Source organism: Streptomyces sp. NPDC044106 (genome assembly GCF_056433985.1).
Genome location: NZ_JBWKFZ010000014.1, coordinates 172414 through 229235 on the forward strand (window position 1 = coordinate 172414; position 56822 = coordinate 229235).

51 protein-coding genes, 5 tRNA genes, 1 other RNA gene and 2 pseudogenes (2 of these 59 only partly in view) are annotated in these 56822 nt (G+C 70.7%); 21 read left to right on the plus strand and 38 right to left on the minus strand.

From position 1 onward, the window contains the following. From AC07DI_RS26065 to AC07DI_RS26075, 3 genes are all read left to right on the plus strand, one after another. Nucleotides 1-233: the final stretch of a response regulator transcription factor gene (locus tag AC07DI_RS26065; RefSeq protein ID WP_478906300.1), read on the plus strand. The gene continues 517 nt to the left of window position 1, outside the view; only the last 233 of its 750 coding nucleotides appear in the window; the start codon falls outside the window, past its left edge; the stop codon is at nt 231-233. Nucleotides 234-439: 206 nt separating this feature from the next. Next, on the plus strand, nt 440-1945 hold the full coding sequence (locus AC07DI_RS26070) for an MFS transporter (protein ID WP_478906301.1): 1506 nt from the start codon (nt 440-442) through the stop codon (nt 1943-1945). Nucleotides 1946-2051: 106 nt separating this feature from the next. Beyond that, nucleotides 2052-2849: a TetR/AcrR family transcriptional regulator gene (locus AC07DI_RS26075; protein WP_478906302.1), complete on the plus strand. Its 798-nt coding sequence runs from the start codon at nt 2052-2054 to the stop codon at nt 2847-2849. Nucleotides 2850-2889: 40 nt separating this feature from the next. Here AC07DI_RS26075 and AC07DI_RS26080 read toward each other — a convergent pair whose 3' ends face one another. From AC07DI_RS26080 to AC07DI_RS26090, 3 genes are all read right to left on the minus strand, one after another. Then, nucleotides 2890-3711 carry a YceI family protein gene (locus tag AC07DI_RS26080; protein ID WP_384254674.1) on the minus strand — a complete coding sequence of 274 codons (822 nt, stop codon included), beginning with the start codon at nt 3709-3711 and terminating at the stop codon, nt 2890-2892. A 203-nt stretch (nt 3712-3914) separates the two neighbouring features. After that, nucleotides 3915-6407: an MFS transporter gene (locus AC07DI_RS26085; RefSeq protein ID WP_478906389.1), complete on the minus strand. Its 2493-nt coding sequence runs from the start codon at nt 6405-6407 to the stop codon at nt 3915-3917. Between the two features lie 97 nt (nt 6408-6504). Beyond that, nucleotides 6505-7044 (minus strand): MarR family winged helix-turn-helix transcriptional regulator, encoded by a 540-nt coding sequence (locus tag AC07DI_RS26090; protein ID WP_478906303.1) that lies wholly within the window; start codon nt 7042-7044, stop codon nt 6505-6507. A gap of 173 nt (nt 7045-7217) precedes the next feature. Between AC07DI_RS26090 and AC07DI_RS26095 the strand changes: the two genes are divergently transcribed. Beyond that, nucleotides 7218-7427, plus strand: a complete 210-nt coding sequence (locus tag AC07DI_RS26095) for a hypothetical protein (protein ID WP_384263822.1) — start codon at nt 7218-7220, stop codon at nt 7425-7427. A gap of 472 nt (nt 7428-7899) precedes the next feature. Here AC07DI_RS26095 and AC07DI_RS26100 read toward each other — a convergent pair whose 3' ends face one another. The 9 genes from AC07DI_RS26100 to AC07DI_RS26140 form a co-directional block, all read right to left on the minus strand. Continuing rightward, nucleotides 7900-8199, minus strand: coding sequence for a hypothetical protein (locus AC07DI_RS26100; RefSeq protein ID WP_478906304.1), 300 nt, complete (start codon nt 8197-8199; stop codon nt 7900-7902). A gap of 571 nt (nt 8200-8770) precedes the next feature. Further along, nucleotides 8771-9634, minus strand: coding sequence for an RNA polymerase sigma factor SigF (locus AC07DI_RS26105; protein ID WP_384263827.1), 864 nt, complete (start codon nt 9632-9634; stop codon nt 8771-8773). Between the two features lie 244 nt (nt 9635-9878). Continuing rightward, nucleotides 9879-10775 carry an RNA polymerase sigma factor SigF gene (locus tag AC07DI_RS26110; RefSeq protein WP_478906305.1) on the minus strand — a complete coding sequence of 299 codons (897 nt, stop codon included), beginning with the start codon at nt 10773-10775 and terminating at the stop codon, nt 9879-9881. A 252-nt stretch (nt 10776-11027) separates the two neighbouring features. Continuing rightward, nucleotides 11028-11321, minus strand: coding sequence for a Dabb family protein (locus tag AC07DI_RS26115; protein WP_062780948.1), 294 nt, complete (start codon nt 11319-11321; stop codon nt 11028-11030). A gap of 80 nt (nt 11322-11401) precedes the next feature. Beyond that, complete coding sequence (locus AC07DI_RS26120) at nt 11402-11581, minus strand: hypothetical protein (RefSeq protein WP_384263829.1); 180 nt, start codon at nt 11579-11581, stop codon at nt 11402-11404. 449 nt (nt 11582-12030) lie between these two features. After that, a tRNA-Ser gene (locus AC07DI_RS26125) sits at nt 12031-12118 on the minus strand. 114 nt (nt 12119-12232) lie between these two features. Continuing rightward, the gene (gene tadA, locus AC07DI_RS26130; RefSeq protein WP_478906391.1) at nt 12233-12751 is read right to left on the minus strand and encodes a tRNA adenosine(34) deaminase TadA; all 519 of its coding nucleotides are present in this window, start codon (nt 12749-12751) and stop codon (nt 12233-12235) included. A 42-nt stretch (nt 12752-12793) separates the two neighbouring features. After that, the gene (locus AC07DI_RS26135; RefSeq protein WP_384255933.1) at nt 12794-13348 is read right to left on the minus strand and encodes a tRNA adenosine deaminase-associated protein; all 555 of its coding nucleotides are present in this window, start codon (nt 13346-13348) and stop codon (nt 12794-12796) included. Between the two features lie 247 nt (nt 13349-13595). Beyond that, nucleotides 13596-13766 (minus strand): hypothetical protein, encoded by a 171-nt coding sequence (locus AC07DI_RS26140; RefSeq protein WP_384255936.1) that lies wholly within the window; start codon nt 13764-13766, stop codon nt 13596-13598. A gap of 101 nt (nt 13767-13867) precedes the next feature. Here AC07DI_RS26140 and upp point away from each other — a divergent pair, with 101 nt between their 5' ends. Beyond that, nucleotides 13868-14503, plus strand: a complete 636-nt coding sequence (gene upp / locus AC07DI_RS26145) for a uracil phosphoribosyltransferase (RefSeq protein ID WP_478906306.1) — start codon at nt 13868-13870, stop codon at nt 14501-14503. A 92-nt stretch (nt 14504-14595) separates the two neighbouring features. Here the strand turns inward: upp and AC07DI_RS26150 are convergent, their stop codons facing one another. Together AC07DI_RS26150 and AC07DI_RS26155 are read right to left on the minus strand one after the other, a co-directional pair. Continuing rightward, nucleotides 14596-15270 (minus strand): LytR C-terminal domain-containing protein, encoded by a 675-nt coding sequence (locus tag AC07DI_RS26150; protein ID WP_478906307.1) that lies wholly within the window; start codon nt 15268-15270, stop codon nt 14596-14598. Nucleotides 15271-15405: 135 nt separating this feature from the next. Next, complete coding sequence (locus tag AC07DI_RS26155) at nt 15406-15702, minus strand: type II toxin-antitoxin system VapB family antitoxin (protein ID WP_003955420.1); 297 nt, start codon at nt 15700-15702, stop codon at nt 15406-15408. Nucleotides 15703-16192: 490 nt separating this feature from the next. Here AC07DI_RS26155 and AC07DI_RS26160 point away from each other — a divergent pair, with 490 nt between their 5' ends. Together AC07DI_RS26160 and AC07DI_RS26165 are read left to right on the plus strand one after the other, a co-directional pair. After that, on the plus strand, nt 16193-17794 hold the full coding sequence (locus AC07DI_RS26160) for an ABC-F family ATP-binding cassette domain-containing protein (RefSeq protein WP_478906308.1): 1602 nt from the start codon (nt 16193-16195) through the stop codon (nt 17792-17794). Between the two features lie 123 nt (nt 17795-17917). Continuing rightward, nucleotides 17918-18547: pseudogene (locus tag AC07DI_RS26165) on the plus strand (GNAT family N-acetyltransferase); the annotation flags it as partial. Here the strand turns inward: AC07DI_RS26165 and AC07DI_RS26170 are convergent. Beyond that, on the minus strand, nt 18535-19530 hold the full coding sequence (locus AC07DI_RS26170; RefSeq protein ID WP_478906309.1) for a LysR family transcriptional regulator: 996 nt from the start codon (nt 19528-19530) through the stop codon (nt 18535-18537). The pseudogene AC07DI_RS26165 and the gene AC07DI_RS26170 sit on opposite strands and share 13 nt — an antisense overlap. Nucleotides 19531-19719: 189 nt before the next feature. On the opposite strand from AC07DI_RS26170, the gene AC07DI_RS26175 reads away from it, so the two are divergent. Further along, nucleotides 19720-20742, plus strand: a complete 1023-nt coding sequence (locus AC07DI_RS26175; RefSeq protein ID WP_478906310.1) for a DMT family transporter — start codon at nt 19720-19722, stop codon at nt 20740-20742. On the opposite strand, the gene AC07DI_RS26180 is transcribed toward AC07DI_RS26175, so the two are convergent. The 13 genes from AC07DI_RS26180 to AC07DI_RS26240 all read right to left on the minus strand — a co-directional run bounded on the left by AC07DI_RS26180 (nt 20675) and on the right by AC07DI_RS26240 (nt 35126). Beyond that, on the minus strand, nt 20675-21415 hold the full coding sequence (locus AC07DI_RS26180) for a sensor domain-containing protein (RefSeq protein ID WP_478906311.1): 741 nt from the start codon (nt 21413-21415) through the stop codon (nt 20675-20677). The two genes, AC07DI_RS26175 and AC07DI_RS26180, sit on opposite strands and share 68 nt — an antisense overlap. A gap of 139 nt (nt 21416-21554) precedes the next feature. Beyond that, nucleotides 21555-22304, minus strand: coding sequence for an ankyrin repeat domain-containing protein (locus tag AC07DI_RS26185; protein ID WP_478906312.1), 750 nt, complete (start codon nt 22302-22304; stop codon nt 21555-21557). After that, nucleotides 22240-23049: a hypothetical protein gene (locus AC07DI_RS26190; RefSeq protein ID WP_478906313.1), complete on the minus strand. Its 810-nt coding sequence runs from the start codon at nt 23047-23049 to the stop codon at nt 22240-22242. Before AC07DI_RS26190 ends, AC07DI_RS26185 begins: the two co-directional genes overlap by 65 nt. 315 nt (nt 23050-23364) lie before the next feature. After that, on the minus strand, nt 23365-23691 hold the full coding sequence (locus AC07DI_RS26195) for an SCO5918 family protein (RefSeq protein ID WP_478906314.1): 327 nt from the start codon (nt 23689-23691) through the stop codon (nt 23365-23367). A 191-nt stretch (nt 23692-23882) separates the two neighbouring features. Then, a complete protein-coding gene (locus AC07DI_RS26200) occupies nt 23883-24161 on the minus strand; it encodes a CBS domain-containing protein (RefSeq protein ID WP_384255979.1) in 279 nt (92 codons plus the stop codon). A gap of 45 nt (nt 24162-24206) precedes the next feature. Then, nucleotides 24207-25706 carry a DEAD/DEAH box helicase gene (locus AC07DI_RS26205; RefSeq protein ID WP_384255982.1) on the minus strand — a complete coding sequence of 500 codons (1500 nt, stop codon included), beginning with the start codon at nt 25704-25706 and terminating at the stop codon, nt 24207-24209. 353 nt (nt 25707-26059) lie between these two features. Then, complete coding sequence (locus AC07DI_RS26210; protein WP_384255984.1) at nt 26060-26263, minus strand: cold-shock protein; 204 nt, start codon at nt 26261-26263, stop codon at nt 26060-26062. 613 nt (nt 26264-26876) lie between these two features. Further along, nucleotides 26877-27782: a phosphorothioated DNA-binding restriction endonuclease gene (locus tag AC07DI_RS26215; RefSeq protein ID WP_478906315.1), complete on the minus strand. Its 906-nt coding sequence runs from the start codon at nt 27780-27782 to the stop codon at nt 26877-26879. A gap of 508 nt (nt 27783-28290) precedes the next feature. After that, a complete protein-coding gene (locus AC07DI_RS26220) occupies nt 28291-28638 on the minus strand; it encodes a hypothetical protein (protein ID WP_478906316.1) in 348 nt (115 codons plus the stop codon). Continuing rightward, entirely contained in the window at nt 28604-33073 is a 4470-nt protein-coding gene (locus tag AC07DI_RS26225) for a DUF6531 domain-containing protein (RefSeq protein WP_478906317.1), read from the minus strand. Before AC07DI_RS26225 ends, AC07DI_RS26220 begins: the two co-directional genes overlap by 35 nt. A 7-nt stretch (nt 33074-33080) precedes the next feature. Then, on the minus strand, nt 33081-33392 hold the full coding sequence (locus tag AC07DI_RS26230; protein WP_478906318.1) for a hypothetical protein: 312 nt from the start codon (nt 33390-33392) through the stop codon (nt 33081-33083). A gap of 64 nt (nt 33393-33456) precedes the next feature. Then, nucleotides 33457-34476: a hypothetical protein gene (locus tag AC07DI_RS26235; protein ID WP_478906319.1), complete on the minus strand. Its 1020-nt coding sequence runs from the start codon at nt 34474-34476 to the stop codon at nt 33457-33459. Next, nucleotides 34473-35126: a hypothetical protein gene (locus AC07DI_RS26240; protein ID WP_478906320.1), complete on the minus strand. Its 654-nt coding sequence runs from the start codon at nt 35124-35126 to the stop codon at nt 34473-34475. The genes AC07DI_RS26235 and AC07DI_RS26240 overlap by 4 nt, the downstream gene beginning before the upstream one ends. 459 nt (nt 35127-35585) lie before the next feature. Between AC07DI_RS26240 and AC07DI_RS26245 the strand changes: the two genes are divergently transcribed. Both AC07DI_RS26245 and AC07DI_RS26250 read left to right on the plus strand, forming a co-directional pair. Continuing rightward, on the plus strand, nt 35586-35930 hold the full coding sequence (locus AC07DI_RS26245; RefSeq protein WP_478906321.1) for a hypothetical protein: 345 nt from the start codon (nt 35586-35588) through the stop codon (nt 35928-35930). Beyond that, nucleotides 35927-35971 (plus strand): annotated as a pseudogene (locus AC07DI_RS26250) (hypothetical protein); the annotation flags it as partial. The gene AC07DI_RS26245 and the pseudogene AC07DI_RS26250, both read left to right, overlap by 4 nt. Before the next feature lie 340 nt (nt 35972-36311). Here the strand turns inward: AC07DI_RS26250 and AC07DI_RS26255 are convergent. Then, a tRNA-Ser gene (locus tag AC07DI_RS26255) sits at nt 36312-36396 on the minus strand. A 130-nt stretch (nt 36397-36526) separates the two neighbouring features. On the opposite strand from AC07DI_RS26255, the gene ffs reads away from it, so the two are divergent. From ffs to AC07DI_RS26285, 6 genes are all read left to right on the plus strand, one after another. Then, nucleotides 36527-36625, plus strand: an RNA gene (ffs, locus tag AC07DI_RS26260) — signal recognition particle sRNA small type. A gap of 44 nt (nt 36626-36669) precedes the next feature. Beyond that, nucleotides 36670-39117, plus strand: a complete 2448-nt coding sequence (locus AC07DI_RS26265) for a DNA polymerase III subunit gamma and tau (RefSeq protein WP_478906322.1) — start codon at nt 36670-36672, stop codon at nt 39115-39117. A gap of 284 nt (nt 39118-39401) precedes the next feature. Beyond that, nucleotides 39402-40658 (plus strand): phosphoribosylamine--glycine ligase, encoded by a 1257-nt coding sequence (gene purD, locus AC07DI_RS26270; protein WP_384256013.1) that lies wholly within the window; start codon nt 39402-39404, stop codon nt 40656-40658. A gap of 498 nt (nt 40659-41156) precedes the next feature. Then, nucleotides 41157-43319: a hypothetical protein gene (locus AC07DI_RS26275; protein ID WP_478906323.1), complete on the plus strand. Its 2163-nt coding sequence runs from the start codon at nt 41157-41159 to the stop codon at nt 43317-43319. A gap of 500 nt (nt 43320-43819) precedes the next feature. Further along, entirely contained in the window at nt 43820-45301 is a 1482-nt protein-coding gene (locus AC07DI_RS26280; RefSeq protein ID WP_478906324.1) for a N,N-dimethylformamidase beta subunit family domain-containing protein, read from the plus strand. Between the two features lie 154 nt (nt 45302-45455). Next, nucleotides 45456-46352: a phosphoribosylaminoimidazolesuccinocarboxamide synthase gene (locus AC07DI_RS26285; RefSeq protein WP_478906325.1), complete on the plus strand. Its 897-nt coding sequence runs from the start codon at nt 45456-45458 to the stop codon at nt 46350-46352. A gap of 79 nt (nt 46353-46431) precedes the next feature. On the opposite strand, the gene AC07DI_RS26290 is transcribed toward AC07DI_RS26285, so the two are convergent. From AC07DI_RS26290 to AC07DI_RS26325, 8 genes are all read right to left on the minus strand, one after another. Then, nucleotides 46432-46504, minus strand: a tRNA-Gly gene (locus AC07DI_RS26290). Between the two features lie 23 nt (nt 46505-46527). Next, nucleotides 46528-47136: a response regulator gene (locus AC07DI_RS26295; RefSeq protein ID WP_478906326.1), complete on the minus strand. Its 609-nt coding sequence runs from the start codon at nt 47134-47136 to the stop codon at nt 46528-46530. Continuing rightward, a complete protein-coding gene (locus tag AC07DI_RS26300; RefSeq protein ID WP_478906327.1) occupies nt 47133-48596 on the minus strand; it encodes a histidine kinase in 1464 nt (487 codons plus the stop codon). Before AC07DI_RS26300 ends, AC07DI_RS26295 begins: the two co-directional genes overlap by 4 nt. Nucleotides 48597-48636: 40 nt before the next feature. Next, the gene (locus AC07DI_RS26305) at nt 48637-49434 is read right to left on the minus strand and encodes an ABC transporter permease (RefSeq protein WP_384256027.1); all 798 of its coding nucleotides are present in this window, start codon (nt 49432-49434) and stop codon (nt 48637-48639) included. Continuing rightward, entirely contained in the window at nt 49431-50408 is a 978-nt protein-coding gene (locus AC07DI_RS26310; protein ID WP_478906328.1) for an ATP-binding cassette domain-containing protein, read from the minus strand. Before AC07DI_RS26310 ends, AC07DI_RS26305 begins: the two co-directional genes overlap by 4 nt. A gap of 177 nt (nt 50409-50585) precedes the next feature. Next, nucleotides 50586-50661 (minus strand) — tRNA-Gly (locus AC07DI_RS26315). Nucleotides 50662-50740: 79 nt separating this feature from the next. Further along, nucleotides 50741-50812: transfer RNA gene (locus AC07DI_RS26320), tRNA-Gly, on the minus strand. A 134-nt stretch (nt 50813-50946) separates the two neighbouring features. Continuing rightward, a complete protein-coding gene (locus AC07DI_RS26325) occupies nt 50947-51264 on the minus strand; it encodes a histone-like nucleoid-structuring protein Lsr2 (protein WP_384256033.1) in 318 nt (105 codons plus the stop codon). 352 nt (nt 51265-51616) lie between these two features. On the opposite strand from AC07DI_RS26325, the gene purS reads away from it, so the two are divergent. The 5 genes from purS to AC07DI_RS26350 all read left to right on the plus strand — a co-directional run bounded on the left by purS (nt 51617) and on the right by AC07DI_RS26350 (nt 56369). Next, nucleotides 51617-51898: a phosphoribosylformylglycinamidine synthase subunit PurS gene (gene purS / locus AC07DI_RS26330; RefSeq protein WP_384256035.1), complete on the plus strand. Its 282-nt coding sequence runs from the start codon at nt 51617-51619 to the stop codon at nt 51896-51898. Next, nucleotides 51895-52575, plus strand: coding sequence for a phosphoribosylformylglycinamidine synthase subunit PurQ (purQ, locus tag AC07DI_RS26335; protein WP_478906329.1), 681 nt, complete (start codon nt 51895-51897; stop codon nt 52573-52575). Before purS ends, purQ begins: the two co-directional genes overlap by 4 nt. After that, entirely contained in the window at nt 52572-54821 is a 2250-nt protein-coding gene (gene purL / locus AC07DI_RS26340) for a phosphoribosylformylglycinamidine synthase subunit PurL (protein ID WP_384256040.1), read from the plus strand. Before purQ ends, purL begins: the two co-directional genes overlap by 4 nt. Nucleotides 54822-54943: 122 nt before the next feature. Then, nucleotides 54944-55450: an ArsR/SmtB family transcription factor gene (locus AC07DI_RS26345; protein WP_384256042.1), complete on the plus strand. Its 507-nt coding sequence runs from the start codon at nt 54944-54946 to the stop codon at nt 55448-55450. A gap of 46 nt (nt 55451-55496) precedes the next feature. Beyond that, nucleotides 55497-56369 carry a M23 family metallopeptidase gene (locus AC07DI_RS26350; protein WP_478906330.1) on the plus strand — a complete coding sequence of 291 codons (873 nt, stop codon included), beginning with the start codon at nt 55497-55499 and terminating at the stop codon, nt 56367-56369. Here AC07DI_RS26350 and AC07DI_RS26355 read toward each other — a convergent pair. Then, a protein-coding gene (locus tag AC07DI_RS26355) for an MFS transporter (protein WP_478906331.1) crosses the window boundary here: on the minus strand, nt 56311-56822 show its 3' portion. Its footprint extends 994 nt past the window's final position; the window shows 512 of its 1506 coding nt (coding positions 995-1506); its start codon lies off the right edge, out of view — the gene reads right to left on this strand; the stop codon is at nt 56311-56313. The two genes, AC07DI_RS26350 and AC07DI_RS26355, sit on opposite strands and share 59 nt — an antisense overlap.

Below are 56822 nucleotides of genomic sequence, written 5' to 3' on the forward strand. Positions count from 1 at the left end.
CCGCCACCGAGTTCGAGCTGCTCCGCTACCTCATGCGCAATCCGCGGCGCGTGCTCAGCAAGGCGCAGATACTCGACCGGGTCTGGAACTACGACTTCGGCGGCCAGGCCAACGTCGTCGAGCTCTACATCTCGTACCTGCGCAGGAAGATCGACGCCGGACGCGAGCCGATGATCCACACGCGGCGAGGAGCGGGGTACCTGATCAAGCCCGCCGTTCCCGTCTCCGTGTGAAGCGACTCGAAGCAGCAAGCTCGTAGCGACGCGGCCCTCGACCTCCCCTCTCCGGGAAACGCCGATCTCCCCCTTCGGGAACCACTGATCTCCCCTCTCCGAAAATCCCTGTACGCCGTACAGGGAGTTGTTCTACGGTGTACGACGCACCCGCACCTCGTACACCGTAGAACTGAGATCCCGTAGAACCGGAGAGGGAGGCCCGCATGACGGCGACGACCCCCGAGACCCCGACCGCCGCCGAACAGCGGCACCCGCAGCGCTGGCTGATCCTCGGCGTCATCTGCCTGGCCCAGCTCACCGTGCTGCTCGACAACACCGTCCTCAGCGTCGCGATCCCCTCCCTCACCCGGGAGCTGGACGCGTCGACCTCGGACATCCAGTGGATGATCAACGCGTACTCGCTGGTCCAGTCGGGTCTGCTGCTCACCGCGGGCAGCGCCGCCGACCGCTACGGCCGCAAGAAGATGCTCGCGGCGGGGCTCGCCCTCTTCGGCATCGGCTCGCTCGCGGCGGGACTCGCGCAGAGCTCCGGGCAGCTGATCGCCGCCCGCGCGGGCATGGGCATCGGCGGCGCGCTGCTCATGACCACCACGCTCGCGGTCGTCGTGCAGATCTTCGACGACGCGGAGCGCGTGAAGGCGATCGGTCTCTGGGCCACCATCAACTCCCTCGGGTTCGCGGCGGGCCCGCTGCTCGGTGGCTTCATGCTCGACCACTTCTGGTGGGGTTCGATCTTCCTGATCAACATCCCCGTGGCGCTGATCGGTCTCGCCGCGGTCGTCAAGTTGGTCCCGGAGTCCAGGAATCCCCATGGCGACCGCCCCGACCTGCTCGGCGCGCTGCTCTCGACGATCGGCATGGCCACGGTGGTCTACGCGATCATCTCCGGGCCCGGACACGGCTGGACGTCGGCGCAGGTACTGGTCTCCGCCGCCGTCGGAATCCTCGTGCTCTGCGCGTTCGCGCTCTGGGAGCTGCGCATCCCGTATCCGATGCTGGACATGCACTTCTTCCGGAACCAGCGCTTCGTCGGCGCGGTGGCGGGCGCGATCCTGGTCTCCTTCGGGATGGGCGGCTCGCTCTTCCTCCTCACCCAGCACCTCCAGTTCGTGCTCGGCTACGAGCCGTTGGAGGCGGGGCTGCGCACGGCGCCGCTCGCGGTGACCATCGTGGCCCTGAACCTTGCCGGTGTCGGCGCGAAGCTGCACGCCAGGATGGGCACGCCCGTCACGATCATGTCCGGCATGAGCCTGCTCGCCGCGGGCCTCGCGGCCATAGCGGTGCTCGGCGGCGACAACTACAACGGCCTGCTGTTCGGCCTGATCGTCATGGGCGCGGGCATCGCGCTCGCCATGCCCGCCATGGCCAACGCCATCATGAGCGCCATCCCGCCGGAGAAGGCGGGCGTGGGCGCGGGCGTCAACGGCACGCTCGCGGAGTTCGGCAACGGCCTCGGCGTGGCCGTGCTCGGCGCGGTCCTCAACTCCCGTTTCGCCATGCTGGTCGCGGTCTCCGCCGCGTCGTTCCCGGCGGCCATGGCGGCGGCGAAGTCGGCGGGCGAGCGCGAACGGATCGCCGACGCGTTCTCCTCGGGTCTGGAGACGAGCCAGCTGGTGGGCGCGGCGGCGGTGTTCGCCGGAGGCGTCCTCGCGGCCGTGTTGCTGCGCAGGGCGGAGAGGGCAGGATCCGTGGGTAAGACAGCGGCATAGCATCAGGGGGAGGCCGGACCGCCCGGTTCCGGGCCGTCCGGCCTCCCACGCCGCCCCAGCCGGAGGCGACCGCTCCGGGCTTGAGGACCAACGAGGAAGGTGCGCCATGGCGAAGGCAGCCGGCCGCACGAAGCACACGGCGCGGACGAGCGTCTGGCTGCGGACCAGGGCCCCTCGCGGCGGCGGCCGCAAGGGCGACCAGCCGAGCGGCCTCGACGTGGAGCGCATCACCGCGGCCACGGTCCGGCTCCTGGACGCGGAGGGGCTCGACAAGTTCTCCATGCGCAGGCTCGCCGGGGAGCTGAACGTCACGGCGATGTCCGTCTACTGGTACGTGGACACCAAGGACGACCTGCTCGAACTCGCCCTGGACGCGGTGTGCGGCGAGATGCGGCTGCCCGCCACGGAACCCGCCACGGAACCCGGCACACAGGCGGGGCCGCAGGCCTGGCGCGAGCGGCTCCGCGCGCTGGCGGAGGAGTACCGGGCGGTGCTGATCCGCCATCCGTGGATCTCGCCGCTGGTCGGCAGATACCTCAATCTGGGCCCGAACTGGCTGGCGTTCGCCCTGGCCATCCAGAACGCGGTGCGTGACACCGGGCTTCCGGCGTACATGCAGAACGGCGCGATCTCGGCGGTCTTCCAGTTCGTGTACGGCTTCGGGACGATCGAGGGCCATTTCATCGCGCGGTGCGCGGAGGCGGGGATGTCGCAGGAGGCGTACTACCGCGAGGCGGTCGGGGCCGTGCGCGACGAGCTCGCGGGGCACGAGCTGCTGGAGAGCGCGGACGAGCTGATGGCGGCGCGGGACGGTGACACGGTCGAGGAGATGTGGGAGAGGGACTTCACGATCGCCCTCGATCTGATGATCGCGGGCATCGAGACCCTCCTGTCCCGCTCGTGACCCGACCGTGCCCCGCCGCCCGGTTCAAGGGCGGCCGTGCTCAGCCCGCCTGCGGCAGGCCGTCCCCCTGGACGGCCTGGATGTCCAGCTCGACCTTGAGCGTCGTGCCGATCGCCGAGATGCCCGCCTGGACCACCTGGTTGTAGTTCATGGCGAAGTCCTCGCGGCGCAGCTCGGCCGTGGCGCGGAAGGCGGCGCGCGTGCCGCCCCACGGGTCCGCGCCGGTGCCGAGGTAGCTGAGCTCCAGATCGACCGGGCGGACGACCCCGTGCATCCCCAGCTCACCGTGGACCGTCCACCGGTCGGTGCCGGAGGGCGTCAGGCCGTTCGAGCGGTACGTGATCTCCGGGTACTGCTCGACGTCGAGGAAGTCCGCCGACTTCAGGTGGCCGTCCCGCATCCCGTTGCCCGTGTCGATCGAGGCCGACCGGATGACGGCCTCGACGCGGGACTTCTCGACGTCCTCGGCGATCTCGATCCGTCCGCCGAACTCCGTGAACCGCCCGTGCACACTGGTGATCCCGAGGTGCTGGGCGACCGCGCCCACCGTGGAGTGCGCCGGGTCGACGGTCCACGGCCCCGGCGGCGGCAGCTCCGTGCCGCCCTGCCGGGCGAGGACGACGTTGCCGACCTCGGCACGGCCGCTCGCGGTGACGAGCGCGGTGGAGGCGACGGGCGCGTACCCGACGGCGGTGACGATGACGGTGTAGGGCCCGGCGGCGAGCGCCGTCCCGTCCCGTACGGCGCCTTCGTCGTCCGCCTCGGCCCGCAGTACCTGCGTCCCGGTCATGTCGGTCACCGTGACGACCGCGTGGGGCACGGCCCAGCCGTCACGCGTGCGGATCCGAGCGTTGAGTGCCATCCCGTTTTCTCCTTGCCGGGCTCCCGTTCCGGAAAGCCCCAAAGTCCAAGCTCACGTTCACGCTGTACATACGGAACGGATGACCCCCGGCGGCGGTGACCGGCCGTCCCCTGCCGTGAACGTCACCGCCGGCCCGGGGGCCCTTTCCGCAACCGGCCCGGTGCCGCGCTTCCGCTCGGAGCGCGGCACCGGGCCGGGGCCGGTCACTCGCCCGGGTGGGCGAGCTCGATGTCGTGGCCGTCGATGCCGCTGCCGGCCACCGTCAGGCCCGTGGCCACCGGCGGGTACCCGGTCGCGATGACCGTGTACTCCCCGCTGTCCAGGTCGGTGAAGGCGTACGCGCCGTCCGCACCGGTGGTCGCGGTGGCGACCACGTTGCCCGCGGCGTCCACGAGCGTGACGCGGGCGTCGTTCAGCGCCGCGCCGCCCGCCCGCACGGTGCCGAGCACCCGCGCGCCGGAGTTCAGCTCGACCTCGACCCGGGTGACCCCGGTGCCGCCGACCTCGACGGGCAGGGCCATCGGCCGGTGGCCCGCGGCGTTCACCGCGATGGTGACGGTGCCGGGGACCAGCTCGGCGAAGGTGAACTCGCCCTGCTCGCCGGAGAGCCCGGTGGCCAGGACGTCACCGCGTACGTCGGTCACGATGACCATCGCACCGTTGACGGGCAGCTTGCTGTCGGCGTCGCGGACGAGGCCGCTCAGCCCGCTGGTGCCGCTGAGGAGGATGTCGTACGCCAGCGCGTCCTCGCCCACGACCACGGTCGAGGCCTGCGGCTGGAAACCGTCGGCGGAGGCGATGAGCACGTACGACCCGGCGCCGGGCGCGTCCACGGTGTAGGCACCGTCGCCCTGCGCGACCGCGCGGCCCAGCTGCCGTCCCCCGAGGGAGATCAGCGTGACGGCGGCCTGCGGAACCGGCACGCTCTCGGCGCCGCGGACGTAGCCGTGGACCGGGATGCCGCCCGTGACGGGCGGCAGGCCGCCCGCTCCCGCTCCGGCTTCCGTGGCGGACGCCGCTACGGCGAGGCGCTGCGTGCCCTCGGGACCGGCCTCGGTGTGCGAGGCGACGGAGGCGAGGACGGGCTGCTCGGCGGTGGGCGCGGTCGGCACGGTGGCCGTGGCGGCCGGGATGGCCGTGGCGTCGGCCGGAGCCGCGCCGTCCGTGGTCCCTGCCGCGGCCTGCGCGAGGCCGCCCGACGTACGCAGCGGAACCTCCTTGATGAAGATCGTGATCAGGAAGGCGATCAGCGCCAGCGGCGCGGCGATCAGGAAGACGTCGGCGATGCCGTGCCCGTACGCGCTCTCCATCACCGTGCGGAACGGCTCCGGGATCTTGTCCAGGTCGGGGATGCCGCCGCCACCGGTGCCGCCGTGGCCGAACTGCGCGGCCGCCTTCGGACCGAGGTCGGTGATGCCGTCCTTGACGTAGTCGGTGATGCGCGTGGACATGATCGCGCCGAGCGCCGAGACACCCATCGCACCGCCCAGGGAGCGGAAGAAGGTGACGGTGGAGCTGGCGGAGCCGAGGTCCTCGGGGGCGACCTGGTTCTGCGTGCAGAGGACCAGGTTCTGCATCATCATGCCGATGCCGAGACCCATCAGGGCCATGAAGATCGCGATGTGCCAGTACTCGGTGTCGTACCGGATGGTGCCGAGCAGGCCGAGGCCCGCCGTCACCAGTGCGCCACCGCTGACCAGCCACGCCTTCCACTTGCCGGTCTTGGTGATGACCTGGCCGGAGACGGTCGACGAGACGAAGAGTCCGCCGATCATCGGGATGGTCATGACACCGGACATGGTCGGGGACTCGCCCCGCGCCAGCTGGAAGTACTGGCTGAAGAACACCGTGCCCGCGAACATCGCGACACCCACGAAGAGCGAGGCGAGCGAGGCGAGCGTGATGGTGCGGTTGCGGAAGAGCCGCAGCGGAATGATCGGCTCGGCGGCCTTCGACTCGATGAGCACGAAGAGCAGTCCGAGGACGATCGAGCCGCCGACCATGGCGGCGGTCTGCCAGGACATCCAGTCGTACTTGTCACCGGCGAAGGTGACCCAGACGAGGAGCAGGCAGACGGCGGCGCTGATGAAGAAGGCGCCGGCCCAGTCGACCTTCACGTCGCGCTTGACGACGGGGAGCTTCAGGGTCTTCTGCAGGACGATCAGCGCGATGATCGCGAAGGGCACGCCGACGTAGAAGCACCAGCGCCAGCCGAGCCACGAGGTGTCGGTGATGACACCGCCGAGCAGCGGACCACCGACGGTGGCGACGGCGAAGGTGGCGCCGAGGTAGCCGGAGTACCGGCCACGCTCGCGCGGGGAGATCATCGCGGCCATGACGATCTGGGCGAGGGCGGAGAGACCGCCGACGCCGATGCCCTGCACAACGCGGCAGGCGATCAGCATCCCGGCGCTCTGCGAGAGACCGGCGACGATCGAACCGCCGACGTAGATGATCAGGGCTATCTGGACCAGGGCCTTCTTGCTGAAGAGGTCCGAGAGCTTGCCCCACAGGGGCGTCGTCGCGGTCATGGCGAGCAGCGACGCGGTGACGACCCAGGTGTAGGCGGACTGGCCGCCGCCGAGGTCGCCGATGATTTCGGGCAGGGCGTTGGAGACGATCGTCGACGACAGGATCGCCACGAACATGCCAAGCAGCAGCCCGGACAGCGCTTCCATGATCTGCCGGTGCGTCATCGGAGCGTTCTCACCGGGGTGGGAGTGATGGGCTCCGTGCTTGGCATGGCTGCCCCGCACACCGGCTGGTGTGGTTGTTGCCATGGATTTCCTCTTCTTACGCGGGTGTACGGGTGGTCTCTGACGTGATCTGCACGTCGGGTGTCTGCACGGTGGGCGTCTGCACGTCGTGTGTCTGCACCTCGTGGGGAAGCCGGACCGCAGCCGTGCGGCAGTCCCCGAAGCTGTCGCGCAGGCGCCCGAGCAGCGTGCTGAGCTGGACGACCTCTTCGTCGCTCCAGTCATGCAAGTAATGGGTGAGCGTCCGGATGGAGAGCTCGGAGAGCTCGTCGACCTTGGCCTTGCCGTCGGGCGTGAGCCGCAGGATCCGGGAGCGCTTGTCCGCGGGGTCGGGATCGCGGACGATCCACTCCTTCTCCGCGACATGGGCGACGTGCCGGCTGGTCACCGACATGTCGACGGCGAGCAGCTCCGCCAGCCTGCTCATCCGCATCGCGCCGTGGCGGTCGAGCAGGACGAGTACGGCGGCGGATCCGCCGGGGCAGTCGTGGGGGAGACCCCGGCCGAGACCGCGTTTCACGGCACCGATGGCGCTGAGCTGTCGGGCCAGCTCCTCGTACTGACGTTGCGCGGCCACGGCACCTCCTCTATTTGTTGCTTAGGGCAACGATAGAAGAAGTTGGTTGCCGCAGGCAAACTAAAAGTCGGGCGGCGCGCTAAAGAGTCGGCAAAGGTCTGGAAGCTCGCGCGTAAAGGCGCTGGCCAGTGGGGGTTGGGCGGGGGGTGGTGGATTCGCTAGGGTCCTGCTTCATGGCACACAACCCCCAGGGACCTCAGGGCAACAACCCCGACCCCGCCGGTAGTACGCAGATGTTCCGCGCCTTCGTCGACGAGGCGCCGCAGTCGCAGGGGCGGAGGCAGCAGGCGGCGACTTCTTCCGGCCCACGGGTGGGTCTGATCGTGGGCGTGGTGCTGGCGATCTTGGTCGTGGCGGGTGTGGCTTGGCTGGCGCTTTCTTAGGGCGGGGCGCCTTGAGCGGTTCCGGGGCGCGGTCGTTGGGGGGCGTTCCATTCTTGGCTGCGGCGCCGCGGGGCCCCTTGGGCGGGTGGGTGTTCCGTTTCCGGCTGCTGCGCCGCGGGGCTTGAGCGCGCAGTTCCCCGCGCCCCTGAGGCAGACCCGCCGCCTGGCTACCGGATTGCTCGGCCCCCTTTGGCCCTTCAGGGGCGCGGGGATCTGCGCGAAAGCCACGGTGGGCCCCGCAGGACGTGGGGCGGGCCGAGGGTCCCTCAGGGGCGCGGGGAACGGCGCGAAAGCCACGGTGGGGCCCGCTGGACGTGGGGCGGATCGAAGGGTCCCTCAGGGGCGCGGGGAACCGCGCAAAAAGCCACGGTGGGGGCCACACGACGTGGGGCGGATCGAAGGCTTCCCAGGGGCGCGGGGAACTGCGCAAAAGCCACGGTGGGCCCGCACCGGACGTGAGGCGGATCGAAGGCTACCTCCAGTCGACCGAGACGTCCCGCGTCTCCACCCGCATCCCCAAAGGCACCCGCCACGCGTCAACACACACCGTCCAGCCCCGCTCCCGCTTCCGCCCGGGACCGATCGGCGCCGGCAGCTTCACGGTCGACTCGATCGTGGCCCAGTCCACACCGAGCCCCCCGATGACGTGCGTACCGAAGGTGACAGTCCCCGACCGCACCGGCGAACCCCCGGTGTTCCGGAAGGTGACCGTCACCTCCTCGCACCAGCGCTTGTCCGCAGGACTCCGCTCCGGATCGCCGACCTTCAGCACGGCAGGCCCCCGCGGGGGCGAAGTACCGGTCCCCGGATCCGTGGCCGGAGGCGGGGACTGGGGCGGAGACGGAGGTGCCGGAGACGATGGCGCACCGGCGCCACTCCCCGAACCCGTACCTGCACCCGTACCCGTACGACCGGAATGCGCGCCACCCTCACCGGCCGACGCGCGCGCACCTTCCTGGCCCCTACCCACGGGCCCCGAACCACCGCTACCGGCAGGCGACTTCCCGCCCGAGCCGCCCTCTCCCGAGGCGGACGTGGACGGTGCGCCACCGTCACCCCCACCGTCACGACCACCCTTCGCGCCGCCATCCAGCGGCACCAGCCTCACGTCACCGCTCGGCCCCACGGCCTTCCCCGCCCCCCGCCCCGGGCCCGCCCCGGCCGCCACATAGCCCTCGCCGCTGTCACCGCCGCAGGCGGACAGCAGGCCACCCAGGCAGACGGCGGCGGCACCGACGCCGAGCACGTTCAGAACACCACGTCGACCACGTCGCATTGCGGCAGTGTGGCTGACGGGCCGTCAATTAGGAACCCCGTCAGCACCACGCGCCATCCGGAGCGACTCAGTCCGAGATGAGCCCCTCACGCAACTGCGCCAGCGTCCGCGTGAGCAGGCGGGAGACGTGCATCTGCGAGATGCCGACCTCCTCGCCGATCTGCGACTGCGTCATGTTGGCGAAGAAGCGCAGCATGATGATGCGGCGCTCGCGCGGCGGCAGCTTGGCGAGCAGCGGCTTGAGGGATTCGCGGTACTCCACGCCTTCCAGAGCCGTGTCCTCGTACCCGAGGCGGTCCGCCAGGGAGCCCTCGCCGCCGTCGTCCTCGGGGGCCGGGGAGTCGAGCGAGGATGCGGTGTAGGCGTTGCCCACCGCGAGCCCGTCGACCACGTCCTCCTCGGACACCCCGAGCGCCAGGGCGAGTTCGGGGACGGTCGGTGAGCGGTCGAGCCGCTGGGCCAGCTCGTCGCTGGTCTTGGTCAGCGCGAGCCGCAGCTCCTGGAGGCGGCGCGGCACCCGCACCGACCAACTGGTGTCCCGGAAGAAGCGTTTGATCTCACCCACGACCGTCGGCATCGCGAAGGTCGGGAACTCCACGCCGCGTTCGCAGTCGAAACGGTCGATCGCCTTGATCAGACCGATCGTGCCGACCTGGACGATGTCCTCCATCGGCTCGTTGCGACTGCGGAAGCGGGCCGCCGCGTACCGCACGAGTGGGAGGTTGAGCTCGATGAGCGTGTCGCGTACATAGACGCGCTCCGGGCTGTCCTGGGCGAGCGTGGCGAGCCGCAGGAAGAGGGAGCGGGACAGGGTCCGGGTGTCGATGGCTTCCGGGGCCGATGAGCTGTGAAGCGCGTCGGGCGCGGATTCGCTCGGGCTCTTCGTAAGCGTGAGCGTGAGCACCTTCGAGCTGCCCTGGTCTGCGGACATGCCACCCCCTTGAGGTCGCGGACGGTCGCGGCGGGCGCTCCCGTCGGAGGAACGCAGCCTCCACCTGAATACCGGAGGTGGGGCTACGGCAAACGCGGTTCCAGCAGAATGTCACATGTCGGCAACACGCTGTAGTTACTTGTCGACAAACAAGGGTGACATCCGTGCAGGAAAGAGGGGGTCTGGGGCTTTTCGGCGACGGGTGCCGTCGGGAACGGCTCCGACGGCACTCCACTCGATACGGTTACGCCTCGATCCGATTTGCGGACCGAAGGCGTGCGAAGCTCCGGGCCAGCAACCTCGACACATGCATCTGGGAAACGCCCAGTTCGGCGCTGATCTGTGACTGCGTCAGATTGCTGTAGTAGCGCAGGAGCAGGATCCGCTGCTCGCGCTCGGGCAGTTGGACGAGGAGGTGGCGTACGAGATCGCGGTGCTCGACGCCGTCGAGCGCGGGGTCCTCGTAGCCGAGCCGGTCGAGCAGGCCCGGCAGCCCGTCGCCCTCCTGGGCGGCCTCCAGCGACGTCGCGTGGTACGAGCGTCCTGCCTCGATGCAGGCGAGCACCTCGTCCTCGGTGATGCGCAGCCGCTCGGCGATCTCCGCGGTCGTCGGCGAGCGCCCGTGGGCGGTGGTGAGGTCCTCGGTCGCGCCGGTGACCTGCACCCACAGCTCGTGCAGTCGCCGGGGTACGTGGACGGTGCGGACGTTGTCGCGGAAGTACCGCTTGATCTCGCCGACCACGGTCGGCATCGCGAAGGTCGGGAACTGTACCCCGCGCTCCGGGTCGAACCGGTCGATGGCGTTGATGAGCCCGATGGTGCCGACCTGGACGACGTCCTCCATCGGCTCGTTGCGGCTGCGGAAGCGGGCGGCCGCGTACCGGACGAGGGGGAGGTTGGCCTCGATGAGCGCGCCGCGCACCCGGCCGTGCTCGGGGCTGCCCGGCTCCAACTCCTTGAGCTGGCCGAAGAGCACCTGCGTGAGGGCGCGGGTGTCGGCGCCCCTGGTGCTCCCGGAGCCCGGGCCCGAGCCTGACCCCGAGCCAGAGCCCGAGCCCGAGCCCGGTGAGATCTTGGCGGGCGGAGTCTCCTCGGACGCAGCCTTCGCGGGTGGAGCTTCGGGCGCAGTACTGGCCGGCACGGGCAACGCCACCCCTTCTCAGACAGGCACGGTCAAGCTCGGTCGACCTCGGTCAACTCATCCGTCAAAAGCGGTCATAGCATCACAAGACATGTGCACTGTGTGCAAGCACCCCATAGCTACGTGTTGAGGAGCGGCAAGGGTCGCGGGGTGGCCCCGGCGCACGACACGGAACGGCCCCGCACCGGCGTGGTGCGGGGCCGTTCGGAACCTGGGATCGGAAACCTGGGATGGGAAGCCTGGGAGGGGCGGTCAGAACTCGTAGTCCGCGATGACCCACGTGGCGAACTCGCGCCACAGCGCCACGCCCGCCTGGTGCGCCGGATGCTCGATGTACCGCTTCAGCGCATCGGTGTCCTCGACCGCCGAGTTGATGGCGAAGTCGTACGCGATGGGGCGGTCGGTGATGTTCCAGTCGCACTCCCAGAAAGTGAGCTCCGGGATCTGCTCGCCAAGGGCGCGGAACGCCTCGACGCCCTCGACCACACGCGGCTCGTCGCGCCGCACACCGTCGTTGAGCTTGAAGAGGACCAGATGGCGGATCACGGGCACTCCTTGGAGAGGGCTGGGCTTTGGTGACGCGGCGGCCGGGAGCGCCGGCGGCCGGAAGTCTTGGCGGCGGCCGCTCAGTCCTTGCCGCCGTTGGCGACCCACGTCATGAAGTCACCGATGCTTCGAGCGGCACTCGAAACGCCTTCGAACCCTATCTGGACGTAGTCCGCGGCCTTGGCCGGGTCGGTGATGATCACGTAGAGCACGAAGACGACCACGACGAAGAGGCCGACCTTCTTCCACTGCACTGCCACGTCCCTGGCCTCCCCAATTGCCCGCGCCCCGTGTGACCCCTGTGACGGCGGTGAGTCTAACCCGGACCGGACTCACGGGGCTTTTAGGGACCAACGGCCCGGCAGCAGAGGCCCTTTGCCCGCGCCGACCGGGTGGCACGGGGCGCAGGATTGATGGTGAGCCCGGCGGATCTGGCAGGAATCCACGGGCGAGGGACCGGCCCTACTGCGGGGTCCGCGCCGTCTGCTTCCCCCCCCCGACGGCGGCGCTGACTGAGGAACCGGTCCTCGTCGGGGGGAGCGGCTTGTCCCCCCGATGCCGCTTCCCCCGTCCTTGCGGGAGAGAGCCCCGGCGCCCAGGAGGTGCCGGGGCTCTTCGCGTGCGCACGTGTGCCTGCGCGCGTGCGTCCTCGTATCCCCTGGGTGTACGACGAAGGGCCCGTCCAGCTGGACGGGCCCTTCGTATCGAGCGGTAGCGGTGGGATTTGAACCCACGGAAGGGGGTTACCCTTCACTCGCTTTCGAGGCGAGCTCCTTCGGCCGCTCGGACACGCTACCGAGAGGAACTCTAGCCCAAAGTGGCCCGTGTTCTGAAATCCGTTTGGCCGCCCCCCGGGATCACCGCCGGTATCACGGCTCGTGGCACCGCCCGTACCACCGCCGTATCACCGTTCACCGTTTCCGGAAGAACTCCGTGAGCTGCGTGGCGCACTCGTCCGCGAGGACTCCCTGGATGACCTCGGGGCGGTGGTTGAGCCGTCGGTCGCGTACGACGTCCCAGAGGGAGCCCACCGCTCCGGCCTTCTCGTCGAGAGCCCCGTAGACGACCCGGTCCACGCGGGACTGCACGATCGCGCCGGCGCACATCGTGCAGGGCTCCAGCGTCACGACGAGCGTGCAGCCGGTCAGCCGCCACTCGCCGAGCCCGGCCGCGGCCCGGCGAAGGGCGAGCACCTCCGCGTGGGCGGTCGGGTCGCCGGCCGCCTCGCGTTCGTTGTACCCCGTGGCGAGCACCGTCGTGCCGTCCGGGGACAGCACGACGGCGCCGACGGGAACGTCGCCACCCCCGGCGGCCAGCTCGGCCTCGGCGAGAGCGAGCCGCATGGGCGCCCGCCAGCGGTCGCGTACGGGATCCTGCCCGGTGAAAGGCACCTCGGGATCGGGGTCGGTCGGAGTGATGGAGTCGGTCATGGGGCCGGTCATGGGGTCGGTCGGGTCGTTCACACGGGGAACCTAGCGGACGGTTTCGAGCACCTCCGCCGCCCCGAGGATCTCGGCGATCTCGTTGAGCGCGTCACCGCTCCGCAGACCGAGCAGATCCTTCTCGGGCACCCCGAGGTCGGAGAGGATCCCCGTGTCGCCCACCGGCCCGGCCACGGCCCCCGACGTACCGGGGACCTCCTCCGTCTCCGGTACGGAGTCGGAGGGCGCCTCGGGTTCGCCGTCCTCCGTGCCGTCCAGGTCGAGGGCGTCCAGGTCGGTCGCCCCGTCGTCGTCCGGATCGCGGCCGAGCATCTCGTCGGTGAGCAGGATCTCCCCGTACGAGCTGCGGGCGGCCGCGGCCGCGTCCGACACGTAGATACGAGGGTCCTCCTCACCGTCCACGCGGACGACGCCGAACCACGCGTCCTCCTGTTCGATGAAGACGAGCACTGTGTCGTCGTCGTAGTCGACCGTGGCCTCACGGGCCAGGTCGGCCAGATCCGACAGGGTCTCCACATCGTCGAGCTCCGTGTCGCTCGCTTCCCACCCGTCTTCGGTGCGCGCGAGCAGTGCGGCGAAGTACACCGTGACTCTCCCACTGGTCATAGGCAGTGCCGGTTGGCGGTTTGGGGTCCCCCCGGCGAGGTCGGGGAGCGGGGAATGCTGCTGCCAAGCCCCGCCCATTCGGAATCGTGGCAGAAACGGCGCCGTCAGGAGAGGTCTTCCGCGCGCTGTGTTCCGCGTCGCGTTCTCCGGGAGCCTCCGTCGGGCCGTCACCGGGCCTTCCTTGGACGTGCGGGGCCGGGCGCCCAGGGGGCGGCCGACGAGGCGGCTACCAGCGGAACGTACGCATGCGCATCTGCTGGCGCATGCGCGCCGCCCGGGCGCGGCGCGGCTTCACGCGGTCGCGCAGCTCGATGGCCTCGGTGCGTTCGCGCAGGAACTGGGCGCGGCGCCTGCGGCGCTCGGTGTCGTTCTCGTCGTCCGGTTTGCGCTCCGCCATGGGCCAACACCACCTCAGTCCGTACGTCCCCACCTTCCCCCGTCCGGCTGCGTTGATGCCAGCGAGAGGCGCGGGGGTCCGGCCCGGTTACTGTTGATGGCATGCGGATCCACGTCGTCGACCACCCGCTGGTGGCGCACAAACTCACCACGCTGCGCGACAAGCGCACCGATTCCCCGACCTTCCGGCGCCTCGCCGACGAGCTGGTCACCCTGCTCGCGTACGAGGCCACCCGGGACGTGCGCACCGAGCAGGTCGACATCGACTCCCCGGTCTCCAGGACCACGGGCGTCAAGCTCTCCCACCCGCGGCCCCTGGTCGTGCCGATCCTGCGCGCGGGACTCGGCATGCTCGACGGCATGGTGCGGCTGCTGCCGACCGCCGAGGTGGGCTTCCTCGGCATGGTGCGCAACGAGGAGACGCTGCAGGCCTCCACGTACGCGACGCGCATGCCGGACGACCTCTCCGGGCGTCAGGTGTACGTCCTTGACCCGATGCTCGCCACGGGCGGCACGCTCGTCGCGGCGATCCAGGAGCTCATCAAGCGCGGCGCCGACGACGTGACCGCCGTCGTGCTGCTCGCGGCCCCCGAGGGCGTCGAGATCATGGAGCGTGAGCTGGCCGGGACGCCGGTGACGGTCGTGACGGCCTCGGTCGACGAGCGGCTCAACGAGCAGGGGTACATCGTGCCGGGGCTCGGGGACGCGGGGGACCGGATGTACGGGGCGGCGGAGTAGCGGAGTACTGGAGCGGCGGATTACCGGAGCGGCGGATTACCGGCTCGCTTCAGCAGTCCTCAGTTCTTGGAGCCTCAGCAGCTCCTACTGCCTCAGCAGTTCTTCTTGCCCGACTGTGTGGACGTCGGCTTGGGCTTGGCCAGTGCGGCCAGGGCCTTGTCGGCGTCCTCTTTTTTCGTCAGGTTCTTGAACCGCGCGCCGATGACCAGGTCGACCTCGCCGCCCTTGCGGCCGTCGGACTTGAGCTCGGCGCCCGCGAGCTGTGTGCCGAGCACGGGGAGTGCGGTGTCGGCGGCCGACTTGGCGCCGAGCAGCAGCCCGGAGCCCTTGACCTTCTTGTCGTACTCCTTCGTCGCGTTGCCCACCTTGCCGACCTTGAAGCCGCGCTTCTTGAGTTCGTCCGCGGTGCTCTTGGCGAGGCCGCCGCGGGGCGTGGCGTTGAGGACGTTGACGGTGATCCGGCCCGGCTCGGGCAGCGGTTCCGGCCGGGGGCCGGACTTCGAGACGCGGGTGGAGTCGTGCGCGGAGGACGCGTCGGACTTACGGTCGCAGTCCCCGGTCGTGGCGCCCGCGGCCGAGGCCTTGTGGCCGCCGGTGAAGACGTCGATGAGCTGCAGCGTGCCCCAGCCGATCAGGCCGACGACGGCGGCTGACGCGATGACCGCGAGCACGATCCTGCGACGCCCGTCGGGACGGCGCATCCGTGGATATTTGTCCCCCGTGATGCGGTATTCGCCGCCCATGCCGGGGGGAGTGAGCATGCTCATGGGCGCAGCGTAGTGCGGTGGGGCGGCGATGCCTACTAAATGATCATTACCCGGAGCCCAGTCCAACCCGAAAGGGTCAATGTGGTCCTGAGGGGGGTGCGGGCAGGGGTGTACGGGCCCGGGTGGACCGGTACCTCAGCCCAGTTCGAGTACGCGCGCGTGGAGCACCTGGCGCTGCTGGAGCGCGGCGCGGACCGCGCGGTGCAGCCCGTCTTCCAGGTAGAGGTCGCCCTGCCACTTCACGACGTGCGCGAAGAGGTCGCCGTAGAACGTGGAGTCCTCGGCGAGCAGGGTCTCGAGGTCGAGCTGCCCCTTGGTCGTCACGAGCTGATCGAGGCGGACCGGGCGCGGCGCGACATCCGCCCACTGCCGGGTGCTTTCCCGGCCGTGGTCGGGGTACGGCCGGCCGTTTCCGATGCGCTTGAAGATCACACGGAAAGCCTACCGGTGAAGGCTCTCCGGGCGCAGCCATGGCGACGTAGTGCGAGTCTGGGAAATGCCGCTGCAAAGCGGGACAAACCGGAAAGGTGTCGGCGGGGTGCGGGGCTGGAAGTGGGCGGCAGTCGGCTGGTGTCGTCCATGTCGGGCCGCGCGAATCGCCCGAACGGGTTCGTGTCGGGGGTTGGGTGACGGGGTCGTCGGGGTCGGGTGGCGGTGGATGGGTGACGGGGGTCGGGTGGTGGGGATCGGGTGACGGGTGACGGGTGACGCACCCGCCTCCCCGGCGCCGCCGCACCGCGAATCCCGCCGCACCGCGCAATCCCGCCGCGCGGAGATCGCAATCCCGCCGCGCGGAAATTCGGATGCGGCCCGGCCGGGCGGAACGTAACCTCGGAGCCATGTCTACGCCCCGCATCTCCTAGCCAGGACACACGCCTCCACGTCACCCGTGTGTCCATTCGCTATTGCGGAGCGTTACCTCATGATCACCGTACGAGGTGCCGACGTGCGCGTCGGTGCCCGCCTCCTGCTGTCCGGCGTCTCCTTCCACGTCGCCCCCGGCGACCGCGTAGGCCTGGTCGGGCGCAACGGCGCCGGCAAGACCACCCTCATGAAGATCCTCGCCGGCCGCGCCGCCCCCGCCGACGGCACCGTCACCCGTTCCGGCTCCGTCGGCCACCTCGCCCAGGACCCGGGCGCCGCCGACCCCGCCGTCACCGTCACCGACCGCATCCTGTCCGCCCGCGGCCTGGACGAGGCGGTGGCGGCGCTGCGTACCGCCGAGGAGGCCATGGCGGAGGCCGGGGACCCGGCCGCCCAGGAGCGGGCCATGGCCGCCTACGCCCGCGCCGACGACCGCTTCCAGGCGCGCGGCGGTTACGCCGCCGAGGCCGAGGCCGCCCGTGTCGCCGCCGGACTCGGGCTGCCCGAACGCTCCCTGCACCAGCCCGTCGGCGATCTGTCGGGCGGCCAGCGGCGCCGAGTGGAGCTGGCCAGGATCCTGTTCTCGCAGCACGAAACGCTGCTCCTCGACGAGCCGACCAACCACCTGGACGCCGACTCGGTGGGCTGGCTACGCGGCTATCTGGCCGGGTATCCGGGCGGTCTCGTGCTCATCAGCCACGACACCGGTCTCCTCGCCGACGTCGTCAACCGCGTCTTCCACCTCGATCCGCGCCGTGCGGCCATCGACGTGCACAACACCGGCTGGCACACCTACCTCGCCCAGCGTGCCGCGGACGAGCGCCGGCGTACCCGTGAACGCGCCAACGCCGAGCGGAAGGCCGCCTCGCTGCGGGCCCAGGCCGACAAGATGCGCTCGCACGTCTCCACCGCCACCGCCGCGAAGAACATGGACCGGCGCGCCGAGCGCATGCTCGCGGGCACGGAGCCGGTGCGGCGGGGCGAGAAGGTCGCGCGCATCCGGCTGCCCGAGCCCGCGCCGTGCGGCCGGATGCCGCTCGGCGCGATCAGCCTCACCAAGGCGTACGGGTCCCATCGCGTCCTCACCGGTGTCGACCTGGCCGTCGACCGGGGGAGCCGGCTCGTCGTCCTCGGGCTCAACGGCGCCGGGAAGACGACGCTGCTCCGCCTGCTGGCCGGGCGGGAACTCCCGGATGAGGGGCGGGTCGTGGCTGGCCCCGGGCTGCGGCTCGGGTACTTCGCCCAGGAGCACGACACCCTGGTGGGCGAGAAGAGCGTCCGGGAGAACCTCGCGGACGCGGCCCCGCACCTCACCGACGGGGAGGTGCGGCGGGTCCTCGGCTCGTTCCTGTTCGGCGGGGACGACGCGGACAAGCCCGCCGCCGTCCTCTCCGGCGGCGAGAAGACGCGGCTCGCGCTGGCCGGTCTCGTCCACTCGGGCGCCAACGTCCTGTTGCTCGACGAGCCCACCAACAACCTCGATCCGGCGTCCAGGGACGAGGTGCTGGGAGCCGTGGGGACGTACCCCGGGGCGATCGTGATGGTGACGCACGACGAGGGCGCCATCGACGCGCTCAGGCCGGACCGTGTGCTGCTGCTCCCGGACGGTTCCGAGGACCTGTGGAGCCCCGACTACCGTCAACTCGTCACGCTGGCCTGACAGTGGAGCTGAGGGCTGAGGGCTGAGGGCTGAGGGTCGAGAGTTGAGGGTCAAGGGTGGTTCGGCGTGGGGGAGTTGGGGAGGTCGCCTGTCTCGCCACCGCCGCTGTGGTTCGATGCTCCGATGAGACGAGACCGTGCCGCCGACGCGGCCGACGGCCACCCTGTTCTCCGGCTGCGGGAACGTTCCGGTCAGCGTGATCTGGAGGCCTGCGTCGGGGTCCTCGCAAGCGTCCACAAGGCGGACGGGTACCCCCTCAACTGGCCCCCGAGGCCCGGCGAATGGCTGGAGGGCTGCGGCGGGCTCGGCGCCTGGGTGGCCGAGGTCGACGGGAGGATCGTCGGGCACGTGGGGCTCTCCCGCCCCGGGGCGACGGACGAGGCGCCCGCCCTGTGGAGCGAGCGTGAGGGGTTGGGTGGGGCGGGAGAGGTTGGTGGGGCCGGAGAGGCTAGCGGGGCGCGAGAGGCAGGCGGGCGGGGAGCGGCGGGCGAGGCTGACGGGGCGGGCGCGGCCGGTGTCGTCAGCCGTCTCTTCGTCGCGCCGGACGCCCGCGGGCACGGCATCGGCGCCCTGCTGTTGGGACGGGCCGTGCGGGAGGCCCGGTCGCGCGGCCTGCACCCGGTCCTGGACGTGGTCTCCACCGATACCTCGGCGACCGCGCTCTACGAACGTATGGGCTGGCAGCTGCTGGCCATCGTCGAGCAGGAGTGGGAGCCGGGGCAACGGGTCACCCTCCACTGCTACGCGGCTCCGGTGCCCCGGGCGGCGTCCGCGGCCATGCCCTCCGCCGCGCCTTCCGCCACGCCCTTTGCCGAGCCCGCCCCGGCCCCTTCCCCGCCCAGCCCCTCCACCGCCTCCCGCAACGCCCCCAACAACCCCCGCAGCGCCGGCTGAACCGGTGACGCCGCACGCACCGCCGCCTGGATCACTCTGACCGGCTCGGGGCCCCTGACCTCCCGTACGACCACGTCGGCCCGGTGCCCGCCGGTGAGCCCCAGCTCGGGGACGAGGCTGACGCCGAGCCCCGCGGCGACGAAGCCCTGTGCCGTGGCGTAGTCGCCGCTCTCCACCACGAAGTCCGGGCTGAAACCAGCTGCGGCGCAGGCGTCGATGACCGGGTCCAGGCACGGGCCCGGCGTCTCGCCCGCGATCCACGGCTCCTCGGCGAGGTCCGTCAGGTCGACCACCGGCCGCTCGGCGAGCCGGTGGCCCGCGGGAAGCACCGCGCGGTACCGGTCGTCCAGCAGGTGCACGAACCGGATCCCGTCGACCGGGGCGGCGTCCCGCGGCCGCACCACCAGCGCCAGGTCGGCCCGCCGCGCCTTCACCTCCGGTACCGGATCGGTGGGCTCGAAGAGCTTCAACTCCACCTGTACGCCAGGCTGTTCGCGGCGCAGCGCGGCCAGCGCGGGGGCCACGAGGGGGGCGCCCGCCGTCGCGAAGTACCGCATCGAGACGTGGCCCGTGCGTCCCGCCCGCAGCTCGGCGAGTGCGGTCTCCGCCTCGGCCGCGTGCCGGCCGATGACCGTCGCGTACTCGGTGAGCAGGCGCCCCGCCTCGGTCGGCCGCACGCCGCGACCGGTCCGCTCCAGGAGCGCGATGCGCGCCTCCTTCTCCAGCGCGGCCATCTGCTGGCTGACGGCCGAGGGCGTGTACCCGAGGTTCCGGGCGGCGGCGGTGACCGAGCCGCTGGTGACCACTGCCCGCAGGATCTGCATGCGCCGCATATCAAGCATCAGACCAGTATGCAGCAGAGTGTGCAGCTCAGCTTAATTCTGCATCCGGATCTTTTCGCTTGCCTTACAGCTCGGCTCACGGGACCGTACAAGACGTCAGGAGCAGCACCAGAAGCAGCAGGAGAAGCAGCGGCAGAAGCAGCGGCAGACCCGCAGCAGAAGCAGCGCAGGATCATCAGGAGGCGAGCCATGTCCAGCGGTCCCGGCCACCGCGCCACCCACGTCCGTATGGCGGTCCTCGCCCTGCTCTGGGGGTCGAGCTTCCTCTGGATCAAGCTCGCCCTGAGCGGCGGCCTCTCGCCCCTGCACCTCACGGTCGTCCGATGCGCTCTCGGCGCCGGCGTCCTGCTGGTCCTCGCCCGTTCGGCCGGGCAGCGGATGCCGCGCGACCGCAAGGTCTGGGGGCATCTCGTCGTCGCCGCGTTCTTCTGCAACGCGCTGCCGTTCTTCCTCTTCGGCCTCGGCGAGCGATGCGTCGACTCGGGCGTCGCGGGCGTCCTGAACGCCACCACACCCCTGTGGTCCCTGGCCATCGGCCTGATGCTGCGCACCGAGCGCCGCCTCGGACCGCTCCGTCTCGCCGGTCTGCTGCTCGGCTTCGCGGGGACACTGCTGATCTTCGCGCCCTGGCAGCGGACGGGGCTCGCCAGTTGGGGCGCACTCGTGCTCCTCGCCGCCGCTGTCAGCTACGCCGCCGCCTTCGCCTACATGGCCCGCCACCTCGTCGGCCGCGGCTCCGCCCCGCTCGCCCTCTCCGCCGCGCAGCTGCTCACCGCGACCGGCCTGACCACGCTCGCCCTGCCCGCCGTGCCGGTGGCCGCCTCGTCCCCGACCCTTACGGGGATCGTCGCCGCGGTCCTCCTCGGCACGCTCGGCACGGGCGTCACCTTCCACCTCAACTCCCGCCTCATCGCTGACGAGGGGCCCACCGCGGCCGCCACCGTCGGCTATCTGCTGCCGGTCGTCTCCCTCGTGCTCGGGGCGCTCGTGCTCGGTGAGGAGATCGGGATGCGGGTGGTCGTGGGGATGGCGGTCGTGCTCGTGGGGGTGGGGCTGACCCGTACTGGTTCCCGTACCGGTATCCGCACTGGTTCCCGTACTCGTACCCGTAGTGGGTGGCCGGTGTTCGTGCGGCGGTCCGGGGTCAGCCCAGCAGCGAGCGCACCGCCGCGCGGTCGACGTTCGTCAGTGCGCGGACCAGCTTCGGGGTGAGGAGGACGAGCACGGCGCCGATGAGGGCGACCCCGGCGATCTGGGCGGGCGAGGTGATGTAGTACGCGTGCCGCTCGCCGCCGGAGGTGAAGTCGTAGAGGCGGTAGCCGGGCCAGCCGACGTACCGGTGGAAGACCCAGGAGTACGTGGGGAAGAGCGCGACCACCCAGCCGGTGACGAAGAACGTCACCGTCAGGACGAAACTCAGCACCCGCCAGGGGAACATGACCACCTGGAACAGCAGCGCCCGCCAGCCCGCGCCGTCCGCGAGCCGCGCCCTGACCCCGGCCCACCACCCCTTCTCCCGAGGCCGGTCGAACGCTCCGGGCCCCCCGACGGCGAGCCCGAGCCGCACGCCGGCCCGACGCCGCTCGACACCACCGAGCCCGCGCGCCGCCGTGAGCGCCGCGGCGAGAACGGGCAGCCCCAGCACGGTGACGAGCAGGCCCGCACTGAGGGAGAACATGGTCACGGCGAACGTGAATCCCGCGATCGCGACGGGCAGCGAGATCAGTACGTACCCGATCTCGCGGAAGGTGACGGCGGCGAAGGGTGCGCGCCAGAAGCCGGGGGCGGGTACGGGTGCGGCTGCAGGAGCCGTGGACGGTGCGGGGTGCGCGGAGGGTGCGGTGTGCGTGGCGTGTGCGGCGTACGGCAGCGTGTTGTTGCTCATGGCCTATACGCTCCCGTACCCATCGGCCCGGCGACATACGGTGATCCGGTGTCCGGGGGGTGGTGCTAGGCCCCCTGCCGCCCCCTCTCGTCGCCTGGCGAAGGCGTGCGCTTCGAGGAGCGCAGGCCGGCCTCCCGGGTCAGGCCAACTCCCTCCGCCGCCGCGCCCCTTGCCCCCGTAGCCACCGCACGACGTCCTCGGCGCCGGCCTCGGTGGCGATGTCCAGCGGTGTCATGTCGTCGTACCCGACCCACTGGAGGTCGGCGCCCCGAGCGAGGAGATGGCGCGCGGTGGCGAGCTGTCCGCCGTGGCAGGCGCCCCAGAAGGCCGCGGCGATGTCGTCCGCGTCGGGTGGCCTCGACTCCTCGTCACCGCGTCCCTCGACAAGGGCCGCCACGCGGTCGAGCAACCCCAGCGTCGCCGCGTCCTGCAACGTCGTCCTCGCCCCGTGCTCCAGCAGTCGCCGCGCCGCATGCCATTGGCCGAATCCGCGCGCGTCCGCCAGCGGTGTGCCGCCCGCGATGACGCCGCCGGTCGCCTCGATGTCCGCACCGGCGGCGACGAGGGCGTCGAGCGCCGCGACGTCGTCATTGCTCGCGGCCCAGTGCAGGGGGGTCTCGGTGTGGGCCCCGACGAACCGGGCGCTGGGGTCGGCGCCCGCCGCCACCAGGACGGCGATGACCTCAGGCCCCGCCGGGAAGTGCCCCGGCCAGTCCGTGGCGATGTGCAGGAGGCTGCGCGTCCCCGCGGCCTCACCGGCCTGTCTGATTCCCGTGGACGCCAGAGCGGGATGCGCGGCGAGCAGTCGGCGCAGCCCGGGAAGGTCACCGGCCCGGATCGCCCCGGTCACCGCGACCGCCAGCGGTTCCTCCGCGTCGAGAATCGCCATGCCCGACCTCCTGAACGACCCGGCCCGACGGGCCCGAACGGCCGGCCGGCACGACCGGTCGGCATCGATCGGTCGCGGTTCTCGATTCTGTCAGCGCCCACTGACAACGGTCGGATGTCCGTACCCCCACGGATCGACCGGTCCGGCGCAGGAAGTGCGGGACCGCTGCGAGCCCCATCGCGACGGTCACGGCCACGAGGTGTTCGCGGCCCGCGAGATCCGGGTCGGCGAGCGAACCGGCCACCGTCGGGACGACCGCGGCGAGGAAGAGGACGGGCGCACGCAACGCCACGGCCGTGTAGGCGTAGAGCCCCACGATCGCCGCGGAGGCACCGGTGTCGACCGCGTGCGCGACGTCGGCGGGCAGTCCGAGCGGGCCGGGACCGAGAGCGATCATCGCGCGGGCGCCGAGCGTCCCGGCGAGCGTGACGGTGTAGGCCACCGCCAAGGTGCGTATGCGTCCGAAGACCAGTTCGGCCAGCGCGAACGCCAGGAACAACCGGGGCAGCCCGCCCCAGGCCGGCAGATCCACCGCGGGCACGAACAACGAGACGGGCGTACGCAGCAGGGAGAGCCAGAGAGGCTGGTCGGCCCGCACCTCACTGACCACACGCACCACGTCGGCCCCGGTGTCCGTCTGCTGGAACTCGTGCAGCCCGACCACCGCGACGGTGGCGACGACCGCGAGTACGACTCCAGCGGGGCCGCGCGCCCGCAGTCCCCGCACCGGCCCGACCACCACCACGCGCCACTCCCGGACGAGGGCCCCCCAACACCGGCCGCCCAGCCGTGACACCAGAGACCTCGGAGACACCAGTCGTCCACCCTTTTGTGCTCGCCCCACCGGGCTCTCGGCTACTGCCCGGACGGGCGAATGCGGAGGATACGTGACAGGTGCGCCTGCCGTCCCCGGCGGCCGACATCTCCTGCACCGCCCTCGCGGTCCCGCTCTGGCAGGCGGGCGGGCGGGAAGTGAGGCGCTGACCGGTCACATGGAGGGGCCCTGGTGCGGTACGCACCAGGGCCCCGAAGAACTACCGCTCCATCTGCTGCCCGGTGGTCAGGCGGAGATGGGGCTGCCCAGCATGGCGGAGGCCCGCTGGACCCGGCTGAGCACGGCCGAGGAGGCGGCTGCCGGGACGGGGGCGGGTGCGGCGGCCGTGCGGCAGGTGAAGCCGAGCTGTGCCATCGACCGGAGTACTTCGCCCGCGCTGAAGTCGCGGGGGTCCTGGCGGGTGATGACCTGGCCGACCTGCTTGACGGGGTAGTGGCGCCGCCCGATGATCACGGACTGCCCGGTGACGGGTTCGGGCTTGACGCCCTTCATCGTCTCGAGCACACCGCTCTTGGTCAGGTCGAACGGGAAGCGGGCGATGACACAGCGCATGGGACCTCTTAAGGAGAGAGGGGAGGGGACGACGACGGTGAGGTGCTTCAGAGGGGCAGCGGGGCGAAGTGCTCGCCCCCGGCGCTTAGAGCCTGTCTTTGAACCCCCGTCTGCGCCCCGGCGCCCGGCACGCACGCTCGGCGCACGCACCGACCGCCGCTGCGCCCGCGCTTCGCGCGGACGACGGGGGTTCAAAGACAGGCTCTTATGTCACGGAGACGGAGCCGGTCCGTGTATCCGGAGCCGTCGCGGACGACGGTGAGCCCGGACAGGGTGACCAGATCGATGCGCTTGCCGTCCTCGTCGCAGACGACCAGGCGTTTGACGCGAGCGCCGACCATGACGCACAGGGCGTCCTCGACGGTCATGTCGGCCCAGACCTGCGGTCCTGCTTCCTCCGCGTCGTCGTCCAGCGCCGTGGGCGCGTGGCCGGTGCCCGTCGGGCGGACCTGCGTCTGAACCAGCGTCAAAGGGTGCCTCCTGCGGCAATGGGTCGGCTTCTGATGACGAAGGTTCTACGCAGCCGCGTCGACAGTGCCCTGCTGTCGGCCGGCAGTGCCCTGCTGCTGTGCGTACGCACGCCGCGCCGCCGAAGCGGGCCGGCGACGACCGCGCGAAGAGCCACCCCGCTTGGGGCGCTCGACCACCGGCGCGGTGATGACGACAGGAACACCCGAGGGAGCCTGCGCGCCGGTGATGCGGTGCAGTTCCTGCTCGCCGGAGCGGACCTGGGTGATCTGCGGGCGGATCCCGGCGTCCGACATGAGGCGGACCATGCCGCGGCGCTGGGCCGGGGTGACCAGCGTGACGACGCTCCCGGACTCACCGGCGCGCGCGGTACGGCCGCCGCGGTGGAGGTAGTCCTTGTGGTCGGTCGGCGGGTCGACGTTGACGACGAGATCGAGGTTGTCGACGTGGATGCCGCGGGCGGCGACATTCGTGGCGACGAGCACGGTGACGTGTCCGCTCTTGAACTGCGTCAGGGTGCGGTTGCGCTGGGGCTGTGACTTCCCGCCGTGCAGTGCGGCGGCCCGTACGCCGCTGTTGAGCAGGTCCTGGGTGAGCCGGTCGACGGCGTGCTTGGTGTCCAGGAACATGATCACGCGGCCGTCGCGGGCGGCGATCTCGGTGGTGGCCGTGTGCTTGTCGGCGCCGTGGACGTGCAGCACGTGGTGCTCCATCGTCGTGACCGCGCCGGCCGAGGGGTCGACGGAGTGGACGACGGGGTCCGTCAGGTAGCGGCGCACGAGCAGGTCGACATTGCGGTCCAGGGTGGCGGAGAAGAGCATCCGCTGGCCCTCGGGGCGTACCTGGTCGAGGAGTTCGGTGACCTGCGGCATGAAGCCCATGTCGGCCATCTGGTCGGCTTCGTCGAGCACGGTGATGCCCACCTGGTTCAGCCGGCAGTCATCGCGGTCGATGAGGTCCTTCAGCCGGCCGGGAGTGGCGACGACGACCTCGGCCCCGCCGCGCAGCGCGGCGACCTGCCTGCCGATCGACATCCCGCCGACGACGGTGGCCAGCCGGAGCCGGACGGAGCGGGCGTACGGGGTGAGCGCGTCGGTCACCTGCTGAGCGAGCTCGCGGGTGGGTACGAGGATCAGGCCCAGGGGCCTGCCGGGCTCGGCGCGCTGCCCGGCCGTCCTGGCGAGCAGGGCGAGACCGAAGGCGAGCGTCTTGCCGGAGCCGGTCCGCCCGCGGCCGAGGACGTCACGGCCCGCGAGGGAGTTCGGCAGCGTCGCCCCCTGGATCGGGAACGGGACGGCCACACCCTGCCTGCCGAGCTCGGCAAGGAGCGGCGCCGCCATGTCGAGATCGGCGAAGGACTCCACCGCGGGAAGCGCGGGGGTGACGGTCTTGGGGAGGGCGAACTCACCCTGCGGCGCGACGGGCCGACGGCCGTGACCGCCGGAGCGGCGCGGGGCCGAGGAGCCGAAGCGGCCGCCGCTCTTTCCCGTGTCGGGACCGCCATTACGGGTGCGGGGGAAACGGTCGTTCGTACGTGTGCGGTTCATGCGGGAACCTTCCTCAATGCGGCGCATATCAAGGAATTCCGCAGCGATGAACAGCGCAGAGAATTGCAAGAATGAGCCGAGGGTAAAATCAAAAGGGCAGTCGTCCGGCGAACGTTTCGTTCGATGCGAAGCTGCGCTGAGTGACGCGATGAGGACGTGGAATCCTGGGCGTCGACTGCGGCGGTGCCGTGGAGAGGGACTTCCGTGTCCCTGGGCGGGCTGCCGCGTACGGTTGAGGAGGACGGCTCCTGTGTGCCGTCCCGGCCCGCAGGTGAAATCACTGCGGGAAATGCATGCAGCTGGGGCCCGCACCCCGAAGGATGCGGGCCCCAGCTACAAAGTGCGCGTCAGTGTCAGGCGGGAACGATGTTCTCGGCCGTCGGGCCCTTCTGGCCCTGCGCGATGTCGAAGGTCACCTTCTGGCCCTCGAGCAGCTCGCGGAAGCCCTGGGCGGCGATGTTCGAGTAGTGGGCGAACACGTCGGCGCCGCCACCCTCCTGCTCGATGAAGCCGAAGCCCTTTTCCGCGTTGAACCACTTCACGGTGCCATTAGTCATGTCAATCTCCTTTGGGGCAGTACACCGGAATCCGCGTCTGCGGAAACCGTGTCGCCGCGATGATCACCCCGCCGGAAATGACCGGTAATACAAAAGCGCCCTCGTCACAGTATGCGACCAGGAGCACTTGAAGTTTCGGGAACCACAACTGCAACTAGAACGACAGTAGCACGTCATGGCGGCCCGTGGGCGGGGAATAATTCCGCTTTACCGGTGGCGCCAAAAACCCTTCGCGCCCGGCTCGTTAAACCCTCACTCCGCGAACACAGAAATTGAGTCACCGAAATACGATGTTTCAGGAGGGCGGTGGGGGCGGGGCGGCGTGCGCCTGACGGGCGGGTGCGGACCGAGACCGGAGCGCCGGGTCAGACCTTCCTGACGACGATCGCGTCCGGGACCAGCTTCTCCCAGTCGTCTGCGTCCGAGGTGAAGACGGTGTCGAGCTACGCGATCATCCTCCGGTCGCCGCGCACGGCCAGGGACAGGGCTTCGCGGTCGAGCACGAAGACGCGCAGTGGTCGCTGCCCGTGCTCGCCGGCCCGTTCCTTCACGCGGCCTCTCCGGCGCCATGCGTTCCGGCGGCGGTGCACTGAGGCGACCCTCGGATCGGCGGTCAGGGGGTTGTGGCGGGGCGTGGGCTGCCGTGGAAGACCTGGCTGGTGTGCCAGGAGCGGTGGGTGGCGGCGATGGGGCGGACGCCCGGCTGGGGGCCGATGACCGGACGGCCGGCGAGCATGATGACGTGCTCGCGGGCAGCGGTGCTGCGCCCGACGAAGCCTTGTGAGACCAGGATGCGGTGGCCCTCGCCATGGCCCTCACCGAGACCGAGCACGCCCTTGTCGAAGAGCTTGTGGTGCAGCGTGCACAGGCACAGCCCGTTGTCGACGTCGTCCGGTCCGTCAAACGCCCACCAGCGCACATGGGCGGCCTCAAGGCCGACCGGCACTGTGCCGATCCTGCCGTCGTACCCACAGAAGGCGCACTGGTACTCGTACGCGGTCAGGACCATCTCCCGCATCCGCCGGTCCCGCTGTCTGCGCGCGGCCGAGAGCTGTCCGGGTTCGGCCTCCTCCAGCTCCAGACCGACGGCTTCGCACAGCTCGCCGTGGAGGGAGGGCGGGAAGTTCAGGTCGAGCAGTACCCGTGCCATCCGGCCGAGCAGGGACGGCTCCCGCCGCAGTGCCGCCCGCAGTTGAGGCGCCAGCCGCCCCGCGGCGCCGGACGCCCGCAGTTCCTTGACCCCGGTCCCGGGGCTCCCCGGCCCGCGCTCGGTGCGCACCTCCCACACCCCGTCACTCACCAGGTGATGGAAGGGGTAGGCGGGCGTCGTCCGGTTGCCGGGCCCGTACTCGTCGAGCAGCCGCCGCAGATCCTGCTCCACCGCGCTGTACCGCAGCTCGCCGTCGGCGTCTTGTTGAAACCGGCTGAGCGCGTACAGGAACAGGAGCGGCTTGTGCGGTGCGCGCGTCCCGCTCCTCGTCCACTGCCTCAGTTGCGTGGTGCGCTCGACCCAGTCCACGATCGGCGATCGTAGTGGAGGCTCGTCGCAGCGGTGGGCCGGGCCTCCGTCGGCCGCGCCGATGGGACACCTCACAAGGACCAGAACGAAGACCGGGACATGCAGAGAACCCCGGCCGCTCAGCGGACCGGGGTTCTCGTTTCGCCTGTTCAGGCGGGTGCGGAGGATACGAGATTCGAACTCGTGAGGGGTTGCCCCCAACACGCTTTCCAAATGTTCGTCTGGGCTGCAATCAGCTCGGTCACCGAGCCCACGCCGATCACCGTCGCTGCCCCGATCGTGGCCGGGCCGTTCGGAACGAAGCCGCCCAGAGTGGCTGCGACTGTGCGGCCCATGATGCTACGGGGCACCTGCCGGGGCGAGGGCCAACGCCACCTGTAACCGGGACGCCTCCAGGGGCTTTGTCCGGCCTCACTTGCCGCCCCCTGCGAGCTCGACGGCCGACTGCACGGGAACCGTCGCGGCGTTATCGAAATCGAGGCGGGCACCATTCGCGGACTTCCCTCGGTCACTCCTGCCAATCGAGCTGGTTCACACCCTCAATGTCTCCCCGGGAGAGCTTGAGGAGGGTTTCGATGACCTCGTCCCAGGATTCGAGCGTGATGCGACGAGGAGGGACCGCGGAGTCCTCGACGTTTTCCCACCACAACGTCCGATCTGCGAAGACACTTAGACACCATTCAGACTCGTGCTGCAGCGACACGTCAGTGTGTTCATCATCAGCCGCCGTTTCCAGGCTTGCGACGAGTTCCCGGATTTGCTCCTCATTGGGATCGTCAATGTCTGACCCCATGACATCGCGCATAAAATAGGACATCAATTCACCTTCTGCGTCGATAATTTGGAGGAGCTCCATTCGGTATCGCCCATTCAGCATACCCTCCGGAGTTTCCGGGATGGAGGACGTCCCACCATGGGGACCCCGGAGTGTGCTGGTAGCGGGGCACCAGGCGGATGACTCCTTGACGACCCCCGGCATTGGCGGCGGGCTCGTGTTGCCACGTGTGACCAAGCGGGTCCCTTCGGCCACCCGTAGAGCTCACACGGTCCGCGATCCCGGGAGAAAACTGGTCCAGGTAGGCGCCCAGTTCAGGATTCGCCTTGATCGCATCGTCCAGCGCGGCGTTCGCACGATTGAAGTGGACGCCACGACCCCGCCCGAAATCTGTCGGATCCAATTGCATTTCAAACAGGGATGAATATCCCTTGGGGTCTATTTGCTGCCCGGTTACGGGGCAAGTGCCAGGAGCGAGCCCCAATATGTCAGTCCAGACATTGGGGTTCGGCGTGTACGTTCGGGGGTTGTCGGCGGGGGCGAGTCCGAGCGGGTCCTGGCTCAGGTATCTGGCGGTTTCCGGGTCGTAGTGCCGGAAGTAGTTGTAGTGTAGGCCGGATTCGGGGTCGTAGTACTGGCCCGGGAATCTCAGAGGCGTATACGTGGTGCTTTGCGTGGACCATGCCGTGACGCCCCACAGCGTGCTGCGGGCGCGCCAGGCAATGTCCCCGTCCTCGCCGAGAAGTTCGGTCGGTGTACCGACGAGGTCGGTGACGATGGCGTAGAAGCGTGTGTCGATCTGGTCCTGAGGTGCGTCCGGGGCGACGCGGCGTTCGGTCTGCGCGATGGGGCGGGTGCCGTCGTGGTCCCACGTCACTGTGACTTGGGAGGGCAGGTCGGCGGAGCTTGTGCTCTGTTCGCACAGGGTGGTGCCGTCCCAGGCGAAGTCAGTCCGTTCTGTGACGGACGCGCCGTCGGCGGCGAGGCGCTGTTTGGCGATGCGGCGTCCGAACGGGTCGTAGAGGTAGCGCCATGTAGTCCCGTCTGGAGTTGTGACCGAGACGAGGCGGTTTTCGGCGTCCCAGGCGTAGCGCCAGGTGTCCGGCTTACGGGACAGGCGGGTCTTCTGGCGAAGGACGACGCGGCCTTGGGCGTCGTACTCGTAGCGCACAGTGCCGGCACGCGTGACCAGGGTGCCTTGGTATGTGCGGGGGCCCGTGGCCTCTTGCTCTGGGTGAGTGGAGGGCCAGGCGGCCGCGGTCTGGTTGCCCAGCTCGTCGTAGGCGTACCGTTCGCTCCACTCGTGGGCCTGGACGGCGGTGACGCGTCCGGCGCCGTCGACATCGAAGTGGCGTGCGCCGTTCAGCCGGTCGTCGATGCGGCGAGGGCTGCCGTCGCTGCCGTACTCGTAGGTCCGGTTTTGGACGGTCCGTCCACCTGGCGCGAGGACCGACTGGCTGGTGAGGCGGTCCAGCTCGTCAAAGGTCTGCTTCTGCGTGGCAACGCCGTCCACGTGACGCCCCATTACGCGGCCCACGGTGTCGTAGTCGGTCGCGATCGTGTGTTCGGAGTCCGTGCGCAGAACGGTGGGTCGGCCCGCCCGGTCGTACGTCCATTCGCTTGTGACGCCGCTGGGTGTTGTGCGGCTGGTCCGGTGCCCGGCGGAGTTGTAGAGGTATCTGATGGTGTGGTCGTTGACGGATTCGCTCCGCACGCGCCCTGCGGCATCGTGCTGCAGCTCGATGGCCGCGTCGGCATTCGCCGCCCGGGACAGGAGTCCGGTGTGGTCGTACTCGAAGGTGGTGACCGCTCCGTCGGCGTCCTTGCGAACGACTCGGCCGAGCGTGTCGTGCTCGAAGCGGGTGATCTGTCCCATGGCGTTGGTGCGGTAAGTCAGGTGCCCCGCGGGACTGTAGGAGTAGTCCGAGCCTCGGCCGTCAAAATCTGTCTCGGACGTGAGTCGACCCGCGGCATCGTAGGAGTAACTCCAGAAACGATTCTGCGGGTTGGTGACACTGACCAGCCGCAGGTCGGTGTCGTACGCGAACTCGTAGCGGGTGCCATCGGGGTCGTTGCGGGCCGCCACGAGATCGAAGTGGGTGTATTCGAAGCGGGTGATGCCCCCGTCCGGGGTCGTGTGCGCGGTGCAGTTGCCCTCGCCGTCGTACTGCCAGGACTCCGAGGTGGCGTCCGGAGCCGTGCGGCGCACGAGCTTGCCCTCGACCGTCCACTCGAAGCGAGTGACGTTCCCCAGAGGGTCGGTGATGGCAGAGGTACGGCCGAAAGCGTCTCGCTCGTAGTGGGTGACGGCCCCGAGCGGGTCGGTCAGGTCACGAGGGAGCCCCACGCGGTCGCACCGCAGGTGAGTGGTGTTGCCCAACGGGTCGGTGACGGACTTCCGGTGCCCTGCCTCGTTGTACGCGAATTGCGTGGTGGCTCCGGTCGGGTCCGTCATCGCCGTGAGGTTGCCGCGGGCGTCGTATTCCTGGTGCCAGGTTGCACCGTCCGGCCCGGTCAGTGAGGTGGGCAGGCCGAGTTCGTTGTACGCGGACCGGGTTGTGCTGCCGTCCGGGCGGACGACGGATGTCACCTGCCCGTGATCGTCGTACTCGTAGCGTGTGGTGTGCCCTTGGGCGTCTGTGACAGCGACGAGCTGGTGGTGGGCGTTCCATTCCTGTTGCCGCGTGTGTCCGAGCGGATCGGTCTCGCGGATGAGGCGGTGGGCCTCGTCGTGCTCGTAACGGGTCGTCTGGCCGAGCGAGCTGGTGACTGTGGTAGTGCGGGTGGCGTCGTCGTAGGTCAGGGTGCCTGCGAGGAAGCCGCCGCTGCCGTCTGTGCGCACGACGCGGCCGCGGTGGTCGTAGAAGTACTGGTAGGCCGATCCATTGCGGTCGGTCCATGAGGTGATCCGGTCCGTCTCGTCGTACGTGAAGCGGGTCGGCAGGCCGGAGGAGTTGATGACCTCGGTGAGATTTCCGTCGTCGCCGTAGCCGAACGACACGAGCGTCGTCCCGCGGCCGCCGGCGTGTTCCGGGTCGAGCAGGCGAAGGGCGGAGATCCGCGGCAGGGTGGGGTGCTGATCCAGGGCTATTCGGTATCCGCCGGAGTGAACGAGTCCGGTAGGGGTGCCGTCGTCGGCGTACTGAAGGGTGATGAGCTGGCCGTTGTTGTCCACGATCGCCTGCAAAGGCAGATCCACAGCCTCACCGTCATCGGTGGGCTGCGGGGTGTGGAACACATACGCGAGGCCCGAAGCGGTGTCGCTAACCCGAAGCGCACCGTCGGTCTCCGTGTCCCAGCTCAGCGGCAAAGACTTGACCGGACCGGCATAGACGGGGCCATCGGCTTCGGCATCGAGGAGCGGGTACGTCAGCCGGGCCCCGTCCGCCGTGGCGTACGTGATGCTTTCGTCGCTCGCTTGTAGGCGCTGGTCAAGAGTGGAGGACCAGGAAGGGCCGAACCAGCCTCCCCAGCGGTAGGAGGAGAGGTGAGTACGCTCCAGGATCAAGGGGAGAGCGCCGGGGAGTTGCACGTCGGTCTGCGCCAGGAACATGTCTCCGGTGGCCACGTCGATCGGGTCGACCTTGAGCTCTTTCTCCGCCGCGCGAATTCCAGCCCTGAGCCGCTCAGCCTCACCAGGTTTCAATCTGAGCCTGGTGAGGTCGGATCCACCGAGCCCCAACGACCGCCCCAGTTTGGCGAGCTCACTGGGCTTGAGCTTCTTCAAGCCCTTGCCGAGCGCCTTGCCCAGTATTCCGCCGCCGACTCCCAGAACCGCGCCTTCCGCCAGGAGCCCGGCCAGCTTGTCCGGGTCCTTGAACGCGCCAGGGTCTTGCAGAGCGGCGTCGAAGGCGGAGAACTTCATGCCCTCACCTGCGAGTTTGCCGGCCTTGGCGATGGTCTTGATCTCCCCGAGGGCCTTCAGTGCCCGCTCCAGGCCGCGGATCGCCTCCATCACGGTGCGGATGACCGAGGCCATGCGGGTGCCGGACTTCTCGATGCGGCCGATCAACACCATGATCTTCGCGGCCCGCGCTCCGGCCGCGAGGTTCCCGGCGATCACGGACAGTCCACCGGTCAGCACCGACAGGGCTAGGCTCGCGATCTCGAACTCGGCGATCTCCGCCAGGATCACGCCGATCTCGGTCAGCAGGTCGTGGGCCTCGTCGGCGAAGTCGTCCAGCGCCTTGGCCCCGTCCCGCAACGAGTCGGCCATGTTGGTGGCCTGCGTGCGGGCGGTCTTGGCCCGCTTGTGGAGGGCCTTGGCGGCCTGGCCCTCCCACTCCAGATCCGTGAGCGCCGTCTCGGCGTCGTGAGCGGCGGCGTCGAGGCCCTTGGCCAAGTCCCGCCATTTCTTGGCGATCTCCCGGATGCCGTCGGGGTCGATGAGCGGGTCGGTGATGCCGAGGAACTCCAGGCCGCTGGCGAGGGTGTCACCGAAGGCGTGGTTGGCCTTGTTGATCCATTTCAGCGGGTTGAGGTCGTCGACGTCGATGCCGGGGATGTCGAAGCCCATGGACGGCTCAGCCCTTCTTGGCGCGGGCCGCTGCGCTCAGCAGGACGTCCAGCAGGTCGAAGGCGTCGGAGACGTCGCCCATGAACTTGGCCTCGGCCTCCCACTCCTTGTGCAGGCTCTTGGTGAGCTTGGCGATGGTGTCCATGCCGTCCTGGATGTCGTCCTTGGCGCTCATCAGCGAGCCCAGCACGCCGAAGGCGGACATGTCGTGGGAGGCGGAAGTGAAGTCGTGCAGGGGCTTGGTGGTGTGGTGGTCGACCTTGCCCAGGGCAGACGCCGCCTTGTGGAGGGATTCCGCGTCCTTCTTCAGGTCCGACATGCTGCCCGCCCCCGTGGGTTGAGATGGTTCTGCGTGTGGTGCGACGACTGGCCGACAGCCTCGGTCAGCGGTTGATGGACTGGATTTCCTGGACGTTCATGTCCTGGGTGGTCTCGAAGGTGCCATCGGGCAGATCACCCTTGGTCTTCCCGCTGCCGTGCCACTCGATGGCCCAGGTCACCGATGCCTTCAGCTGATACGGCTGATCACCCGTGGCGCGCAGGTACTTGATGCCGCACGGCGGATCCTGCTCGGCATTGCCCTTCTTGTACGGGGTGCCGATGGAGCCGTCCTTGCTGAAGGTGCACTCGCCGGTTGCCGGGTAGGCCTTCGCGTCCTCCGTGCCCGGATTCAGGTGGAGGCTGACCGGCTTCGCCGTGGTCTCCGCCCACAGTCCCGTGTTGGGCAGCTCGGCACGGACCCTGATCTCCTTGAAGGTCCCCTTGTCCAGCCACACCCAAGTGGGCAAGTTCACCGTTGACGTGGTCTCGGGCTTCAGCTCGACCTTGGTGTCCGGCACCTTGGTCTGCTGGTAGGCGAGGGCGGCGAGGGTCTTGGGGTTGATGGCCTGGGGAACGTTCGCAGGCTTGCCCTTGTCCACCCAGAAGGGAGGCCGGGTGCAGGCCCGAGCAGCCGGATCGTTCTTCATGTCCTTGTTCTTGACGGCCACCCACCACATGCCCTTGCCGTTCTTGTCGGCATTGAAGTTTTTGTAAGGGTGTCCGCCCTTATAACGCTCCTTGGCGCCGGCGATCTTGTTGGGGTTGCCGCCCGCAGACTTGTGGATCGACCACTGCGCTTCCATGAAGGTCTTGAAGTCCTTGGCCTTCCAGTACGGCTCGTACCAGCAAGCGGGGATCTTCCAGTCCAGCGCCGTGGGAGTCAGGCTCCTGGAGCCATCGGCGGAAGCCTGGCCGCCCTCCACCTTGAAGACGACCTTGGACATCAGGAGCGGGCCCGTGGAGTCGCCACTCGTATCGGACTTCTGCTCGCCGGTGTCACCGAACCCTCCAGCCGCCGCAGGAGACGCAGAGAGCAGGCACAGTACGGTAGTGAGCGCCGCTACCGCAGTGCGGTGTGTCACGGCTGGCACTTCTCGGCCCCCCGGTCCTCGCTGATGTCCCAGATCTGCCACACGCCGTCCTCGTTCTTCTTCACCCCGGCGTTGTAGTAGACGTAACTGTTCGGCGTGGTCTTGGTCCCCTGCCTCTTACCCGTCTTGCGGTTCTTGAGGTCCGCCCGGCTCTCGTCCACGCAGTACGTCACCGCGGCTGACGTCTTGCTGAACGTGGTCACTTGCCGGTCGTAGTAGCGCAAGGTCCCGGTCCAGCTGATGTTCTTGTCGATGTTGGAGGTGGCGTACTTGTACACGCCGGTCAACGCTTGATCCGTGTAGTAGAAGGCCATCCCCGCGTGCTTGGCGTCCCCGGTCGCCATCGCCTGCCAGACCGTGCTGACGGTTCGCTCGTTGTCCGCCAGGATGGCATCCTTCACCGCGTCGCCCGTCTCCCGGTTCTCGAAGAGCATCTTCATGTCGGACGGCAGCTTGATCGCTGGCCGGTCGATCCCGTCCGCCGTCGCGGACGGCGATGGCGAGGCCGACTTTTCGCCGCTCGCGTCAGCGCCAGCGATCTTGTCGATGTCCTTGCTGTCGTCCGACCCGCCGCAGGCGGTCAGCAGCAGGGCCGCGCATGCGGTGAGTGCGGACGTTGCAAGCCGGATCGAGCGATTCACGGGGGATCTCCGGTACGTAGGAGCTGAGCTGAGCAAACCAACGCTATCCGTGACCGCACGGTGACAATGAGGCGGGGGTGAACGATGGCCGGAGTGCTCCGGGGCGGATCGGGCAATCCGGATGCGGCGCACACGGACTGTCAGGAGAAGCGATCGAGGCAGGGCTGAAAACCGGCCATGCCACGCAGGAAGCGCAGTCACCCAAGGTGGTACTCGCCTCGGTAGCAGCCGCCTTGGACCGGGGGATCACCGCGCCCCGGGCGCTATCCATGTCGGTTTTGTTGGTGACTTAGGTTCGGCCGTCGTCGAGAGTGGACGTGCCGGATGCCTTTGGTGATCGCCTGCGCCGAGCGCTATGGGCTCGACCTGTGCACCTGGCCAAATCTGCCTGCCTTCGCAGCAGTTCGCCGGGGGCAGACAGGAAAGACCCCGGAAGGGTCTGGTACGCGGCCGCAACGCATGCCCACGTACGACGCCCTGCTGGAGAACCAGCCCCGACCCATGGAGGCGCCCCTGCACCCGCACCACCCCACCGATCCCTTGCACTCCGACTCGCCCGACCCGGTGTACTGGGTCACCCCGCGCCACCTGGCCGGTGATGACGGCGATCTCGCCGAGCGGATGGGTGACGTCTTGGCCGGCCTCGGCTGGCGCATGTGGCCGACTTCCCGTAACACCCTGCTGTATGTGAGCCCGGACGAGCTGCGCGGTGCCGAGTGGATCCTTGCGGCCTCCCCATTCGAGTTGGGCGGGCTGCCTGTCGCCTGGCAGCTCAGCGCCGCCCACATGACGCCTCCGCCATGACTGAATGGAACGCGTACTTCACCGCCGGTGTCCCGCACGAGGCGGTCGCCGATCTCCTCATCGCGATCGACGCTCATGAGGCACCCGACGTCGGCTTTGAGGGACCCGAGAGGGTCCTGACCGCGCTCGGTGCCCAGGGCTGGCTCCGCGATGTGGACCGGCCCCGCACGACCGCCACCGACCCCGGTTTCTCCTGCACCGTGTCCCTGGAGTTGCTGCCGCCGCTCGTCCGGGACGCGGACCCGCGCCCTGACCTGGTGGGCTGGCAGGCATGGGCGGGCGGAACCTGTTCTCGGCGCCCCGTATCAATTGAGACCAGACAACAACGAAGGGCCCGGCCGCTCAGCGGTCGGACCCTTCGTTTGCCCTGGTGGGCGAGTGCGGAGGATACGAGATTCGAACTCGTGAGGGGTTGCCCCCAACACGCTTTCCAAGCGTGCGCCCTAGGCCACTAGGCGAATCCTCCGCCGCAAACAATACAAGACGTTGGGGAGTGCTCGCGAACACGATCCCGAGGTCGTCGGCGTGATCGTCGTCTCGTGGGCCGGGGGCGGGGGCGGCGTCGCTTCCGGGGGCGGGGATCCGCTACTGTGGGGGCCAGCCCCTCACGTGGCGCTATCTGACTGAACTCCCCCAGGGCCGGAAGGCAGCAAGGGTAGGTCGGCTCTGGCGGGTGCGTGGGGGGCGCTTTGCGTTGGGGCGGTCCGGGTTGTCAGTGGTCGCCTATAACCTCGTATGCGTGTCGTCTCTCGCGTTGTACCGCCGTTATCGCCCGGAGTCGTTCGCCGAGGTCATCGGGCAGGAGCATGTGACAGACCCGCTGCAGCAGGCGCTGCGGAACAACCGGGTCAATCACGCCTACCTGTTCAGTGGCCCGCGCGGCTGCGGCAAGACGACGAGCGCGCGCATCCTGGCCCGCTGCCTGAACTGCGAGCAAGGTCCCACCCCCACGCCCTGCGGCGAGTGCCAGTCCTGCCGCGACCTGGCGCGCAACGGCCCCGGTTCGATCGACGTCATCGAGATCGACGCCGCGTCGCACGGTGGCGTGGACGACGCCCGTGACCTGCGCGAGAAGGCCTTCTTCGGCCCGGCGTCGAGCCGGTACAAGATCTACATCATCGATGAGGCCCACATGGTCACCTCGGCGGGCTTCAACGCCCTCCTTAAGGTGGTCGAGGAGCCCCCGGAGCACCTCAAGTTCATCTTCGCGACGACCGAGCCCGAGAAGGTCATCGGCACGATCCGGTCGCGTACGCACCACTACCCCTTCCGGCTCGTGCCCCCCGGCACGCTCAGGGACTACCTCGCCGAGGTCTGCGGCCAGGAGGCCATGGCCGTCGAGGACGGCGTCTACCCGCTCGTCGTGCGGGCCGGCGCGGGCTCCGTGCGTGACTCGATGTCCGTCATGGACCAGCTCCTCGCCGGCGCGGGCGAGGGCGGCGTGACGTACGCCATGGCGACCTCCCTCCTCGGGTACACGGACGGCTCGCTGCTCGACTCCGTGGTCGAGGCATTCGCCTCCGGGGACGGCGCCGCGGCCTTCGAGGTCGTGGACCGCGTCATCGAGGGCGGCAACGACCCGCGTCGCTTCGTCGCCGACCTCCTGGAGCGGCTGCGCGACCTCGTGATCCTCGCGGCCGTGCCGGACGCCGCCGACAAGGGGCTCATCGACGCCCCCGCCGACGTCGTCGAGCGGATGCAGGCCCAGGCCGGTGTCTTCGGAGGCGCCGAACTGAGCCGCGCCGCCGACATCGTCAACGAGGGCCTCACCGAGATGCGCGGCGCCACCTCGCCCCGGCTCCAGCTGGAGCTGATCTGCGCCCGCGTGCTGCTCCCCGCCGCCTACGACGACGAGCGTTCCGTCATGGCCCGCCTCGACCGCCTGGAGCGCGGCGGCAACTTCGTCGCGGGTGGCCAGGGCCCCGGCCCCGCGATGGCGTACGTCCCCGGGTCCGAGACCCACGCGGGCGTGCAGCAGGCCGGGGGCGTCGCCATGTCGCAGGGCGCGCCCGCGGGCATGGGCCAGCCGGTGCCGCCCGGGGGTGGGCCTGCTGCTGCCCGCGCGGCGGTGCGGGGGGCCGGGGCCGGGGGGCCGCAGGGGTCTGGAGCGGGTGCGGGTGTGGGGGGCGCGGGGCAGGGTTCGGGGCCGGGGGCCGGTGTGGGCTCCGAGTCCGACTTGGGCTCGGGCTCGGCTGTTCCTGTGGCGCAGGCGCCTCAGGCTTCCCCGGCACCTCACACGCCGCAGCAGGCGCCCCAGGCCCCGCCGACAGGCCCCGCGGCTGCTCCCGCCTCCCCGCCTCCCGCGTCTCCGTCTCCCACCCCCACCGGTGAGCGGCGTCCCGGCGGCTGGCCCACGGCTTCGGCCCCCGCCTCGGCACCGGCGGCCTCCCAGGCCTCCCAGGCCTCCCCGGCCGCCGCCGCTCCGGAGACGGCACCGCGGCCCGGCGGCTGGCCCACCGCCGCGAGCGTGGGGAGCGGCGCCCCGGCGGCCCCGCAGCCCGCTCCGGCGGCGCCCGCTCAGGCCCCGGCCGCGCAGGCTCCCGCCCCGATGGCCGCCCAGGTCGCCCCGGCGGGCGGGCCCGACCCGCGCAGCCTGTGGCCGAACATCCTGGAGGCCGTGAAGAATCGGCGGCGCTTCACCTGGATCCTGCTCAGCCAGAACGCCCAGGTGGCCGGGTTCGACGGGACGACCCTCCAGCTCGGCTTCGTCAACGCGGGCGCTCGGGACAACTTCGCGAGCAGCGGCAGCGAGGACGTACTGCGGGCCGCGCTGTCCGAGCAGTTCGGCGTGGAGTGGAAGGTCGAGGCGATCGTCGACCCGTCCGGCGGCTCCGCGCCCCCGCCGGCCGCCGGGAACTTCGGCGGTGGAGGTGGAGGCTTCGGCGGAGGCGGGGGAGGAGGCTTCGGTGGCGGCGCCCCGGCGCCCCAGCGCTCCGCCGCGCCCCCGCAGCAGCCGTCGTCGCCCCCTTCGACCCCCGCCCCCCAGGCACCGCCCACCCGCGACCCGGCCCCCGCCCCGGCCCCCCGGACGGCCGCTCCCGCCGCCCCGGCCCCGGAACACGTGTCCCCCGAGGACGACATCCCCGAGGACGACGACCCGGACCTGGTGGAGTCGGCGCTCTCCGGTCACGACCTGATCATGCGGGAACTGGGCGCGACGGTGGTCGACGAGTACCCGAACGAGTAGGCGCGGCGCGGGAACGGAGCGGGGGGCCTCTTGCTCCTGCCTCTGCCCGGCGTCGCGGGGTGAACGGGCGGGTGGGTGGGGGGTGGCCGCCGTGGGGCGGCGGGGCTGGGCGGCGGTGCGGGGGCGGTGTCCCCTTCCCTGGGCAAGAGCGATCGCAGCCGCAGGTGGGGAGCCCCTGGCCCCGGAAGGGCCGCCGCGAGCTGGAGGAACGTACAACAGGCTGGTGAGCCTGAGCTGGGCGGCCCGTACAAAGGCACTCCGTCCCGGCGGCTAGGCTGGCCGGCGTGAAGGTCCTCGTCATCGGCAGTGGTGCCCGCGAACACGCCCTGTGCCGCTCTCTGTCCCTCGACCCCGACGTCTCCGAGCTGCACTGCGCCCCCGGCAACGCCGGCATCGCAGAGGTGGCCGAGCTGCACCCGGTCGACGCCCTCGACGGCGCCGCCGTGACCGCCCTCGCGCGCGAGCTCGGCGCCGGGCTCGTCGTCGTGGGCCCGGAGGCCCCCCTCGTCGCGGGCGTCGCCGACGCCGTGCGGGAGGCCGGCATCCCCGCCTTCGGTCCCTCCAAGGAGGCCGCGCGACTGGAGGGCTCCAAGGCCTTCGCCAAGGACGTGATGGCGGGCGCGAGCGTGCCGACCGCCCGGTCGTACGTCTGCGCCACCCCGGCCGAGATCGACGAGGCCCTCGACGCCTTCGGGGCGCCGTACGTCGTCAAGGACGACGGCCTCGCGGCGGGCAAGGGCGTCGTCGTCACCGACGACGTCGAGGCGGCGCGCGCGCACGCCCTCGCCTGCGACCGCGTCGTCATCGAGGAGTTCCTCGACGGCCCCGAGGTCTCCCTCTTCGCGGTCACCGACGGCGAGACCGTCGTCCCGCTGCAGCCCGCCCAGGACTTCAAGCGCGCGCTCGACGGCGACGAGGGCCCGAACACGGGCGGCATGGGCGCCTACTCGCCGCTCCCGTGGGCCGACCCGAAGCTGGTCGACGACGTCGTGCGGAGCGTGCTCCAGCCGACCGTGGACGAGCTGAGCCGCCGCGGCACCCCGTTCGCGGGGCTGCTGTACGCGGGGCTCGCGATCACGAGCCGGGGTGTGCGGGTCATCGAGTTCAACGCCCGTTTCGGCGACCCCGAGACCCAGGTCGTCCTCGCCCGCCTGAAGACGCCGCTCGCCGGGCTCCTGCTGGCCGCGGCGACCGGCAACCTCGCCGATCTGCCCCCGCTGCGCTGGAGCGACGACGCCGCGGTGACCGTGGTCGTCGCCTCGCACAACTATCCCGGTACGCCGCGTACCGGCGACCCCATCGAGGGGCTCGACGCGGTGGCGGCGAAGGACGGCCCGGACGCGTACGTCCTGCACGCCGGGACCAGGCGGGACGGCGACGCCGTCGTCAGCGCGGGCGGCCGCGTGCTCTCCGTGACGGCCACCGGAACCGACCTGACCGAGGCGCGCGAGCGCGCGTACGCGGCGCTGTCCCGGATCCGTCTCGACGGCTCCCAGCACCGCACGGACATCGCGGCGAAGGCGGCGGGCGCGCAGGCGTGACCCCGCCCCGGAGTACTCCCGCGTAACTTTCAGCCAACTTCAGGCCCCGGATCTGTCACTGATCCGGGGCCTTTTCGGCAGCCACCTTTAGAGCCTGTCTTTGAACCCCCGTCTGCGCAGCGACGCCCGGCACGCACGCTCGGCGCACGGAGCCCCAGGACAGGTGGCTCCGCCACATGACCTGGAACTTCGCACTCCGATCGCACGCACCGACCGCCGCTGCGCCCGCGCTTCGCGCGGACGACGGGGGTTCAAAGACAGGCTCTTAGCCAAAGCCATTCCATCGAGTGACCGGTAGCCCGTACGGCTGACGGGGCGGTGTGCCCCAACTAGGGTGCGGCGCAAGCGTTCAAGGCCCCCAGGGCCAAACAGACCACCGGCATTGCGATGTCGGTGGCGGGTGCCACAGTGGGGGAGTGAGCAACACCAACGCCATTGATGTGCGCCGCCGGCCCAGGCCGGCGGCCGAGCTGTAGGCAGCAGGGGGTGCCATCGGTCGTGTCAGGTACGGGTGTGGAGGTGGGCGCGCAGGCCGCGCGCTCCCGGGCCCTCGCTGTGCTGCGGCTGCGCAGCAGGGCGCTGGCCGTCGCCCTGCTGCCCGCGGCCGTCGCCGTCGTGCTGCTCGCGGCGGGGGCCACGGGGCACGCGGGCGGCGGGAGTTGGGACATCGCCCGCTGGGTCGTGACCGGCGCGGCCGTGCTCGTCCTGCTGGGCGCGGCCGGGGTCGCCCTGGTCGTCGCGCGGGCCAGGCCCGCGCTGAGCCCCACCGTGCCGATCGCCGAGGAGTCCGCCCCCGACCTGTACCGGCTCGTGCGCGACCTCGCCGACCGCCTGGACGTGCCCGCGCCCTCGGCCATAGCGCTCACCCCGGACTGCGACAGCTGGCTGGAGGACCGCACCCATCCCGCGCACGGGCCGAGCGGTAGGGGCCGCGGGGGCCGTCGTCGTCAGGCGGGCGCCCGTGCCCAGTCGGATGCTCGTGGCCAGGTGGACGCCCGTGCCCAGGCGGATGCCTCGGGGGCGGCGAAGAGTGGTGCGGCCGTCGGCGCCGCGCGGAGCGGGCGCGGTCCGAACCGTCCGCCTTCCGTCGCCCCCGTGCTCGTCATCGGCTCCCCGTTCCTGTGGTGGATGCGGGTCGGCGAGCTGCGCGCCGTGCTCGCCCCGGTCGTCGCCGGTACGGGGCCCTCGGCGCACCCCGACATAGCGGCCGCCCGGCGCTTCGTCCGCGGGCTCGACGCCGCGGTCGCGGTGGCCGCCGCACCGGGGCGCGGCGCCCTCCCGCGCGTGGTGCTCGGCGGTATCGGCCGGGTCGCGCGGCTCCTCCTGCGCCACTGCCGGGTCCATGCCGCCGAGATGGAGCGCGGTGTCGCGGCTGCCGCCGCCGAGCGCGCCCAGACCGTGGACTACGGGGTGCGGATCGTCGCCCAGGAGCAGGTCGGCCTCGCGTACGCGGGGTGGGACCGCCTCCTCACCCGCGTCGCGCTGCCCGCCTGGCGCATGGGCCGCTGGCCCTCCCGGCTCGACGCGGGCGTCGTCTCGGCGCTCACGGAGCTGTCCCGCAGGGACCGCCTGGCCGAAGGCTTCGCCTCGCGCCTGGGTGAGCGCCCCGCCTGTGACCTTCTGGAGGAGCCGGGATCGATCGACGAGGCGGCGTCGCTCCTCGCCGCCCGTCTCTTCCACGGCGGCCCCGCGGAGGCGGGGCCCGACTGGGCGCCGGTGGCCTGGCAGGAGTATCCGGACGAGGTCGTCGACCGGAAGTGGCGCATGGACGCCGCCCGGCTCCACCGCGTCCTGGACTCCCTGGGCGTCAGCCACTCCGCCGACCCGACGGCCCCCGACCCCGAAGGGCCGACCCTGGGCCGCGTCCTGGACCACCTGACGACGACCGCGTCGGTCGGCGGTACGGAGGGTGTCGGCGGTACGGGGAGTCTCGGCCGTACGGAGAGTCTCGGCGGTACGGAGAGTGACGTGCGGGCCCTTGGCGGGTCGGGGGACGAGGCTCCGGCTAGGGGTGACCTTGCTGCCCTCAGCCCTGATCCTGCCTCTGGCCTCGGCCCCGAGGCTCACCCCGACTCCGGCCCCGGAGCCCACCCCGACTCCGGCCCCGGAGCCCACCCCGACTCCGGCCCCGGCTGCGACTCCGACTCCCTCCCCGACTCCGCCTCCGATTCCTCGGCGGTGGTCCGGCCCGCACCGGCCGCTGAGCCCCGCGCGGCCTCCCTCTTCCCCGCGGTGGACGACGAGGCGGACGAAGCGGACGCGGAGAGCCGGCCCGGCAGGCTCGCCGCGGGCCTCACCGCCGAGCTCGCCCGTGAGGAGGCCGCGACTCCGCCTCGCCCCGCGCCCACGGGCCAGGGACCTGACGACGCCCTCTGGGACGACGGTGCCCTGCCGCTCTTCCCGCTCCAGCCACCCCGTACGGGTCGCGAGCTGCTGGCCGACCACGTCACGGCGATGGTGTGCTGCGCCGCGGTGGACACGGCGGGAGCGGTCCCCGGTCTCGACTGGCTCGACGGCCCCGCCCTGCTGGTCGATGGTGAGCGCGCGGCGGACCTCGCGCCGCGCGTCCTGAGCCTCGTCGAGGACGGCGACCCGTCGCCCCTGCGGGCCTGGCTCACCCGCCTGGGCATCCGCCCGGAAAAACCGGTCCGCCTGGTCTGACCTGGCGGTCAGCTTCCGGGGGCGGCACCGTGCCGGGGCGCCCGACCTCCACCCGGCCGCTGTGCGCTGGGTGTATGGATCGCAGGACTGGACGCAGGACTGGACGCAGGGCTGCCGCCCGCCGTGTGCCTTACAGCCCCTGCCCACCCGCCCCTGCCTCCTGCCCCCTCACTCCCTGCCCCCAGGGCAAGGGCCAGGGCCACCGCACCCGCACCCCGATGCGCCCCGCCCCGCGCGCCCACGCCCCCGCCGGACCTCCGAGCCGCGTATCGGAGGCAAAGCCGCAGGCAGGCGCCCTCGCCGGAACACGCATCCCGCTACCCCTCCCGCCACCCGTCCGCCACCCCTTCCGCCACGGTGCTCGGAATGTCACTCTCCGTTCCCAGGAATTCGCGACGAACGGTGACGAGGTGCCTGCGTAATGTGATGTGCTGGATATGGCCGCCGGACCACAACGCACCATCAGGCGCCGCAGCTCGGGGAGTGAGGGAGGGGCAGGGATGAAGTCGGAGCCGATTCGCCGCTGGGAATCAGGCGCACTCGCGCACGCCGTGTCGGACCCCTTCGGTCAGGGCCCGCTGCCCTGGCTGCGCGGTTCGGAGCAGTACTTCGACGACACGGGCCACGTCGTGCCCTGGTACGTCGACCACGCGCCCGCCCCCGGCGCGACGGACATCCCGGCGCCCCGTACGGGCGGTCCGCTCACCGCCGACGACGTGCACCGCCAGATCAAGGGGTTCACCTCCACCGGCGCCGCCGCCCCGGGCGAGGCGATCGACTTCCACGTCACGGTCGACCCGCCCCAGCAGTTCAGCGTGGACATCTACCGCATCGGGCACTACGGGGGCGACGGGGCGTCGAAGATCACCACCAGCCCCCGCCTCTCCGGCATCGTCCAGCCCGCCCCGCTCACCGCGGACCGCACGGTCTCCTGCCACCACTGGTGGCTCTCCTGGCGTCTGCAGATTCCCAGCTACTGGAGCATCGGGGCGTACGTGGCGGTCCTGACCACCGCCGACGGGTACCGCTCGCACGTCCCCTTCACGGTCCGCGACGACCACCCCGCCGACCTCCTGCTGCTCCTGCCGGACGTCACCTGGCAGGCGTACAACCTCTACCCCGAGGACGGCCGCACGGGCGCCAGCCTCTACCACGCGTGGGACGAGCAGGGCGCTCTCCTCGGCGAGAGCGAGGCCGCCGTCACGGTCTCCTTCGACCGTCCGTACGCGGGCGCGGGCCTCCCCCTGCATGTCGGCCACGCCTACGACTTCATCCGCTGGGCCGAGCGGTACGGCTACGACCTGGCGTACGCGGACGCCCGTGACCTGCACGCGGGCCGCATCGACACCACCCGGTACCGCGGCCTGGTCTTCCCCGGCCACGACGAGTACTGGTCGCCGAACATGCGCCGCGCCACCGAGCTGGCCCGCGAGCACGGCACCTCGCTGGTCTTCCTCTCCGCCAACACCATGTACTGGCAGGTGGAGTTGGGCCCCTCCGCCTCCGGTGTCGCGGACCGGCTGCTCACCTGCCGCAAGCGCCGCGGTCCCGGCCGCCCGGCGCTCTGGCGCGAGCAGGACAAGGCCGAGCAGCAGCTGCTCGGCATCCAGTACGCGGGCCGCGTCCCCGAGCCGCGCCCCCTCGTCGTCCGCAACGCCGACCACTGGCTGTGGGAGGCCACCGGGGCGCACGACGGCGACGAGATCGAGGGCCTGGTCGCGGGCGAGGCCGACCGCTACTTCCCGCGGACCGCGCTCCCCGAGCACCAGGGCCGCATCCTGCTCGCCCACTCCCCGTACGAGGACGCCGAGGGCGCCACCCGTCACCAGGAGTCCTCCCTCTACCGCGCCCCGTCCGGCGCCCTCGTCTTCGCGTCCGGCACCTTCGCCTGGTCGCCGGCGCTCGACCGGCCCGGGCATGTGGACCCCCGTATCCAGCGCGCCACGGCCAATCTTCTGGACCGCATCTGCAAGCGGGACTGACCCCGTCGCACGGCCCCGAAAACCGCCCCGGAAATCGCACTGGAAACCCCAACGAACACCGCGCCGCCGCACCGCCCCGCTCAACCCCTGGCCAAAACCGCACGTCCGATGCGGGAGAATCGACCTCACTTGGCCAGAACCACGGGAGGGAACCGTGTCCGGATTCGTAGAAAAGCCCGAGCCACTTGAAGTGCCGGGTCTGGTCCACCTCCACACCGGCAAGGTGCGCGAGCTGTACCAGAACGAGGCGGGCGAGCTCGTCATGGTCGCCAGCGACCGCCTGTCCGCCTATGACTGGGTGCTGCCCTCGGAGATCCCCGACAAGGGCCGCGTCCTCACCCAGCTCTCCCTGTGGTGGTTCGACCAGCTCGCCGACCTCGTCCCGAACCACGTCATCTCCACGGAGCTGCCGCAGGGCGCGCCCGCCGACTGGGAGGGCCGCACCCTCGTCTGCAAGTCCCTGCGGATGGTGCCGGTCGAGTGCGTCGCCCGCGGCTATCTGACGGGCTCGGGGCTCCTGGAGTACAACGACTCCCGTACCGTCTGCGGCCTCGCCCTGCCCGAGGGCCTCCTCGACGGCTCCGAGCTGCCCGCGCCGATCTTCACGCCCGCCGCGAAGGCCGCGGTCGGCGAGCACGACGAGAACGTCTCGTACGAGGAGGTCGCCCGCCAGGTCGGCGCGGAGACCGCCGCCCAGCTGCGCCAGGCGAGCCTCGCCGTCTACGGCCGGGCACGGGACATCGCGCGCGAGCGCGGCCTGATCCTCGCGGACACGAAGTTCGAGTTCGGCTTCGACGGGGAGCATCTGATCCTCGCCGACGAGGTCCTGACCCCGGACTCCTCCCGCTTCTGGCCCGCCGACCAGTGGGAGCCGGGCCACGCCCAGCCCTCGTTCGACAAGCAGTACGTGCGGAACTGGCTGACCTCGCGGGACTCGGGCTGGGACCGGGCGAGCGAGCAGCCCCCGCCGCCGCTGCCGCAGGACGTGGTGGACGCCACCCGCGCCAAGTACATCGAGGCGTACGAGCGGCTGACGGGCACGCCCTGGTAGCCACCGGTCCTTACCGGCAAGAAGGCCCCGCCCCGACATGAAGAAGGCCCCGCTCCGAGGAGCGGGGCCTTCTGTACGGAGCGGACGACCAGGTTCGAACTGGCGACCTCAACCTTGGCAAGGTTGCGCTCTACCAACTGAGCTACGTCCGCGTTGCGCCGAAGCGCGAGGACAACTATACCCAACCTCGCTCGCGCGCGAGACGCACCGCCGCGTGACGGTTCTCCGCCCCGATCTTGGTGACCGCCGACGAGAGGTAGTTGCGGACGGTTCCCTGGGAGAGCGCGGCGCGCTCGGCGATCTCCGCGACGGGTGCTCCGTCGGCGGCGAGTTCGAGCACCTCGGCCTCGCGTGCGGTCAGCGGCGTGTCCCCGGCGGAGATCGCGTCGGCGGCCAACTCCGGGTCCACGTAGCGGTTTCCGGCGTGTACGGTCCGGATGATCTCGGCGAGCCGCTGGGCGCTCACGGTCTTCGGCACGAAGCCGCGTACCCCGACCGCGAGGGCCCGCTTGAGATGCCCCGGCCGGCCGTGACTCGTCACGATCATGGTCCGGCAGTGCGGGAGTTCGTCGCGCAGGGTTGTGGCCACGCTCACACCGTCGGCGCCCGGCATCTGCAGATCGAGCACGGCGACGTCGGGCTCGTGGGCCCGCGCCATGGCGAGCGCCTCGGGTCCCGTCGCGGCCTCGGCGACGACGACCAGGTCGTCCTCCAGGGCGAGCAGGGCGGCGAGCGCGCCCCGGATGAGGTGCTCGTCATCGGCGAGCAGCACGCGAACGCTCACAGCAGGGCTTCTTCCTCACGACGGCTGCCGGGTTCCTGGCGGGGCGCCCCGGCGGTGGCGGCACGCGAAGACGGCTCCGATCCCGACCCCGGCCTCGGTTCCGATCCCGATCCCGATTCCTGTTCCGGGCCCGGCCCCGGTTCCGATCCCGATTCCGGCTCCGGACCTGGAAGCCGTCCCGCCGCCGGTACGTCCACGGAGAGGCGGAAGACGCCGTCCCCCGACGTGTGCTCCAGCGTTCCGCCCACCGCGGCCAGCCGCTCCCGCAGCCCCGCGAGCCCGGTGCCGCGCCTTACGGGTGCCCCCTCAGGCACACCTCCGGTGCCCCCGGGCACCCCTGCCCCCGGCACCCCGCCATCCACCCCGTCGTTCTCGACGACCAGCGTCGTACGCCCCTCGGCCCCGCCCTCGTCCCCGCCCACCGCCAGCACGATGTCGCACCGCCGCGCGTCCCCGTGGCGCAGCACGTTGGTGGCCGCCTCCCGCACGACCCAGGCGAGGACCGACTGCACGGGCGCGGAGAGCCCGGCCGCCGAACCGGTCACCCGGCAGCGGATTCCGGCCGCCTCCAGGACGCCCTGCGCGCCGGTCAGCTCCACGCCGAGGTCGATCTCGCGGTAGCCGCGCACCACTTCCCGTACCTCCCGCTGGGTCTCCTGGGCGATGCGCTGCACCTCGACCATCTGGTCCACGGCCTCGGGCCTGCCGCGCCGCGCGAGCTGCACCGCCAGCTCGCTCTTGAGCGCGATGACCGCGAGGTTGCGTCCCATCACGTCGTGCAGGTCCCGCCCGAACCGCAGCCGCTCCTCGGCGACCGCGAGCCGCGCCTCGACCTCGCGGGCCCGGTCGGCCTCCCACATCACGGAGAGCGTCCAGGCGCCGCAGCGCGCGGAGAACAGGGCGAGTACGCCGCCGAAGGCGATCAGCGCGGCGTAGCCGGCGAGCTGGCCGCCGCGTGCGCCCATGAGGGCGTAGCAGGCCACGATCACGGCGTCGAAGAGCGCGAGCCGGGAGAGGAAGACCTTGATGGGGAGGGCGAAGGCGAGCGACTGGCCGAACGGGACGACCAGGTAGAGCGCGGTCAGGCCGAGCATGCCCTGCTTCACTCCGTCGACCGCCTGCAGGGCGAGCCCGAGTCCCTCCGCGACGGCCAGCAGGGCGCCGCCGATCGCGAGGTCGCGGCGCGGCAGCGGGACGCGCTTCAGGTAGTGGTCGTACACCTGCCGCAGCGAGCGGTTGGCGTGCGCGCTCTGCGCCGCGGCGACCGCGATCAGCGCCCAGCCGAGGATCTGCGCGACGGGCTCGTGGCGCAGGCTCAGGCCGAGCGGCAGTGAGCCCCAGCTGACGAAGAAGATCCACGGCATGGCGTGCCACATGGCCATGCTCTGGAACTCGACCTTCTCGATCTTGCTGCGTCCGTGCCAGCCACGCTGCCAGGCCCGTATTCGGCCGAGTAGCACCCAGTACCTCCCTCAGAGCCTGTCTCTCGGAGCCTGTCTCTCAGTGACGCGGTTCCCAGCGGAACCACCGGCGTACAGCAAACACCGCGAGCAGGGTCCAGGCCACCGCCGTCGCGAGGGCGCCGAACGTCTCACCGGCGGAGACGCCGCCCGCCCAGCCGCCGCGGATCAGCTCGACGACGGGCGTGAGCGGAAGCAGTTCGCAGACCGAGGCGACCTTGTCGGGCATGACTTCGAGCGGCACGAAGAGACCCGAGCCCACCATCGAGGCGAAGATCAGCGGCAGGCTCATGACCTGCGCGGACTCGGTGGACCTGCTGAAGCTCGCGGTGACGGCCGCCAGCGCGGCGAACATCACGAGCCCCGCGGCGAGGCCGAGCACGACGAGGTCGGGCCGGTTCGGCGCCCCGGCGTCGAGGAGCGCCGCGCAGCCCGCGGCGAGCACGAGGCACTGCACGGCCGCGATGACGACCGAGGGCAGCGCGGCGCCCGCCAGGATCTCGGGGTCGCGCAGCTCGCCGGTGCGCAGCCGCTTGAGGACGAGTTCCTCGCGGCGGGCCGTGTAGACGGCGGTCAGCGAGGAGTACACGGCGAAGAGCAGCGAGAAGCCGAGCGCGCCGGGCAGCACGACGGTGCCGACGGTGAGCCCGGTGCCTGCCAGGTCCATGTCCTTGGCGGCCTGCTTCGTACTGAAGGGCACCACCATCGGCACGAACAGCGCCGCGAACAGCATTCCCTTGTTCCGGCCGAGCAGGGTGAGCTCGGCGCGTGCCAGCGCCCGCATCCGCCGCGCGGGTGTCGTGACGGCCACCGTGCTCATGCCGCTGCCTCCGCTCATGCCGCTGTCTCCTTCTGCGTGGCGCGCCCCGCGGGGCGCTCGTCCGTTCCCGTTCCGTTCTCCGCGTCGCGGGCGATCCGCAGGAACGCCTCTTCCAGGGAGGCGGCCCGCACGTCGAGCCCGGCCAGTTCGACCCGGGCGCCCCTGGCCCACAGGAGCAGTTCCGTGGCGGTCCGCTGCAGTTCGTTCGTACGCAGCCGGACGCGCCGCCCGGTGACCTCGTGGCCGGTCACGCCGAGCGCGGCGAGCGGCGGCAGGTCGCCGGGGAAGTACCCCTCGGGCAGGTCGAAGGAGACGTGGGAGGGCTGTGCGGCGACCACGTCGGTGACGCGGCCCTCGGCGGCGATGCGCCCCTCGTGCAGGATCGCGAGCCGGTCGGCGAGCGCCTCGGCCTCTTCGAGGTAGTGCGTGGTGAGCAGGACGGTCGTGCCGTTGTCGCGCAGTTCCTGGACCAACTCCCAGGTCTCGCGGCGCCCTTCGGCGTCGAGTCCGGTGGTGGGTTCGTCGAGGAAGAGCACCTCGGGGCGGCCGATGAGGGCCAGCGCGAGGTCGAGCCGCCGCTTCTCGCCGCCGGAGAGCTGCTTCACGCGCACGCCGGTCCGCCTGCCGAGCCCGACGAGCTCCAGTGCCTCGGCGGCGGGCCGGGCACCGCTGGTGCAGCCCGCCCACATCCGTACGGTCTCCGCGACGGTCAACTCGGCGGGGAAGCCGCCTTCCTGGAGCATGACGCCGATCCGTGGGCGCACGGCGGCCCGCTCGGTGTACGGGTCGTGTCCCAGCACCCGTACGCGTCCGCCGGACGGTGCGGCGAGCCCTTCGAGGAGTTCGACCGTGGAGGTCTTGCCGGCGCCGTTGGTGCCGAGCAGCGCGAACAGTTCGCCCCGTCCCACGGAGAAGGAGATCCCGCGTACCGCCTCGAAACCGCCCCCGTACACGCGCCGGAGACCGGTCACGTCGATCACTTGGTCAGTCATGTCCTCAGCGTCACCCGGCCACCGGGCCGTCGGCAGTGCGCGCTGTCACCGGCCCGCATGACAAATGTCAGGAGCGGTGTCCGCGCAGGTGGGAGCAAGTGGGAGGGGGGCAGGCAGGGACCGGATGGAGGGGGCGCATGAAGAAGGCCCCGGTCGGATCGACCGGGGCCTTCTCTGTGGAGCGAACGACGAGGTTCGAACTCGCGACCTCAACCTTGGCAAGGTTGCGCTCTACCAACTGAGCTACGTTCGCATTGCCTCCAACCGGCTTTCACCGGTCGGCGCGGGCATCAGCTTACCGCAACCAGCTGACTGGTCGGTGAGCGATGCGGAGCGGGTGACAGGAATTGCACACTGCGCCTTCCCCCTGGAAGGGGGATGTTCTACTACTGAACTACACCCGCAAGACTCCGTGAGGCCCGGCCTTTCGGCCTCGCCCCTCGGCGTGCTCCAGACTTTAGCCGACCGGGAGGGGTGCAGCGCAAGTCGGTTGCCGCGAGGGGCCCGGGGCCGGGTCCCGGCCGGTCGGCGCGCGCCGTCAGTTGGCCGCCTCGAAGGCCTCGTAGACCTTCTTCGGGATGCGGCCGCGCGGCGGCACGCTCATCCGGTGCGAGCGCGCCCAGGCGCGGACCGCCGACGGATCGGGGGACACCGCCGTGTGCCGGAAGGTGACACCGGGGCGTGCCTGCTTGCGGGCCGCCTCCAGGTAGGGGGCGAGGGCCGTGCGCAGTTTCTTCGCATTGGTTTGACTGAGGTCGATCTCGTACGACTTGCCGTCAAGACCGAACGCGACCGTTTCCGCCGCTTCCCCGCCGTCGATGTCGTCAAAGAGAGTGACCACGACACGTTGCGCCACGAATATCGGTCCCTTCGCGCGGCTCTACCGCGTTGACATGCGGTGATGCCGACTGCACGGATGTTTTGGGCAAAGTATCGACTATTGCCATTTCCTTTGTACAGTGCCCGGCATTGCATTGTGAAGCCTGTCCTAATACCTCCGCGTGTCAGGCTCCAATGACGATGCGTGATCTTTCGGGGATTCGCTGTGAAGATTCCCGGTTCGAAACCTGTTTGGGTACCGGAACGTGACCGTCATCTCGTAGGTTGCTACGAATCTACGCGAGTAGAAATTTTGTGCCGGTAGTCTGAAGGCACCTGCTCAGCACCGTGCAAGCAGCACACGCCAGCACCACACACCGGGAGTGCCAGTGGCACGCGTCGTAGTCGACGTCATGCTCAAGCCGGAGATCCTCGACCCCCAGGGCCAGGCGGTGCAGCGTGCACTGCCGCGCCTCGGTTTCCAGGGCATCTCCGACGTACGTCAGGGAAAGCGTTTCGAACTCGAGGTGGAGGGGCCGATCGACGCCCCGGCCCTCGCCCGTATCCACGAGTTGGCGGAAACCTTCCTCGCCAACACGGTGATCGAGGACTTCGTCGTAAAGGTCGAAGAAGACCAGCAGACGCAGAAGGCCGAGGAGGCCGCGAAGTGACTGCTCGAATTGGAGTCGTCACTTTCCCCGGAACCCTCGACGACCGCGACACCCAGCGCGCCGTCCGCGTGGCGGGCGCCGAGGCCGTGCCGCTCTGGCACAAGGACAAGGACCTCAAGCAGGTCGACGCCGTGGTGCTGCCCGGCGGGTTCTCCTACGGCGACTATCTGCGGGCCGGCGCCATCGCGCGCTTCTCCCCGGTGATGGAGTCCGTCATCGCGCAGGCGAAGGCCGGAATGCCGGTCCTCGGCATCTGCAACGGCTTCCAGGTGCTCACCGAGACGCACCTGCTGCCCGGCGCGATGCTGCGCAACAACCACCTGCACTTCATCTGCCGCGAGCAGCGGCTGCGCGTGGAGAACGCCGCGACCGCCTGGACCGCCGACTACACGGCGGGCCAGGAGATCGCGATCCCGCTCAAGAACATCGACGGGCAGTACACCGCCGACGAGCGGACCCTGGACATGCTGGAGGCCGAGGGCCGCGTCGCCTTCCGCTACCTCGACGGCAACCCCAACGGCTCGCTCCGTGACATCGCAGGCATCACCAACGAGGCGGGCAACGTCGTCGGCCTCATGCCGCACCCCGAGCACGCCGTGGAGCCGCTGGTCGGGACCGGCCGCACCGACGGCCTCGGATTCTTCGCCTCGATCCTGAAGAAGCTGGTCAACGCATGACTCTGGATACCGTCAAGCACGCGGCCGAGACGCCCGACGTCAAGCTGCCCTGGGCCGAACTGGGCCTGAAGGAAGACGAGTACGACCGCGTCCGCGAGATCCTCGGCCGCCGCCCGACCGGCGCCGAGCTCGCCATGTACTCCGTCATGTGGTCCGAGCACTGCTCGTACAAGAGCAGCAAGATCCACCTGAAGCAGTTCGGCGAGAAGGTCCCCGAGAACGAAGCGATGCTGGTCGGCATCGGCGAGAACGCCGGTGTCGTCGACGTCGGCCAGGGCTACGCGGTCACCTTCAAGGTCGAGTCGCACAACCACCCGTCGTACGTCGAGCCCTACCAGGGCGCGGCCACCGGCGTCGGCGGCATCGTCCGCGACATCATCGCGATGGGCGCCCGTCCGGTCGCCGTCGTGGACCCGCTGCGCATGGGCGACGCCCAGCACCCCGACACCAAGCGCGTGCTCCCCGGAGTCGTCGCGGGCATCGGCGGCTACGGCAACTGCCTGGGCCTGCCCAACATCGGCGGCGAGCTCGTCTTCGACGCCTGCTACCAGGGCAACCCGCTGGTCAACGCCGGTGCCATCGGCGTCATGCGGCACGAGGACATCCACCTCGCGAAGGCTTCGGGCCCCGGCAACAAGGTCATCCTGTACGGCGCCCGCACGGGCGGCGACGGCATCGGCGGCGCCTCCATCCTGGCCTCCGAGACCTTCGACGACAGCAAGCCGTCGAAGCGTCCCGCCGTCCAGGTCGGTGACCCCTTCCAGGAGAAGCTCCTCATCGAGTGCACCCTGGAGGCCTTCGCCGAGAAGCTCGTCGTCGGCATCCAGGACCTCGGCGCGGCCGGACTCTCCTGCGCCACCAGCGAGTTGGCGTCCAACGGCTCCGGCGGCATGCGCGTCGAGCTCGACGACGTGCCGCTGCGCGACTCCACGCTCACCCCTGAGGAGATCCTCATGAGTGAGTCGCAGGAACGCATGTGCGCCGTGGTCGAGCCCGAGAAGGTCGACCGCTTCCTGGAGATCTGCGAGAAGTGGGACGTCATCGCCACCGTCGTCGGTGAGGTGACGGACGGCGACCGCCTGGAGATCTTCTGGCACGGCGAGAAGATCGTCGACGTCGACCCGCGCACGGTCGCGCACGACGGCCCGGTCTACGAGCGTCCGTACGCCCGCCCGTCCTGGCAGGACGCCCTCCAGGCCGACGACGCGAACAAGCTGGCCCGCCCGGCGAACGGCGAGGAACTGCGCGAGCAGGTCCTCAAGCTGGTCGCCGCCCCGAACCAGGCCGCGAAGTCCTGGGTCACCGACCAGTACGACCGCTTCGTGCAGGGCAACACCGTGCTCGCCCAGCCCGAGGACTCCGGGATGATCCGGATCAACGAGGAGACGGGCCTCGGCGTCGCCATCGCCACCGACGGCAACGGCCGGTTCGCGAAGCTCGACCCGTACACGGGCGCGCAGCTCGCGCTCGCCGAGTCGTACCGCAACGTCGCCGCGTCCGGCGCCAGGCCGCTCGCCATCTCGGACTGCCTGAACTTCGGCTCGCCCGAGGACCCGGACGTCATGTGGCAGTTCGCCGAGGCCGTCCGCGGTCTCGCGGACGGTTGCCTGGAGCTGGGCACCCCGGTCACCGGCGGCAACGTCTCGCTGTACAACCAGACCGGTGAGGCGGCGATCCACCCGACGCCGGTCGTCGCCGTCCTCGGCGTGATCGACGACGTCGCGCGGCGCACGCCGATCGCTTTCGCGGAAGAGGGCCAGCTCCTCTACCTGCTCGGCGACACGCACGACGAGTTCGGCGGCTCGGCCTGGTCGCAGGTGGTCCACGGCCACCTCGGCGGGCTGCCGCCCAAGGTCGACCTGGCGCGCGAGAAGCTGCTCGCCGAGATCCTCATCTCGGCCTCCCGCGACGGCATGATCGACGCCGCGCACGACCTGTCCGACGGCGGTCTCGTGCAGGCCGTCACGGAGTCGTGCCTGCGCGGCGGCAAGGGCGCGCGCCTCGTCGTCCCCGACGGCCTCGACGCGTTCACCTTCCTCTTCTCCGAGTCGGCGGGGCGCGCGGTCGTCTCGGTGCCGCGGAGCGAGGAGCTGCGCTTCACCGACATGTGCGGGGCGCGGGGCCTGCCTGTGCGCCGCATCGGTGTCGTCGACGGCGACGCGGTGGAAGTGCAGGGCGAGTTCACGCTGCCGCTGAGCGAGCTGCGTGCCGCGCACGAGGAGACGATTCCGGGGCTCTTCGCCTGACGGTTCTTCTTCGCCGCCCCCGCTCGGACCTGGTCCGGGTGGGGGCTTCGTCGTTCCCGCGCCGGTTGGACCGCGCCCCGTAGGGGGTTGCATGAGATTACGTAATTACGTAATCTCGCATCATGAACCTGGAAGAGCGGGTCGCCGAGCTCGAACGGCGCATGGCGCGGCTGGAGAGCGCGGGTCCGGCCGCGCCCCCGGTGGGCGAGGGCGATTTCTGGGCCCTCGACGCCCTGAAAGCACGGCACCCGGTGACCGAGGAGGCCGACGGTGCCGTCCTGTTCACCGGCTCCGTGCGGGTGCCGACGGGGCATCGGTACGACTGGCAGTACGGGCAGCTCACGGAGGCGCTGTTCGAGGGCGACTGGTCGGATGCGGCCGAGTCGTTCGCGGCCCTCGGCAATCCCGTACGGCTGCGGCTGCTGCGGGAGATCCTCGGCGGCCTGCGCACCGCCGCCGAGCTGGCCGCGCTCGACGACGTCGGCACCACCGGCCAGATCTACCACCACCTGCGCCAGCTGACCGGCGCGGGCTGGCTGCACACCACCGAGCGCGGGCGGTACGAGGTTCCCGCCGGGCGCGTGGTGCCGCTGCTTGTGGTGCTCACGGCAGCGCGCCCGGTGACCTGACCGGATTCCGGCACGCATTTCTGTACGAGTCGCACGAGGGGGAATCATGTCCGGGAAATCCGCGGGGCTGCGCAAGTCCGCCGCTGTGGCCCACCGGCTGCTGTGGGTTGTGTTCTTCGCCCAGTTCGTCGTCCGGCAGTTCACGGAGCTGCCGTACAACTACTGGCTGAGCTGGCTGCCCGCGATCGCCGCGATCGGCATCAGTACGTCGATGTCCCGCTCCGCGCGCAAGCAGATCGAGACGGACCCCCCGGCCCCGGTCGAGGTCGCGCCCCCGGTCACCGGCCGCTGGTCCGCGCTGAACAGCCCCACCGACAACGTGCCGAGCCACGGTACGCACCACCTGGGGCAGACGTACGCCATCGACATCACGGCCGAACCGGAGGAGGGGCCCGCCCGCCCCAAGCCCGTCTGGTTCTGGCCCGTCGCCCGGCGCGGCGACGCCTATCCCGCCTTCGGGCAACCCCTGCACGCGGTCGCCGACGCCACCGTGGTGCACGCCGAGGACGGCCAGCGCGACCACCTCAGCCGCAGCTCGCTCGTCGGGGTCCTGTACTTCCGGCTGGTCGAGGGCGTCGGCAGGACGCTCGGCGGCACCCGCCGCGTCGTCGGCAACCACATCGTGCTCGACCTCGGAGGGGGAACGTACGCCATGTACGCGCACGTCAGGCGGGGCTCGCTCACGGTGCGGGCGGGGGACCGGGTCGTGGCGGGGCGGCGGCTCGGCGACTGCGGGAACTCCGGCAACTCCACCGAGCCGCACGTGCACTTCCAGCTGATGGACGGGCCCGACCCGGACACCGCGCGGGGCGTGCCGTTCACGTGGCGCGGGATCGGGGTACCGGCGAACGGCGAGTTCTTCACGGCCGGTGGGACCGGCGAGGAAGCCGCAGCGCAAGCACCGTCCCGAGCAGCATGATCCCGGCCCCGCACAGGAACACCACGTCCGTGGCGTCGACGTAGGCCCGCACGGCGGCGGCGTGCGCTTCTCCGGTCAGGCCGGGGATGGCGCCGACGTCGCCGCCGGGGCCTTCCGCCGCGTACAGGCGGAGCAGGACCGCGCCGAACAGGGCGGTGCCCACCGCGTTGCCGAGGGTCTGGAAGAAGCGGATGCTCGTCGTCGCGACGCCCAGCTGGTGGCGCGGCGCCGAGTCCTGCGCGAGTTGGATCAACTGGCCGATGAGCTGGCCGAACCCGGCCCCGGCGAGCAGGAGTTCGGCCCTGACGAGCCAGAGCGAGGTGTCCGGGCCGACGGTCGCGAGGAGCGCGAAGGCGACGGCCGTGGTCGCCGTGCCGCCGATGGTGAAGGTGCGCGCGGACCAGCCGCGGGTGGCGAGGCGGCCCGAGAGCAGGCCGACGGCGGTCATGCCGG

Coding starts and splice junctions, on each gene's coding strand:
- AC07DI_RS26070 (WP_478906301.1), top strand. CDS start 440: ATGACGGCGACGACCCCCGAGACCCCGACCGCCGCCGAACAGCGGCAC.
- AC07DI_RS26075 (WP_478906302.1), top strand. CDS start 2,052: ATGGCGAAGGCAGCCGGCCGCACGAAGCACACGGCGCGGACGAGCGTC.
- AC07DI_RS26080 (WP_384254674.1), bottom strand. CDS start 3,711: ATGGCACTCAACGCTCGGATCCGCACGCGTGACGGCTGGGCCGTGCCC.
- AC07DI_RS26085 (WP_478906389.1), bottom strand. CDS start 6,407: ATGACGCACCGGCAGATCATGGAAGCGCTGTCCGGGCTGCTGCTTGGC.
- AC07DI_RS26095 (WP_384263822.1), top strand. CDS start 7,218: ATGGCACACAACCCCCAGGGACCTCAGGGCAACAACCCCGACCCCGCC.
- AC07DI_RS26105 (WP_384263827.1), bottom strand. CDS start 9,634: ATGTCCGCAGACCAGGGCAGCTCGAAGGTGCTCACGCTCACGCTTACG.
- tadA (WP_478906391.1), bottom strand. CDS start 12,751: ATGACCGACTCCATCACTCCGACCGACCCCGATCCCGAGGTGCCTTTC.
- AC07DI_RS26140 (WP_384255936.1), bottom strand. CDS start 13,766: ATGGCGGAGCGCAAACCGGACGACGAGAACGACACCGAGCGCCGCAGG.
- upp (WP_478906306.1), top strand. CDS start 13,868: ATGCGGATCCACGTCGTCGACCACCCGCTGGTGGCGCACAAACTCACC.
- AC07DI_RS26150 (WP_478906307.1), bottom strand. CDS start 15,270: ATGAGCATGCTCACTCCCCCCGGCATGGGCGGCGAATACCGCATCACG.
- AC07DI_RS26160 (WP_478906308.1), top strand. CDS start 16,193: ATGATCACCGTACGAGGTGCCGACGTGCGCGTCGGTGCCCGCCTCCTG.
- AC07DI_RS26170 (WP_478906309.1), bottom strand. CDS start 19,530: ATGCTTGATATGCGGCGCATGCAGATCCTGCGGGCAGTGGTCACCAGC.
- AC07DI_RS26175 (WP_478906310.1), top strand. CDS start 19,720: ATGTCCAGCGGTCCCGGCCACCGCGCCACCCACGTCCGTATGGCGGTC.
- AC07DI_RS26180 (WP_478906311.1), bottom strand. CDS start 21,415: ATGAGCAACAACACGCTGCCGTACGCCGCACACGCCACGCACACCGCA.
- AC07DI_RS26185 (WP_478906312.1), bottom strand. CDS start 22,304: ATGGCGATTCTCGACGCGGAGGAACCGCTGGCGGTCGCGGTGACCGGG.
- AC07DI_RS26195 (WP_478906314.1), bottom strand. CDS start 23,691: ATGCGCTGTGTCATCGCCCGCTTCCCGTTCGACCTGACCAAGAGCGGT.
- AC07DI_RS26205 (WP_384255982.1), bottom strand. CDS start 25,706: ATGAACCGCACACGTACGAACGACCGTTTCCCCCGCACCCGTAATGGC.
- AC07DI_RS26210 (WP_384255984.1), bottom strand. CDS start 26,263: ATGACTAATGGCACCGTGAAGTGGTTCAACGCGGAAAAGGGCTTCGGC.
- AC07DI_RS26220 (WP_478906316.1), bottom strand. CDS start 28,638: ATGGAGCTCCTCCAAATTATCGACGCAGAAGGTGAATTGATGTCCTAT.
- AC07DI_RS26225 (WP_478906317.1), bottom strand. CDS start 33,073: ATGGGCTTCGACATCCCCGGCATCGACGTCGACGACCTCAACCCGCTG.
- AC07DI_RS26230 (WP_478906318.1), bottom strand. CDS start 33,392: ATGTCGGACCTGAAGAAGGACGCGGAATCCCTCCACAAGGCGGCGTCT.
- AC07DI_RS26245 (WP_478906321.1), top strand. CDS start 35,586: ATGCCCACGTACGACGCCCTGCTGGAGAACCAGCCCCGACCCATGGAG.
- AC07DI_RS26280 (WP_478906324.1), top strand. CDS start 43,820: ATGAAGTCGGAGCCGATTCGCCGCTGGGAATCAGGCGCACTCGCGCAC.
- AC07DI_RS26305 (WP_384256027.1), bottom strand. CDS start 49,434: ATGAGCGGAGGCAGCGGCATGAGCACGGTGGCCGTCACGACACCCGCG.
- AC07DI_RS26310 (WP_478906328.1), bottom strand. CDS start 50,408: ATGACTGACCAAGTGATCGACGTGACCGGTCTCCGGCGCGTGTACGGG.
- purL (WP_384256040.1), top strand. CDS start 52,572: ATGACTCTGGATACCGTCAAGCACGCGGCCGAGACGCCCGACGTCAAG.
- AC07DI_RS26345 (WP_384256042.1), top strand. CDS start 54,944: ATGAACCTGGAAGAGCGGGTCGCCGAGCTCGAACGGCGCATGGCGCGG.
- AC07DI_RS26350 (WP_478906330.1), top strand. CDS start 55,497: ATGTCCGGGAAATCCGCGGGGCTGCGCAAGTCCGCCGCTGTGGCCCAC.